Below are 57,671 nucleotides of genomic sequence, written 5' to 3' on the forward strand. Positions count from 1 at the left end.
CCCTATCCTTCTTTACTTGATCCAAATAAATTAAAGGATATAAATGAAGAATTAAATTATCATAGTATTGATGCTAATCTTGCATGGGAGTTAAACTTACCTTTACCTGATAATTATGAGTTTGTATGGTTTTTTAATCACGGTTCTGGTGCTTGTGCTTTAATGCATTTTTTATTTTTATTAGGTAATTTTAATACTATTGATTATTTTTGCGGAGGCGAAGGAAATATTCGCTATATTAAATTTTATAATAGACTTTTAGAGCTTAGGGGTCAAAGGAATATTATAACTATTAATGATATTGCGCCTGATTGGTATGGCGGTAAAGAAAAAAGGGATAAATTATTTTTTTCATTTATAAAAATAACTCCTGTGTTATTTCAAATAAGGGATCCTATGGAGTTAATTAAACATGCCTATGGTAGAAAATGGGGGAGTGATTTGGCTAAAACAAGAGAATTTGATTTAAGTTATAATTTTGAAGATGTTGTAAAAGATATTCAAAAATATAGTTATAACTTACCAGATACTCTAGATGGACAAAAATCTCAAAATTTTTTTTGGAGAACATTAAAGGACTGTTTTTTTAGGTTTAAAGATTATACTTATCTAGATGTTTCTCAAATAAAAGGCGAAAGAACTATTCAAACTTTGAAGAATCTTGCACAAGAATTTAAATTTAAAGAACCAAATAAAGAGCAAGAAATATATTTAACAAGAGAAATGTTTGGTGGAAATCTTTATTTTTTACTTCCATTAACGCTTTATGCAAACAAAGAAGATCTTTATAAGAAAAGAAAAAATGAAATTCTTAATAAGAGTTCCCAAAGTATTGTTATTCATATACAAGCTTTAAATCATAATACTGATTTTATAGATCTTTATCAAATACTAGATATTCCAGTAACTAAAAATTTAATAGGTATTTATATTCATAAAGATGATTACAGAAAATTACAAAATGATAATGAATTTTTCAAGAGATTATCTAAATATCTAAAAGAATTTATATCTAAATTACATGCAAGAATTGAAATAGAAGATGATTTAATGCTTAAGACTACAGATGTTTTGGAACATTTAAGAGCCAACAAAAAGGCTAGACTTAGTGCAAAGTCAATACTAGATGAAGAATTAACCTATATTAAACAACAACGACCTGATATAGTGGCTTCTTGGAAATACTATCAAGAATTTGAAAAAATGTGTGAAGAATTAGATGGAGGGAGTTAAAGATTAAGACTTATCAATAAAATAAAAAATTAATAGTAAAAATTTTTACCCTATAATAAAACCTATTACTTTTAAAGGTTTGATAAAAAATAAAAGATGGAAAATTATTTCCATCCTTCTATATAGTTTTTAAGCTTTCTTCCAACTTTAGGATGTTTTAATTTTTTAATAGCTGAACTTTCTATTTGACGCACTCTTTCTCTGGTTACATTAAGTTCTTTGCCGATTTCTTCTAGGGTTCTATCGCTTTCATCGTCCATCAAACCAAAACGCATACGAATAACTGCTTTTTCTCTATCATTAAGCTGATCTAAAACTTCGTCAATTTGTTCTTTTAGATCATCTTTTAAGATATGATCCATAGGAGAGAGTGAATTTCTATCTTCTACAAAATCACCAAATTTTCCATCATCTTCATTGCCTATTGGTGCTTCTAATGATATTGGTTCTTTTGTGATTTTAATTACTTGTTTTACCTTATCTACGCTTAGACCCACCTCTTTGGCTATAATGCTTACATCAGGTTCTTTGCCATTTTTTTGTAAATGTTCTCGTATGATTTTATTGATTTGATTAATAGTTTCTATCATGTGTATAGGAATTCTAATCGTCCTTGCTTGGTCCGCAATTGCTCTTGATATAGCTTGTCTTATCCACCAAGTAGCATAGGTTGAGAATTTATAGCCTCTTTTATATTCAAATTTATCCACAGCTTTCATAAGACCTATATTGCCTTCTTGTATAAGGTCTAAAAAAGGAAGACCACGATTTGTATAGCGTTTCGCGATACTTACCACTAAACGTAAATTTGATTTAGCCATTCTTGCTTTGGCCTCATCTGAAATTTTTTTCCCACGTTTAATTTGCTCTAGAATTTCTTTAAGATGATTTTTTTCAAGATCAAATCCTTTTTTACTAGCTTCTTTAGTTTGAAAGAGTTTTTTGATCTCCATATATGTGCTAACCATAGTAGTTTCTAGTGATTTTTCGGCGATTTCTTCCTTGCTTAATTTTGTAATATCTTTTAAAATATTTGCATGGCGTGTTTTAAGTTCTTCTGAAAACATTGGCAAACGATATTCTAAACGTTTGAGCTCTTTATCAAATTCTTCATCACTTTTAAGAGCTGTTTCCATTGATTTTACAATTTCTGAAATGAGTTTTGAAGTAGGACCTAAATCCATAAGTTTTTCTTTAAGAATATTCTTTTTAAAGGCGATACTTAGTTTATCAAGCAATTCATCATTATCACTTTCTTTGTTATCTGTTTTACTCACTTTAAGCCAATCTTTTTTTGCTTTTTCTAGAGCTTTAAATTTTTCTATAACCTTTAAAGTTCTTTCGTCTTCTTTTTTCTTATTTTTTTTGTTTTTATCTTCATTTTCATTTTCTAATTCTTCATCTTCTTCTTCAAGCTCATCATTTTTATCATCATTTTTATCATCATCATCAAAACTTTTAAAAAGTTCTTTTACTCTTCTTTCTCTATTTATTAAAGGTTCTTTATAGTCTAAGATAAAATCAATCAAATAAGGAACAGAACAAAAAGCATCAATTATTATATCTTCTCCTAGTTCTATTTTTTTAGAGATTTCTATTTCTTCATCTTTGCTAAGTAGAGCAATTTGTCCCATTTCTCTTAGATACATACGCACAGGGGAATCTGATCTACTCCATTCTAACAAATCATTTTCATTTGCCAGATCAAATTCACTTTCTAAACTAGTATCTTGAAGTTTTTGTTTTTCTTCTTGTAATCTTTTAGCATCTTCTATATTTTTAATTTGTGCAATTTCAGCTGCAGAAAAAAGTTGAACTTTATATTTTTTGATTAAAGTCTGTATTTTTTTTGCTATAGATGCATTAGGTTGTTTTGAAAGATATTTAACTAACTTTTCATAAGTAATATAATCTTTTTCATTTTCTTTAAACAGTTCTTCTAATTCTGCTTCTTGAGTTTTTGTGCTCATTGACTTCCTTGTTTATTATATTTTTACATTAAATTTAATATTTTAGCTAAAATTTTCTTAAAAATTTATATTTTCATTATAATTTGATATTAAAATGATTTTTGGAACACTCTTTGCTTTAATGCATTTTGAAAATTAAAAAAATATAGGTGAAAATATGCAAAATGGATATTATCAAGCAACAGGTGGCATGGTAACACAGTTTAATAGATTGGATGTAATTACAAATAATCTTGCTAATATTAATACAAGTGGCTACAAAAGAGATGATGTTGTTATTGCAGATTTTAAAAGGATTTTTAAAGAAACTCAAGATGAGTTGCCTATACAAAATCATACAAGAGATGCTTCAAGATTTGTTAATACTACAGTTGATAGGGTTCCACAAATTGATCAAGAGTATACAGACTTTACTATGGGTTCTTTAAAAACTACTAATAATCCTTTAGATCTTGCAATAACTAGAGAAGATGCTTTTTATCTTGTCCAAACTAATAATGGAGAAATAAGACTTACAAAGGATGGAAATTTTCAACTTGATGATGAGGGTTATTTAGTTAATAAACAAGGTTATAAAGTTTTAAATTCTAACTATTTTGATAATCCAGAAAATGCTTGGATTAAAGTAAATGAAAACGCAAATTATATTAATGTGGATAAAAATGGAAATATTTCCGTTGATGGAAATCAAAACTCAAGATTATTTATCGCTCAAGTTGATGATATAAGAGCCTTGCAAAAAGATGGCGATAATGTATATAAAATTGATGATTTAACAAGAATTAGAGATTTGGATAATTCAAATTCAGTAAGACAAGGTTTTTCTCAAGGATCAAATGTAAATCCTGTTACTGAAATGGTAGGTCTTATAGAGGCTAATAGAATGGTTGAAATGTATCAAAAAGTTATGACAGCACACATGGATGATTTAAACCAAGATGCTATCAATAAACTTGCAAGTGTTAAATAATTAAATAAATCAAAAGGATAAAACTATGATGAGATCACTTCATACTGCTGCTACTGGAATGATAGCACAGCAAACACAAATTGATGTTACTTCAAATAATATTGCAAATGTTAATACAGTAGGGTTTAAAAAGTCAAGAGCTGAATTTGCTGATCTTATGTATCAAACCATGAAGTATGCAGGAACTTCAACTTCGGCTACTACTTTATCTCCTTCTGGTATAGAAGTTGGTGTTGGTGTGCGTCCAACTGCGATTACTAAAATTTTTACAGAAGGAAGTTTTAAGGCTACTAGTACAGATGGTTTGGATATGGCTATTGCTGGAAATGGATTTTTTCAAGTGCAACTTCCTGATGGAACCATAGGTTATACCAGAAATGGGCAATTTACAAAAGATAATGAAGGAAATATAGTAAATTCAGACGGATATAGACTTTTGCCTGAAATGACTATTCCAGAAGGTGCTATAGCGATCAATGTTGCTACAGATGGAACTGTTTCTGTAATGCTTCCAGGAGAACAACAAGAAACGCAAATTGGACAAGTAGAGCTTGTCCAATTTATCAATCCTGCTGGGCTTCATTCAATAGGAGATAATCTTTATTTAGAAACAGGTGCAAGTGGAGCTCCGGTTGCTGGAATTGCAGGACAAGATGGCTTAGGACAAATCAAACATGGTTTTGTGGAGCTTAGTAATGTTCAGCTTGTTGAAGAGATGACAGATCTTATTACAGGGCAAAGAGCTTATGAGGCTGGTTCAAAAGCGATCACAACAAGTGATGATATGTTAAGCATAGTTAATCAGCTCAAACGATAATTTTCAAATTTTTCTAAATAATTGTTTAATATTATTTAGAAAATTCTATCATTCTTATTCTTCTAAAATATTATTATTTAAATAAATTATTTAAGACTCAAAATATCCTAAATAGATATTTTGAAATTATTTCTTTTGACTGCTAAATTAATATTGTTTTTATTAAGCATAAACTATAATAAAATTTTTATCTTTAAATTTTTGGAGGAAAAAATGAATAGAAGGGATTTCATTAAGAATACCGCTATTGCAAGTGCTGCAAGTGTTGCAGGGCTTAGTGTTCCTAGTTTTGCTTCTAATGAAGAAAATTGGAAATGGGATAAAGCAGTTTGTAGATTTTGTGGAACAGGCTGTGGAATTATGATTGCTAGAAAAGATGGTAAAATAGTGGCTACAAAAGGAGATCCAGCAGCTCCAGTTAATAGGGGGCTTAATTGTATTAAGGGTTATTTTAATGCAAAAATTATGTATGGAGAGGATAGATTAGTAACTCCTTTATTGCGTGTTAATGAAAAAGGCGAATTTGATAAAAAAGGTAAATTTAAACAAGTTTCTTGGCAAAGAGCCTTTGATGAAATGGAAAAGCAATTTAAAAAAACTTATAATGAATTAGGTGTTAGCGGTATAGGTATATTTGGAAGTGGTCAATATACCATTCAAGAAGGATATGCTGCATTAAAACTTGCAAAAGCTGGCTTTAGAACAAATAATATTGATCCAAATGCAAGACATTGTATGGCATCTGCAGTAATTGGATTTATGCAAACTTTTGGTATAGATGAACCTGCAGGTTGTTATGATGATATAGAATTAACAGATACTATTATAACTTGGGGTGCAAATATGGCTGAAATGCATCCTATTCTTTGGTCAAGGGTAAGTGATAGAAAATTAAGCAATCTTGATAAGGTAAAAATAGTAAATTTAAGTACTTATTCTAATAGAACTTCAAATATAGCAGATATTGAAATTATTTTTAAACCAAATACAGATTTAGCAATTTGGAATTTTATTGCTAGAGAAATTGTATATAATTATCCAGAAGCAATAGATAAGAAATTTATTGATAAACATTGTGTTTTTGCTACAGGATATACCGATATTGGTTATGGTATGAGAAATGATCCAAATCATCCAAAATTTAAAGAATCAGAAAAAGATATCGTTGAAAAAGAAAATGTTATTACTTTAGATGATGAAGAGGCAACTTCACTCGCTTATCTTGGTGTTAAAAAAGGTGATAAATTCTATATGAAACATAGAAATCAAGCTAGTGATAACTGGGAGATTAGTTTTGATGAATTTAAAAAAGCTTTAAGTCCTTATACGCTTGATTATGTTGCAGAAGTTTCTAAAGGTGATGATAATGAATCTTTAGAAGATTTTAAGAAAAAACTTCAACAACTAGCAAATTTATATATTGAAAAAAATCGTAAAGTGGTAAGTTTTTGGACTATGGGTTTTAATCAGCATACACGTGGATCTTGGGTAAATGAACAAGCCTATATGGTGCATTTGTTACTAGGTAAACAATCAAAACCTGGAAATGGCGCATTTTCTTTAACAGGACAACCTAGTGCTTGTGGAACGGCTAGAGAGGTTGGAACTTTTGCTCATCGTTTGCCAGCAGATATGGTTGTTGCAAATCCAAAACATAGAGAGATTTCAGAAAAAATTTGGAAAGTTCCTTCAAAAACTATCAATCCAAAACCAGGATCTGCTTTTGTTGATATAATGAGAAACTTAGAAGATGGAAAAATCAAATTTATTTGGGTTCAAGTAAATAATCCTTGGCAAAATACTGCTAATGCAAATCACTGGATTGAAGCAGCAAGAAATATGGATAATTTCATCGTAGTAAGTGATTGTTATCCTGGAATTTCAGCAAAAGTGGCTGATTTAATTTTACCAAGTGCTATGATATATGAAAAATGGGGCGCTTATGGTAATGCTGAAAGAAGAACGCAACATTGGCGTCAACAAGTTTTACCTGTAGGTGAAGCTATGAGTGATACTTGGCAAATTATGGAATTTGCAAAAAGGTTTAAACTTAAAGAAGTATGGAAAGAACAAAAAGTAGATGATAAATTAACATTACCAAATGTTTTAGAAGATGCTAAAAATATGGGATATAATGAAGAGGATACTCTTTATGATGTTCTTTTTGCGAATACAGAAGCTAAGAGTTTTGGTACCGAAGATGAAGTAGCTAAAGGATTTGATAATACTGATGCTAAAGGTGATGAAAGAAATATCATAGGAAGTGATGGTAAAGAATTTAAGGGTTATGGATTTTTTGTTCAAAAATATCTTTGGGAAGAATATCGCAAATTTGGTTTAGGTCACGGACATGATTTAGCTGAGTTTGATACTTATCATAAGGTAAGAGGTTTAAGATGGCCTGTTGTTAATGGAAAAGAAACACAATGGCGCTTTAATACTAAATTTGACTATTATGCAAAAAAAGCTGCTCCAAATTCTGATTTTGCTTTCTATGGAGAGTTTGATAAAATGCTAGCTAAGGGTGATTTGATTGCTCCAAAAGATGATAAAAAATATAGCATTAAAAATAAAGCAAAAATTTTCTTTAGACCATTTATGAAAGCCCCTGAAAGACCAAGTAAAGAATATCCATTCTGGCTTGCAACGGGTAGGGTGCTTGAGCACTGGCATAGTGGAACTATGACTATGCGTGTTCCTGAGCTTTATAGGGCTGTTCCTGAGGCACTTTGCTATATAAATGAGATTGATGCTAAAAACTTATCTTTAAATCAAGGTGATTTAGTTTGGATTGAATCTCGTCGTGGAAAAGTTAAAGCGCGTATAGATATGAGAGGTAGAAATAAGCCACCTGTTGGATTAGTTTATGTACCTTGGTTTGATGAAAATGTTTATATCAATAAAGTAACTTTAGATGCTACTTGTCCATTGTCAAAACAAACCGATTATAAAAAGTGTGCAGTTAAGATTACTAAGGCTTAAGACCCAATGCAAAGAAGAGAATTTTTCATAAAAAGTTTTAAAAATTTGTGTCTTTGTGCAGGAGGAGGCTTTTTGGCTAGCTTAGCCTTAAATGCTAAAGATAGATATTATCTTAGACCTCCTGGTGCTGATAATGAAGAAAGATTTTTATCAAAATGTATTCGTTGTGGACTTTGCGTTAATGCTTGCCCATATGATACTTTAAAACTTGCTTCTTTACTTGATGCGCCTCAAAATGGGACACCTTTTTTTGAAGCGAGAAAAATTCCTTGTTATTTATGTGAAGATATACCTTGCATTAGAGACTGTCCAACAGATGCTTTAGATAAAAAGTATCTTGAAAAAAAGGATGGAATTTTTGAAGTGAAAATAGGCATAGCTATTGTTGATAGTGCTTCGTGTGTGGCATATTGGGGAATTCAATGTGATGCATGTTATAGGGCCTGTCCTTTAATCGACAAGGCTTTAAAACTTGAATTTAAAAGAAATGAACGCACAGCAAAACATGCTTTTTTATTGCCTGTTGTAGATCATGAAGTCTGCGTTGGTTGTGGACTTTGTGAGCTTGCTTGTATTACTCAAGAACCAGCTATTAAAGTTTTACCAAGAAAATTTGTTTTAGGTAAAGCAGGATCTCATTATATAAAAGGTTGGGATAAGGAAGATGAAAAACGTTTAAATGAAGATGATACAAAAAACAAAACAAAACAAAATAGAGCACAAGATTATCTTAACAATGAGGAAATGCTATGAAATACCTTATATTAAGACGTTTTATCCAAATTGCAATTTTGTTTCTTTTTAGTTTTAGTGGTGCTCATTTCATATTAAATGGGAATTTAAGTTCTTCTGTTCTTTTTTCAACTATTCCCTTAAGTGATCCTTTTGCCATTTTACAAATTTTTTTAGCAAGCTTGAGTGTAGATATAACTATGCTTTTGGGCGCTTTAGTGATTCTTATGCTTTATGGGGTATTTTTAGGAAGAGCATTTTGCTCTTGGGTTTGTCCTGTAAATTTAATCACAGATTTTTCTGCTTTTATGCGTAGAAAATTGAATTTTAAAACAAGTAAATTTTTAATCTTAAATAAAAATTTGCGTTATTTTATTTTAGTTTTAGTATTAATTTTATCTTTTATATTCTCTTTGCCTGTATTTGAAAATTTTTCTTATATAGGTATTATTCATAGAGGAATTATTTTTGGTGGGACTTCTTGGATTTTTGTTGCTTTTATCATTTTTTGCATAGATACTTTCTTAAGCTCTAGAGCTATTTGTTCTCATATTTGTCCTCTTGGAGCTTTTTATGCTGTAGTTTCTCGTTTTGCAATTTTAAAAGTTGAACACAATGTAGATAATTGCACCAAATGTTATCGTTGTGTTAATATATGTCCAGAAAAACAAGTTTTGTGGATGATAGCAAAAAAAAGTGCTAGTGTAACTTCTGGAGAGTGTATAAGATGTGCAAGATGTATAGAAGTTTGTGATGATAATGCTTTAAATTTTAATATATTCGATTTAAGGAAAAAATAATGAAAAAGAAAATATTTTTAGTTTCAACTGCTGCAGCTTTATTTTTGGTTGCTTGTGGAATTAATAGTGGTATAAGCTCAGAGCAAATTGGACTTAGAAAAGCAAGTTTAGAAAATGAAAATAAAGTTGTTTTAGCTGATATTAACTACAGCGCAGCTCAACCAGGTGAAGCGAGTGTTTATGATAGATCTTATGAGAATGCTCCTCCGCTAATCCCGCATTCTACAGAAGATTTATTACCTATTACAAAAGATAATAATTCATGTTTAAGTTGTCATGATAAAGCTATTGCTACAGATGTGGGCGCAACTCCAATTCCTCCAACTCATTATTATGACTTTAGACATAATAAAAGTATGGGCGATGTTATAAGTGATACGAGATTTAACTGTACTCAATGTCATGTGCCACAAAGTGATGCTAAACCGATAGTAGGAAATACTTTTAAAGCAGATTTTACCAATAAAGATTTGCTTAAAAAATCAAACCTAATTGATGTAATCAATGAGGGAGTAAAATAAGATATGGTAAGGATATTTTTTATCCTTACTTTTCTTGTGTTTTATTCTTTTTCTTATGAAATAAAATTAAATTCAAATGTAAGTTCTTTAAAAAAAGACAAAAATTTTTTATATATTGGAACAGATCAAGGGGAAGTCTTTTCTTTTAACTTAAAAAATAATGAGTTAAAAAAACTTTTTATTTTGCCTAAAATTAAAAGCTATTATGATGAAAGTTTTTCTCAAATTTATGATATAGATTTTTTAGAAAATAGTTTATTGATTTTAAGCGAAGGAAGTTTTGGAGAAAAGGATTTATTTATTTATAAAAACAACCAACTTAAAAAGCAAGAAATTCGATTAAATGATATAAGAAAAGTTTTTTTTATTGATAAATATACTATTCTTATAGCTTCAATAAGTTCTGAAATTTATCTTTTTGATAGAAAAAATTCGATTTTATTAAAAAAATTTAAATTTTCACAATCAGCTTTAGGAAATTTACAATTAAACGAAGATAAAACTCTTTTGGTATTAGGTTTTGAAAGTGGAGAAATAGAACTTTTTGATTTGTTAAAATGGAAAATAATACATCAGTACAAACAAATTCATAAAGATAATATTTATCAGGTGGATTTTAAAAAAAATATAATTTTAAGTTGTTCTACTGATAGACGCATAGGGGTTATAAAAAATAATAAAGAAAATTTTTCACAACAAAATTTTTTAATTTATGCTTGTTCTTTAAGTCCTGATGGTAAATTTATTCTTTTTAGTGATAACAACGATAATAAAACTAAGGTGTTAGATACTGACACTTTAAAACAATTAACTTTTTTTGATAATGAAAATTTAAGTGTTGAAAATATAATTTTTATAGATAATAAAAATTTTATTCTTTCTGGATTTTCAAATATACTTTTATTTAGGAGTTTAAATGAATCTTTCTAGTGTTTTAATTTTAACAAAAGAGGAAAATCAAGAAAAATTGATTCAAGATATTAATCAAGTGCCAAATTGTTCAGTTGAAATGAGCGAAAATGGAAAGATTATAGTGATTATAGAAAGTGAAAATTTAGAAGATGAGTTAAGTTCTTATAAAAAACTTGAAAAGCTTTCTAATATAATTAGCATTAGTATGGTTTTTTCTTATCAAGATTTAGATGATGATATACAAAAAGCTATTAACAGTGGCGCTATAGAAACTATAGAAAAAAATGAAAAAGCAGAGAATATAGAGTATTATGGAAGTATTTTTAGGAGATTATCTTAAAATGATTTTTTTAATCCCCTTACTTATATTTTTTGCCATAATTTTTGGAATCGATTATTTGTATTTTTCTGATAAGGATTTGGCTGTAAAAGAGCAAAAAGAAATAAAATTAGAAGAAAATAACTCTTTAAAGCAAGAATACCTAAAGCAACTTTTTAATACTAAAAAATAAGTTTATTTTTTTATATAATTAATAAAACTATTCTCTAAATTTTATTAATCTTTTGCCATATTTTCCGATTTTTATTCTATAAATTAAAGGATAAAAATGCAAGTTAATATCAATGCAAATTTAGTTTTTAAAAATTTTAAAGATGCGACAAATGGATCTTTAGAAAATACTTTAGATTTGAAAGATTCTAATCAAAATTCAAAAGATAAAATAAATAAAACCTCAAAAGATGATGATACAAACACTAAAAAGCCAGAAATTACAGTAAGCCAACAAGCTATTAAAAATGATGGTTCGAGTGTAAGTCAAAATTCTAAAGATTATCTGGATTTGTTAGCAAAATTAAATGAGATTATGGCAAAAATTGCTGAGATAATTTCAAAAATGCAAAATGCCAATGAACAAACAAAACAAGCTTTACAATCTCAACTTCAAACATTAAATTCGCAAGCGGCTGTTATCATAGCTCAAATTCAAGAAGCCCAAAATACATAAAGTTCAATATCTTTTTGAATTTAATGTGGTTTTTATAACTTCAATATAGTAAAAATTCAATAAATATTATAAATTTACCCAATTTTATAAAAAAATAAAAACACTCATAAATACTATAAAATCATTATAAATATCCTTCAAATATCTATAAAACAATGTTTTATTAAATTTGACTTAAAATATTTTCTGCAATAAAATAAATTCACATTATATTTTAAAATAAGGAACTAAAATGTTTAAAAAACTACTTAGTGTTGTAGTTTTAGGTGCTTTAATTTCAAGTTCTGCTTTTGCAGGGGATATCCTTGCTAAAGTAAGTAATGGAGCAATTAGTGATAATAGTGCAGGCGTTAAAGTTCTTAGCCTTGATGAGATGAAAGAGGTTAAGGGTGGAGTTTATTTTTACAGAGATTCAAACTATGATTTTACTGCTGGAATTAGAAGCTATGCTTATGTTGCAACTGAAGATGGAACCGAAAAAGGAAGTCATTTAACAGCTCAAAAAATGGGAATTGATTCATCAAAAATTGTTCTTGCTAAATACCGTTATGTAAATAATCAAAAAGATTATTATTTACAAAGCTACGATAAAAATTCAGGTAGACTTAATGACATTTGGACTTGGAATGGTTCTTATGCACTTCAAGTTCTAAATGACTTCAAAAAAAGATACTAATTCTTTCTAAATTTATTCCATTTTATTCTAAAATGGAATAAATTTTGCTTATATTAATTTATATTTAGATTGAAGGCAGAATCTAAATCAAGGAGTTAATATGAGTATCTTTAGCATCAATGATAATTCAGGTTATACTTCTATACTTTCACAAAGTAAAGCTAATAAAGAAAGTAAAGAAAATTCTAAAATAAATTTTGCAAATACTTTTTTAAAACAAAATGTCACTAAATTAAATGAAATTCAAAATAAAAATTCACAAACTTTAATAAGAAGTGAAGTATTAGATGATGAGTTAAATTCTGCTAATATATCAAATAGTAATAACACTAATGTTAGTGTAAATACTAAAACAAGTTCTCCTAATTATGATATAGCTAGTGAATTTAAAAACTCTATTTATACTCTAAAATATAAACAAGCTGATCCTTTAGTTAATACAAGTAATATTGCATCTTTAGCTTATGGTTATAGTGTAGATAAAGATGGTTATATGGGAGAAGACTTTAATAAAGCTGCAGGATTACCAAAAGATTTTAAGATACATAAATCTACTTTAGATGAGATAGAGAGATTTAATGAAGAAAATTATTTTAGTTCATCAAGTAAAAATTTCTTGGGTGTAACCGGTGGTTATTATACAAACATAGATATGGCTGATACTATAAGACAATATTATTCTAAATTTGATCAAATTATAAATCATAGTTTTGGTAATTCTAATAAAACTAGCTTTAGCATAGAAGATTTAAATTCTTTACCAAAAGGGTATAGTATCCATAATACGGATTTTAAGTTTATGTTTCAAAATTTAGATAGTCAAACTATAACAAACTATTATAACACTCAAGAACAATATGATGAAATAGAACAATTAGGAATATTTGGACATATCAATACAGGATTGCAACCATTAAATTTCACCCCACAAAGTATGCAAACTCAAAATTTAGATAGCGATATAGCAAAAGATACTTTTAATCCTGATATGTCAGTTTATCCACAAAATGAAGATGGAAGTTATTCTAAAGAAGCTTTGTTTATGAGCTTTTTAAAATCTAATAGCGGAGAAGTTTTAGAAGGTGGTAATACAACATTAAACCCATTGGTTAAAGCATATATTAAAGCTATGACAAAAGAAAGCTTTGATGGATCATTAGCTTCCTTAGATGACATCATGACAGGAAAAGTTGATTTTGCAAGTTTATTAAAAGGTTATGCTCAAGATGGTTGGCTTGATGCAGATATATATGCAATGGAAAAAGGAGTTGCTTGGCAAAATACAAGTATAGGTTATGGTGGAGCTTGGTTTGATAGAGAATTTAATAATGCTAAAAATAATGGCTGGAAAGCAAGTAATGAAAGTATAAACTCTTTTGTAAATTCTATAATGGATAGACTCAATAATCTTTTGGGGCAAACTAGAGTATAAAAAAATTAAAGCAAAGATTTTGATATCGCCAAAGTGGTATCAAAATCGAAAAGGTTAAAAACATTTTGTAAAGCAATAATCTCAGTTTATGTTTTTTAAAGAGATTTTAGAATCTTTTACTAAAACCAATATGGAATTAAACCGATTTGCTTTTTCTCTTGCATCTGTTAAACTTATCTGTGGATATTTGCCTATTTTTATAGAGTATGCCTTTTTATTTTGTTTATATCTAAAATAGAAATTTTTATCTATTTTTCCATTTGAGTATACTCTTGCTTCAATATACTAGCATCTTTAATAAAAGTTTTTTTAGATACAACTAAATTTTTTAATTATCTATCATTAACAATATTCATTTTTATCCTTATAAAGTGTGTGCAAATTTTTAAAAAATATTTTTTTGCATATATTTTCAAAATGCCAAAAGAGATTAATTGAGATATTTTGAAAACATTTATTTATGGTGTTTTGTTTATCATTTGAGATTAATTGAGATAAGAAGTAATGGTGCCCAAGGTCGGACTCGAACCGACACAAGGTTGCCCTTACTAGATTTTGAGTCTAGCGCGTCTACCAGTTTCACCACTTGGGCTAAAATTGGAAATTATACTTTTTTTAGGTTAAAAAATGCTTTAAAAAATAAAATGATTTTGCTTGTTATAAAAAATTTTAACACAAAGCATTATTAAATACTTATAAAAATATAAATAAATATGTTTAAAAGTCGATAATTTCTAAGTTTTACTAATAAAAATTTTAAACCATATTGACAATAAATGATAAAATTTCTACAAAACTATTAATAAATTATTTTTTTGGAATATTTATTGCTTGCTAGTTCTTAGCAATATTTGAAAAGATAATTAACAATTTATCAAGGAATTATAAATGAGGGTTACTAATAAATTAAATTTTACAAATTCAGTTTCTAACTCTATGAATGGTCAAAATGCTTTATATAAAATATCTCAACAAATTTCTTCAGGTCTTAAGATACAAGATTCTTATGAAGATGCAAGTGCTTACATTGATAGTACTAGACTTGAATATGAGCTTAAAACTTTGCAACAAGTTAAAGAAGCAACACAATCAGCTCAAGAAATGACTCAAAATAGTATGAAAGCTTTACAAGATATGGTAAAACTTTTAGAAGATTTCAAGGTTAAGGTAACTCAAGCCGCAAGTGATAGTAACTCTCAAACATCAAGGGAAGCTATAGCAAATGAGCTAAAAAGAATTAAAGAAAGTATTTTACAGCTTGCAAATACAAGTATTAATGGTCAATATCTTTTTTCAGGTTCTCAGGTAAATAACAAACCTTTTGATTCAAATGGCAATTATTATGGAGATAAAAATAATATCAATGTCGTAACGGGTTCAGGAACGGAAACCCCTTATAATATCCCAGGTTGGGATTTGTTTTTTAAAGCGGATAATGACTATAAAAAACAAATTACAACAAATGTAAGTTTTACAGATAATCGTTATAATTTAAAAGATGATCCTAGCAAAACAAAATACCTTGATGGTGACTCAAAATGGAGTCATTTGATCGGACAAGGCTATGTTCAAGATGGAAAATTAGATCCAGATAGAGATTTTGATGAGAAAGATTTAAAACTTAATTTTCCTCCAACTACTCTTTATGTTCAAGGAACAAGACCAGATGGAACAAGCTTTAAAAGTGCTGTGCTTGTAAATCCAGAAGATAGCTTAGATGATGTGATGGAAAGTATAGGAGCGCTTTATGGAAATAGTGCGGATAATAAAGTAGTTGATGTAACTATAAATGATAGCGGTCAAATTCAAATCACTGATTTAAAACAAGGGAACAATAAATTAGATTTTCACGCAGTTGCTTACACTCCACAAATGGAAACAACTGAAAGTTTTAAACAAATGGAAAAATTTGTTAAAGACAATAATCTTAATATGGACGATGTAACCAATGCTGTAATGGAACAAGCATTGGCAAATGGTGGAGATATAACAAATTTACAAAAACCTGTAACGATTACCTTAACAGCACAAGATGGAACAACGAGAGATTTTACTTTTGATCTAGCGCAAACAGATTTTATAAGAAGCAATATGACAGATTCTGATGGAAATCAAGCAAATGGTGCTGATTATGATAATGTGTATTTTGAAAAAGATGGTAACACTGTTTTTGGTAATGTTTCACAAATCATCAAAGGAAGTAATGCTTATGCAACGGACTCTACAAAACTTAGCGAGGTAATGGCAGGAGATAGTCTTAATACGACTTTAAATTTAAAAGTAAGTTCTAAGGGTGGAAATACTTATGATGTAACAATAAACTTGCAAAATTCAACTGTAAGCTATCCAGATCCTGCAAATCCTGATCAAACCATTACCTTTCCTATAATGCATACAGATCCTGCTACAGGAAATAGTGGAGTGGTAACTCCATCAAATGATATAACTTATAAGCAATTAAATGATGTAATAGCACTTTTTGCTTCTGATAAAGCTCCAACTCAAAGTATCAATGCAAATAATGGAGTGGTGAGTGCTAATGATTATAGTACCTATCAAAAGAATTTAAGCGATTCAAAATCTTTAGTTGATGTGAAAATGGATTATAAGGGACGCATTAGTGTCACAGATAAACTTTCTTCTGGAACAAATATAGCAATTTCTTTAAGTGATTCTGCTAGCGGAACATTTCCACAACCTCCTTTTACTCATACGTCAAGTGTAAGCTCGGGTCCAAATTTTTCTTTTAGTGCTAATAACTCTTTAGTTATAGATGAGCCTAATGTAGATTTGATTAAAGATCTTGATATGATGATTGATGCTGTTTTAAGTGGCAATATGAGAGCGGATGCTGATTCGAGTGATCCAAGAAATACAGGTATGCAAGGAGCACTAGAAAGACTTGATCATTTAGCAGATCATGTAAGCAAGTTAAATACTGTTATGGGTGCTTATCATAACTCTATAGAGGATACTAATACTAGAGTAACTTTTTTAAGTGTAAATGTAGAAAGTATTAAATCAAATGTTATTGATATCGATTATGGAGAAGCTATAATGAATCTTATGCAAACTCAGCTTGCTTATCAGGCTTCATTAAAGGCTACTTCTACAATTTCTCAAATAAGCTTGTTAAATTATCTATAAAATCTTTTATGTTATAATGGCTTCTGAATTTAATTTAAGGATATAAAATTAAAAAAGAAGTCATTTTTTTAAGTTCAACTTTTGGTATTTTTTATCTCTGTTTATGTATGTTTATACCTTCTATGGGTAATTTTTTATATAAATTTAATATTTTATTGTTTGGAAAATTTGGATATTTTTATCCGTTTTTTTTAATGATTATTAATTATATTTATTATAAAAGGCATTATAGATTAGAAAATTTTAAGCGAAGTGAAATTTTTGGATTTTGCTTTATAATTTTTTCTGCAATGCTTTTATTTGCTATTTTTTATCCTAATGAAGGTTATATTTTAAAGCTATTGTATAAGTCTTTTTCATTCTTTTTTGGACATATATTAAGCGGACTGATTGCTTTGTTTTTTTTGCTTTTGTCTATTGTTTTACTTTTTCCAGGGTTTATTAAAGAGGTTTTTAATCTTGAGTTAGATTTTAGTAAATTCCTTTATTTTGAGTCCAAAATAAAAGCTTTATTTATGGACGTTTTTGGAGGAGAAAAAGAGGAAGTAGAGAATAAAAATTCCAAAACTCCTATTTTTAAATTTAATTTAAAACAAACTTTAAATTCGTCTAATGAGATAAAAAATAATCTTACAGAAACAAAGCAAAAACAAGAAAGTGAAAATTTAATAAAAAGTGATATTACGGAAGAAAAAATCAATAAAGAAGAAATTAAAGAAGAAGAAAAAAATATAAATGAAAATATAAACGAATCAAAAAGTTTTATATATGAGACTTCAAAAGAAATTGAAAATTTTGCTAAAAAAGCTAGTAGAAGCAGTATTAGTTTAGATGAAGAATTGAATTTTATTTTACAAGAAGAGGCAGATATGATTCCTGAACGTTTTTTAAAACCTAAAAAAATTGAAGATTTAAAAGATCAAATTGATGAAAAAAGTAATCTTGATGAGCCAAGTTATAAGCGTAAAAATATAGAAATTTCTTTACAGAAAACCACTAATAAACCTAAAATTTTTGAAAAAGAACTTGAGCTTAGAGAGCAGCTTTTGCAAAAGGCTAAGCTTGCGGAAGAATACAAAGTTTATCAAAATCAAATTTTAGAAAATCGCGTTAAAGAGGAAATTCAAATTCTTGAAAAAGAAGAAAATTTAAACATACTTCAAGGAAACAAATATACTATCAATGATCAATACAATGATAAAGAAATTACACCAGCAGAAGAAAAACAGGAATTTCTTCCAACAGTAGAAGAATTAAATACTCCTTATATCCCACAAACTCCTGTTATAAAGATGAGTGAAATCAAAGAAGAGCCTTTTGTATCACAACAACAAAATTTGCTAGAAAATGAGACTAATCAAAATTTAAAAGAAAATTTAGATAATGAAATTTTAAGTCAAGATGATAATTTACAAGATATCAATTTAAATGAATCTAAGCAAAAAAATGAACTCTCTAGAGGTATTTTAGTTAAAGAAATAGAATTAAATCAACAACTTTTAAAAGATATAGAGCAAGGAGAAATTCAAAAACCAAATGATTTTAAACTTCCTTCTCTTGAATTTTTAGCTAATCCTGTTTATCTTAAACAAGATATGGATGAAAATGAAATAGATAAAAAAATTTATGATTTGCTAGAAAAGTTAAGACGTTTTAAAATAGGCGGAGATGTGATTAGCACTTCTGTTGGGCCTGTGGTAACTACTTTTGAATTTAGACCAAGTGCAGATGTTAAGGTAAGTCGTATTTTGAATCTTCAAGATGATTTAGCTATGGCTTTAAAAGCAAAATCTATACGCATTCAAGCACCAATTCCAGGTAAAGATGTAGTTGGTATAGAAGTTCCAAATGAACAAATCCAAACGATTTATTTAAGAGAAATTCTAGAAAGCGATGTATTTCAAAATGCAAAAAGTTCTTTAGCAATTGCGTTAGGAAAAGATATAGCGGGTAATGCCTTTATAACAGATCTTAAAAAACTTCCACACCTTTTAATAGCAGGAACCACAGGAAGTGGAAAAAGTGTTGGTATAAACTCTATGCTTTTGAGTTTGCTTTATAGAAATTCTCCTAAAACTCTAAGACTTTTGATGATAGATCCTAAGATGCTTGAATTTAGCATTTATAATGAAATTCCACATTTATTAACTCCAGTGATTACAGATCCTAAAAAAGCTATCATTGCACTTTCAAATATGGTGGCCGAAATGGAACGTCGTTATAGATTGATGGCTGATGCTAAAACAAAAAATATAGAAAATTATAATGAGAAAATGAAAGAAAAAGGCCTAGAAACTTTGCCTTTCATTGTTGTTATTATCGATGAATTGGCTGATTTGATGATGACTGCTGGAAAAGATGTTGAATTTTATATAGGGCGTCTTGCGCAAATGGCAAGAGCTAGTGGAATTCATTTAATCGTCGCAACTCAGCGTCCTTCGGTAGATGTTGTAACAGGGCTTATTAAGGCTAATTTGCCAAGTAGAATTTCTTATAAAGTAGGGCAAAAGATTGATTCTAAAGTTATTTTAGATGCTATGGGTGCTGAAAGTTTGCTAGGACGTGGGGATTGTCTTTTTACTCCTCCAGGGACAAGTTCTATTGTGCGTTTGCATGCTCCTTTTGCTAGTGAAAGTGAAATTGAGAAAATTGTAGATTTCTTAAAAGATCAAGAAAGTGTTGAATATGATGAGAATTTTCTTAAGGATTCTCAAGGAGCAAATAACAATGCACAAGATTTTGACAATGATGAATTTGATGAGCTTTTTGAAGATGCTAAAAGAGTCATTTTAGAAGATCGAAAAACAAGTATTTCTTATCTTCAAAGACGTCTTAAAATAGGCTACAATAGAGCTGCTAATATCATCGAACAATTAAGTAAAGCAGGGATTTTAAGTGAGCCAGATTCTAAAGGACAAAGAGAGATTATTATTTAAAAGAGTCTAAAAAATAGACTCTTTTAACAGGAGTGGATGAAATTACATCATTCCACCCATACCTCCCATACCGCCCATTGCACTCATATCAGGCATAGCAGGTTTATCTTCTTTTATATCACTAATTGTTGCTTCAGTTGTTAAAAGCATACTTGCTACAGAAACTGCATTAAGCAATGCTACTCTTTCAACTTTAACAGGATCAATGATACCAGCAGCAAACATATCTACATACTCACCTTTAGCTGCATCAAAGCCTGCATTTTCGTCTTTGTTATTTTCAACGCTATTTACAACAACACCTGCATCAAAGCCTGCATTTTCAGCAATTTGTTTTAAAGGTGCTCTTAAGGCTCTTTCAACAATAGCAGCTCCAATTGCTTCATCACCTTTTAAATCAAGTTTAATTTTTGATTTTGCTTTGATTAAAGCTGCACCACCACCTATAACTATACCTTCTTCAACTGCTGCTTTAGTAGCGCTTAATGCATCATCTACACGATCTTTTTTCTCTTTCATTTCTGTTTCAGTTGCAGCACCAACTTTAATAAGTGCAACACCGCCACTTAATTTAGCAAGTCTTTCTTGTAATTTTTCTTTATCATAATCTGAAGTTGTTTCAGCAATTTGAGCTTTGATTTGATTAATTCTTGCATCAATATTTGCTTTTTCTCCGCTACCATTAACTATAGTAGTGTTATCTTTATCTATGATAATACTTGAAGCTTGTCCTAAATCTTCTATAGTTGCGCTTTCTAAAGTTCTTCCTAATTCTTCAGAAATCACTTCTCCACCTGTTAAAATAGCAATATCTTCAAGCATAGCTTTTCTTCTATCACCAAAACCAGGAGCTTTTACAGCAGAAATATTTAAAACACCTCTTAATTTATTAACAACTAAAGTAGCAAGAGCTTCACCTTCAATATCTTCAGCTACAATTAAAAGAGGTTTTCCTGTTTTTTGAATTTGCTCTAAAATTGGTAATAAGTCTTTTAAACTTGATATTTTTTTATCATATAATAAAATATAAGGATTTGACAATTCTACTAACATTTTATCAGCATTAGTGATAAAATAAGGACTTAAATACCCTCTATCAAATTGCATACCTTCAACTACATTTAATTCATCATTAATTGATTTTGCTTCTTCAACAGTAATAACACCATCTTTGCCTACTTTTTCCATAGCATCAGCAATTAAATTTCCGATTTTTTCATCAGAATTTGCAGAAATTGTAGCAACTTGAGCAATTTCTTTTTTATCTTTTACTTCGCGTGAAAGTTTTTTAAGCTCTTCTACTATAGCTTCACAAGCTTTATCCATTCCTCTTTTTACTTCAATAGGATTAGCTCCAGCTGTAATATTTCTTAAACCTTCTTTAAAAATAGCATGTGCTAGAACGGTTGCAGTTGTAGTTCCATCTCCAGCTTGATCTGCAGTTTTGCTAGCAACTTCTCTTACAAGAGAAGCACCCATGTTTTCAAGACTGTCTTTTAATTCAACTTCTTTGGCAACGCTTACTCCATCTTTTGTTATGCTTGGTGCACCAAAGCTTTTTTGAATCAAAACATTACGACCTCTTGGTCCCATTGTAACTTTTACAGCATCGTTTAATTTTTTAACGCCTTCGTAAAGCTTATTTCTTGCTTCATCTGAAAAAATAATTTCTTTTGCCATTGTATAATCCTTTTTTGTAATTATTTTAAAATTCCTAAGATATCATCTAAATTTAAAACAAGATATTCATTTGCGTCAAGTTTGATTTCTGTTCCACCATATTTTGCAAATATAATTTTATCACCGTTTGAAATATCATTTATTTCTTTGCTTACTGCAACTACTTCACCCATTAAAGGCTTTTCTTTAGCATTATCTGGTATAATAATTCCTGAAGCAGTTGTTTTAGTTTCTTCTACTCGTTTAACTAAAACGCGCTTTCCTAAAGGTTGAAAATTCATTTTGTCCATCCTTAATAATTTTTTTAGCACTCTTTTATTTTGAGTGATAAAATATTATTATAAAAAATGAAATTTGTCAATACTTTAAATAAAAATATTTATATAACTTTAGTCTATTAAAGTAAAGTTTATTTATAAATCAAATATTAAGGATAAACAATGAAGAAATTTTTTTATGGCATATTGATTTTTATTGCTGCAATTTTTATTGTATCTTACATTATTCTTTTTACATCATTTGGAAATAATATTGTTTCAAATGTTGTTCAAAATAAAGTAAAACAGAATTTAGGTTTTGATTTAAATATCACTCATTTTAAACTCAGACCTTCTTTTTTGGAATTGAAATCTGATTTAGCAAATATTGCTCATTTGAATATTGATGGGAATTTAAGTCTTTTAAAATTATCTTTTAATCTTGATTATAATATTGCATTGCAAAAAGATTATGCTAAAAATTTAGGTTTAAATTTAAATAAAAATCTAGAATTTAATGGAAAAATTTATGGAAGAATAAGTGATTTTTTAGTTAATGGTAAAGGTTATTTTTTAGGATCTAATATAAAATTGGATTCAAGAATTTATGACTTTAGTCCTATTGCATTAAATTTAGACGCAAAATCTTTAAAAATCGAAGATATCTTAAGTCTTATGTCTATGCCTACTTATGCTAAAGGCTATATAGATATAACAACACAAATTAAGGCAAAAGATTTAAAACCTGATGGCATTGCTAACATAAAACTTGATACAAGTTATATAAACTATGAAAAAATTCAAAAAGATTTTGGGGTTTTACTTCCTAAATCAAATATCAATTCTACTGTAAATGCTTTAATTAAAGAGGATAAGATTTTTATAATCAGCAATACAAATACAAATTACTTGAATTTAAAAACTCAAAAAACTTTATATGATATAACTAAAAATAAATTAAACACAGATTTTGAAATTAAAGCAACAGATTTAGCAAAATTACAAAGTTTAACTCAAATAAAATTAAATGGTCCAATGTCTATAATAGGATTGTTAGAGTTAAATCAAAATATTCTTTCTAGTGCTAGTGCTAGTATTAATGATATAGGCGAAGAGGTAGCAGCTAATTTACAAAATAATAAAATAAAAATTATTTTAAGAAATGCAAAAATTGAAAAAATTTTAAAAATTTTAGGTTATGAATCTTTAGGCAGCGGTTATATTAATGCAAATGTAGAAAATTTGGATTTAAATTTTGATAAGTTAAATGCCAATGCAAATATGGATATAAAAGGTATTTTTAATGCTAAAGCTTTAAGCAATATTTTAAATAAACAAGCTCCAAACAATATAAATTTTGATTTAAAAGCTAATTCTACGATAAAAAATAATATAGCTAATTTTAATGTTAATTTATTTTCAGATCTTTTTAAAATATCTAATTTAGCAGGAAATTTTGACATTAAAAAAACTATACTCAATTCAAATTTTGATCTAATTTTAGATGATTTTTCAAAATTAAGCTTTTTGGCTGATAGAAAACTGAAAGGAAAAGCAGAATTTAATACTAAGGTAAATTTTGATAAAAATTTTGACATTGAATTATTGAGTAAAAATTTATTTAATGGAAAATTGGAAGCAATCTTTAAAAATAATATTTTTAATGCAAATTTAAATGAAGTTGAACTTTCTGAATTGGCAAAAAGTCTCGATTTTATTGATATTTATCAAGGCAAAGCTAATATAAGTGCTAATTATGATGTTATTAATGAAAAAGGAGAAGCTAAGCTTGATATAAAAGAAGGAAAATTAAAACCAAATGCCATTACAACTGCTGTTAAAATTTTAACATTAAAAGATATCACAACAGAAGTTTTTCATACTTCTAATGCTAAAGCAAACATTTCTAAAGATTTAATTGATTTTAATCTTAATATGCAAGCTAAACACACTAACGTCAACATAAGTAAGGCAACAATAAATTTAAAAACACAAGCTCTAAATCTTCCTTTTGAAGCCAATATAGATAAAGCAAATTTTAAAGGTGTGATCACTGGAACAAGTGAAAGTCCTAAAGTAAAATTAGATGTAGGAAGTGTAGCGAATTCAATTAAAAATGTTCTTGGAGAAAAAACTAAAGAACAAACAAACAAAGTAGGGGAAAAGATTGATAAACTTTTTAATAAAATATTTTAAGGTTAAAAATGTTTAATGGCTTAATAAGAGAGATCGCAACAGTAAAATTTTTTCAAGGTCATATATTAAGCTTAAAAGCTGATTATTGCCCAAAACTTGGAGATAGTATAGCTGTTAATGGAGCATGTTTAAGCGTGATTAAGCTTTATAAAGATGGTTTTGATCTTGAACTTTCTAAAGAGAGTCGCACAAAGATCGCTATAGAAAATTTAAAAGATAAGGTGCATATAGAACCTGCGTTAAGATATGGAGATAGAATTGATGGTCATTTAATGCAAGGTCATATAGATGCTATAGGAGAACTTATTCAAATTCAAAAAAATGAAAATGGGGTAGATTTTTTTATAACTCTACCTCAAAAAATAATGAAATTTATGGCACATAAAGGAAGCATAGGGATTGATGGGGTAAGTTTGACAATTAATGAGGTTTTTAAAGATAAAATTCGTCTTACTATTATACCAATTACTTTTCGAGAAACCCTTTTTAAAGAGTATAAAATAGGAAGAAAAATTAACATAGAAAGCGATCTTTTAGCACGTTATCTTTATGCACAAACAAACCAAACCAAAGGACTTTCATGGGAAGATGTGGAGAGAATTTCTTATCTTTATTAGATAATGAGCAAATTAGTATTTTTTGTGCTTATGATAAAGATTATAGTTCTTATAGGGCTAAAATAATAAATGAAAATTTGTTTTATCATTTAGGTTATGAAAATATAAAACAATGCATATTTATGGATCAAATTCATTCTAATAAAGTTGAAATTTTTACAAAGGATTTTATAAATTTTTCTTGTGATGGAGTTATTAGCACTTGTAAAAATGTTGCACTTTGTGTCTTAAGCGCAGATTGCTTGCCTTTGCTTTTATGGCATAAAAGTGGCATTATAGCTGCACTTCATTCTGGAAGAGAAGGGACTTTTGGCAATATTTTAAAAGAAAGTATTAATCAGTTTTATTTTTTAAATTCTGATATTAAAAATGAAGAAATTAATTTATTTATAGGACCTAGTATTAGTCAAAAAAACTATGAGATTAAAGGTAAACTTTTATCTTTTTCGCAAAAGTATTTTAAAGATTTTATCAAAAATTCTAGACTAGATTTAAAATCTATAGTTAAAGAACAAGCAAAAGATTTAAATATCTATAATATAAATGATTGCAATATTTGTACTTTTGATGATGAAAAATTTTTTTCTTATAGACGAGATCAAACCAAAAAAAGATTTGTTAGCGTTATTGTTTTAAAGGATTATAATGTATGAAAAAAAAGATTTAAGAATTTTAAAAATTATTCAAAAAGCAAGAGAATTTGGAGATAGTGATTTATTAAATGAAAATCTTGTTGAAATTCTTATCAATTCTAAAATAAATAGTTTAAATCAAAGTGATAAGAATGAATTTATTAAAATTCTTAATTCTATAGTAGAGATAAAAGAAAAGGCTCATCTAAGTAAATAATTCTTACCATTTTAAAATAAAAGTACTTCCTATGTTTTCATTTGAAGTGCAAGTAATTGTTATATTGTTTTCTTTGCAAATTTTTTTTACCAAGGAAAGACCTATGCCAAAACCACCTTGGTCTTGATTGAATCTTGTATAGCGATTAAAGATGCTATTTAAATTTTCTTTAGCTATACCAAAGCCACTATCATTGATACTTAAAAAATTTTCTTTAAGACAAATATCAATCTTTCCATTTTTTTTATTATATTTTATAGCATTGCTTAAAAGGTTATCAAAAAGCTTTGTAAATTGACCCTTATTAACAAAAATAAAACTTTTTTCTAGTTTACTTGTAAGTATAATTTTTTTTTGTTCTAAAAAAGGTTTGAAATACTCTAAACGTTCATAAATAAGTTTTGTTAAATCAAGCTTTTCTTTTTCTTTAGTAAGAGTATTTTCAAAGTTATAATAAACTAAATCAGAATATACTTGGTTTAAAGTTTTAGCTGCAAGTTTAATGCGTTCAAACTTCTTATTTTCCATATTTTGTTTTTGAAGCTGTTCTATACTCATTAAAATAACACTCAATGGAGTATTAATTTCGTGAGTAGAATCTTTAATAAAACGATTTAAAAATTTTATTTTTTCATCCAATGGTTTTAAGGCTGTTTTTACTAGGAAATAAGCAATAATACCAAGGAGTAAAAAAGCAAAAATAGCATAAATTAGCACTTTAATTCTAATCCATAACAATTCTTTGCTTATATCTTTTCCTTGAATGATTATCTTAAGAGCATTTTCTTCATTATTGATTTCATTATTTTCATCGCTTAAATAGTAATTATTTGAATTCATTTTTGATTGATAAAATACTTTTCCATTTTCAATTCCTCTTCCTTTGAATTCGCTTTTGGCTTTTGATAGATTAAAATCTAAGTTGTCAAAAAAGATTTTATTTTTATCAAAAATAGCAAATTTAAGCTTTGATGAATCAGCTATATTTTTAGAGCTTTGATCAATGGGGGTAAATTTAGAATTTATAATATTTATAATAATGTTTCTATGGATTTCTTTAAGATTACTTCCTTGTAAGATTATTAGTTCTTCATAAAGTTTTTGATACCAAAGTGTAAAAAAAAATGTTAAAAAAATTCCTGTAGTTGTAAGATAAATAAATAAAATTTGATAGATTACTTTTTTATTTGATTTAGACTCCAACATAACTATAGCCTCTACCTCTATGATTTATAATCTTTTCTTTTCCTAAAAGTTTTCTTAAATTTTTAATATATACTCTAAGACTTAGTTCACTTGGCTCTTCGTCATATCCCCAAATTTCTTCAAAAATAGTTTCGGCTTTTATAAAATGATTTTTATTTTTTAGTAAAAGAGCTAGAAGTTTTATTTCTTTATTAGGCAAAGACAAAGGTTTTTCATTTTGATATAAAATTTGTGATTTAAGTGCAAATTTAAAACCATTTCCTAATTCTTCAAAATCTTCTTTTTTGTGATAAAAAGCTCTTTTAAGTAATGCTTCTATACGAATACCAAGTTCAGCAAGTTCAAAGGGTTTGCGTATATAATCATCACATCCTGCGTCATAACCTTGTTTTAAGTCAGCTAGTGTATTTAAAGAAGTCATAAAAATAGCAGGAGTTTTTTTCCCAGAATTTCTTAATTCTTTAAGAAGAGAAAAGCCATCTCCTAAAGGTATTTTTACATCTAAAATCCAAAGATCAAAATTATTTTCATATGCTAAATTTAAAGCTTCATCAGCATTATCGCATAAACTTACTTTGTAGCCTTCATCTTCTAAAAATTCTTTTATAATCTCGCTTAAAGATAAATCATCTTCTAAAAGTAAAATTTTTGTTTCCATTTTTTTTCTCTTTATTTGATATCTTAAAATTATTTTTTTATTTTTGCAAACATATATCCACAAATAAAACCAAAAATATGCCCATACCAAGCTATATTAACGCCCATCAATAAAGGAACGAAACTCATAAGTAAAAGAGCTATAATAAGTCCTTTTGTGCTATGTTTATCTAAAAAAGCATAAAAACCCATCAATACACAAATTGCACTACTTGCACCCACAAGATTGATTGTTTGATTAAAATAAATATATGTAAAATAAATATAAAAAAGACTTAAAATAGAGCTTATTATACCCCCTAAAAGATATAATAATACAAAATTCAAAGATTTTATTTTTCTCTCTAATATAAGTCCAAATTGAAACAAAACAATCATATTTAAGATTAAATGCGTTAAATTAGCATGTAAAAACATAGAACTAAGAATTTGCCAATAAAAATCTTTTTTAAAAAATAAAATATTTAATCCAAAAAGATCATAACTAGAATAAGGAATTAAGAGAAAAAATAAAATATTTATAAATATTAAAATAAATACAAACAAAAAAACTCCTTATTTAAATTCACAAAAAATTCACAAATAAAAATTATACTTTTTGAAATTTTAAATTTGGGATTTGAATTTTGAAAATTAAAAATATCATTATATCACTAATTTTATTTAATTATTTATCAGCTGATATGATTATTTCTTTTGATTCTTTGCCTCAGAATTCAAAGGAATTTATAAAGAAATATTTCAAGGCTCCAGTAGGTATAGTTCAACAAGATAAAAATTCTTATGAAGTTTATTTAAGCGATGGAACAGAGCTTGAATTTTCTAAAGATGGTTCTTGGAAGGAAATAGAAGCTAAAATTATTCCTATAGATTTAGACATTTTACCCGCCAATATAGCTAATATTATAAAAAATGAGTTTAAAGATACAAAAGCACGAGAGATAGAGAAAAAAATTAATTATTATAAAATTAAACTTGTTAATAATATAAAGGTTTTAATTGATTTTAATGGAACAATTTTGTTTAAAGAATTCGATGATTAAATCATCATGATTTTCTTAATATCATCGTATTCTAGTTTTTCTTTTTCAAGCAAAATGGATGAGAGTTTTATAATATTATTTTTCATGGGAGTTAAAAACTCATACATTTCCTCTTTTTGTTTTTGTAAAGATTTATCTTCTATCATATCAAAACTTACCATAAGATCAAGAATCTCTTTAATTTTTAAAAGATCATTTTGAGAATTTGTATAGTTTTCATTGTAAATAAGCTCCATTGCACATGAGCCTGCTAGATAAACTTTTATTTTATTAAAAAGTTCTGATTTTGATTTAATGCTATTTTCATATTCTTTAAATCTATCTTCAATAAGGGTGATTTTTTCAAATTCGATATCAAAATAATAAGCACTTAGTGCTTTTGCAGCTTGATAAGTAGCTTGAATTTTCTTTTCTTTTTCATTAAAACTTAAAATTTTCTTTTTACCTAAAAGAACTTTATTTAGCACAGCAAAAAAATCACTCTCGCTAATTTGGTTTGAATTTCTTCTTAGTGCATTAATTGCAGCTTCATTGACTAAAGTTTCAAGCCCAGCTCCACTAAATCCTACGCTCGCCTTAGCAATTTTTTGTAAATTTACTTGATTTTTTTTATCTTTCATGTAAATTTCTAAAATTTTAAGTCTATCATTGAAATCAGGTAGAGATAAAAAAATTCTTCTATCAAAGCGCCCTGATCTTAAAAGGGCACTATCCATGAGTTCTATTTTATTTGTTGCACCTATTACAATTACACCGCTATTATCTTCAAAACCATCCATTTGAGTTAAAAGTTGATTTAATGTGCTATCTCTTTCCACATTAGACATTTCTCCTCTTGCTTTTCCTACGGCATCGATTTCATCGATAAATATAATACTTGGGGCCATCATTTTGGCCCTAGAAAAAAGCTCTCTAACACGTTTTGCACCCATTCCTACATAAATTTCAACAAAACTAGAGCCACTTTGATAAAAAAATGGCACTCCAGCTTCTCCAGCCACAGCCTTTGCAATGAGAGTTTTTCCAACGCCTGGAGGGCCTACCATTAAGACTCCTTTAGGCATTTTAACTCCAAATTCTTTATATTTTTTAGGATTTTTTAAAAAATCAACTAACTCACTTAGTTCTGTTTTTACTTCACTAACGCCTGCTACATCGTTAAAATTTATATTTGAAATAACAGGTTTTATATTAAGATTATCCCAGGAATTGGTATTTAAATTTCTATTTTGTTCTTGATGATTTTGTATTTTAAAATTTTGTTTTTTTCTGTTGGATATCAATATGAAAAATAAAAGACTAAAAATTAAGATTAGAATTAAAATAAGTAAAAAATAGTTTTCTTTTTTAACTTCTATTGGAACTTTGCTTAAAAGTTCTTTTATATCCACGCCATCTTTTACAATGGCATAATTTTCACCTTTAACTTTCAAAAAAATTTCGTCCTCATCAATAACAGCTTTTTGTATTAAATTTTGTTCAAGAAAGCTTTGATAAAGTTCTTTATCTATAAATTTGATATTATTCTTAAAGTATAAAATAGTAAATAGCAAACATAAAACAACCAAAGAGATAAAAATAATTTTTTTATTTTTCATAATCACGCCTTTAAAACAACTTCATTATACTCTTCTTTAATATTATATTTTTCAATACTTAACCATTCTTTTGAAATATCTTTTAGAGAGTGAATTTTTATTTTATTAAAAAATTGATCATAGCCTTCAAAAATATCGTCTTTTTTATTTTCTACTAAAATTTCAAGTTTTGTATTTTGATGATTTTTTCTAAAATTATAATTATTTTCTTTAACTATACTTTTTAAAATATTTAATCTTTCTTTCGCAATTTGACCATTTATGGTATTTTTTAAAGTTGCTGAATGAGTATTGTTTCTTGGGCTAAAGATAAAAGCATGGATATGAGTAAGATTAAATTCTTTAAAATTTTGCAATGCTTCTTGCCAAATTTGTTCACTTTCTCCAGGATGACCCACTATAAAATCAGTGCCTAGGGCAAAACCTTTAGAGGCAAGTTTTTGGAATAAAGCAAGATCGTTTTTTGTATGAGATCTACGCCTCATAATTTTAAGCATAGTTTCGCTTGTGTGTTGTAAGGCTATATGTAAATGCCTTTCGATAAAATTTTCATCTAAGATTTCAAAAAAACTCTCATCAAGTTGAGCTGGTTCTAAACTACCTAATCTAATGCGTTTGATTCCTTGTATTTTTCCTAGTTTTTGCAAGAGTTTTCCAAGGCTTGTGTGATCTTTTAAGCCATAACTTCCTATATTGGTTCCTGTTAGCACAAGTTCATTATAGCCATTTTGAGCCAAAATTTTAGCTTGTTCTAGTAAAACATCTTCTTTAATACTTCTTGATTTTCCTCTAACACTTGGAATAATACAATAGCTACAATTAAAGTCGCACCCTTCTTGGATTTTTATAAAAGCTTTTGTGTGATGTTCGTATTGATTTACTATATCTTTGTCTATAAAATTTAAATTTCCTATCTCGTAAAAATTTTTTTTAGTATTTAATAAATCATTAATTTTGCTTTTTTCAGATGTTCCTAAAACTCCAAAAATTTGTTTTTTATCAAAAAGCTCTTTACCTTTACTAAAAGCCCCGCATCCTGTTAAAATAATTTTTATCCCTTTTCTTTGTAGATTATAAATATAGTTTTTAACTCCACTATCAGCCCCATTAGTAACAGTGCAAGAATTTATAATAATAATCCCAGCTTCATCTTCTTTATGTGTAATTTCATAATCTTTAATATATTTTTTTAAAAGTTCACTATCGTAAATATTGGTGCGACAACCAAATGTTTTAATAAAAACTTTTTCTTTCAAAAATTCTCCTTAGAATGTTTTAAAATATCTTCTTTAATAGGAAAGTAAATATTTTGAGTTGGATAAGCAAATTTTATATCTTGGTGCTTATTAAATTCTTTAATAATTTCTTTGCACAATGTGCTTCTAAGAGTTAAAGCTGCATAAGAATTTGTCATATACCATGCAGAAATTCTCATACCATAATTTTCGAAAAAAGTAAAAAATTTAGGTCCTGCTTGAGGATTTTTGATACTGTATTCATTTTGAAGTTTTATCAAAGTTTTTTTAGCTAAATTTGTATAAGGTTTAGAATATCTAGTAACAATTTCTTCAACAATTTTTTGAGCTTTTTCAAGATTAGAATCAAAACTAAGAGTAATATCAATACCATCAAAAACTGTTTTCATACCATGATGTGTATAGTTTGATATAAGCTCTGTAAAAACATAGTTATTAGGTATAAAGATAATTCGCCCAGCGCGTCTATTATCTGTATAAGTTACAAGGGTGATATCTTCATAAAGAGTAATTTTTAAAAGAGAAATATCTATAATATCTCCAACATAAATTTCATTGTTATATTTTACTTTTATACGATCACCTACACGAAAACTTCCGCCAAATATAATCACACACCAACCAAGCATAGACATAAACATATCTTTCATTGCAATGGCTAATCCAGCAGAAGCAAAACCTAAAATAGTAATTAAATAAGAAATATTTTCTATATAAACAAAAAGTAAAATAAATAATATAATATTAACATTGACGACATTGATGATTTTAGTGGCTGTATAATAGCGTTCATTATCTTTGATGTATTTTTTTACAATCATTTTAAGCAAAAATGATATGATGATTACTATAACAATGGCAATAACAAGATTTAAAGCTTTTAAGCTTTGTTCTTTGATTTCGGATTGAACGCGAAAAATTTCTTCATCAATTTTTTTCTCATAGACCAAAAATGAAACAGAAACAAATTGTAAAGCTTGTTCAAATTCTTCTAACTTTTTATTAGATTTTTCTAGTTCATTTATATTTTCTTTGCTGTTATTAATTTTTACAAGCTCTTTTAAATCTGTATTTTTTTCTTTTATGGTATTGATTAAATTCTTAAAATTATTAAATTTAAAGATATATTCTTCTTTTTCGTTTTTTAATTTTTTAATGTGAGAAAATGCATTAATAATTGCTAAAGGATTTGTAAGTTTTGGTAATATTTCTATATTTTGAGGAACAAGCAAGATTTTAGCAAAATTAAAATCTTTATAATCTTTTAAAAGATTAAGTTGTTCTTTAAGCGAAAGAATCTTTTTTTTAATTTCTTCTTTTTGTTCTGATTTTAAATTATCTTTTTTTAATAAAGAATCTAAAATTATCAGCTCATTGTTAATTTCTTGATATTTGTTAAAATTTTCATAATGAATATTCCAAACATTTTTATTGATTAAAGAGTCAAGTTCTTTAATTTGATGGTTAATAGAATCAATTGTAATGTTTTGAGCATAAATTAAAGAATGAATTAAAATTAATAAATAAAATATCTTTTTCACGTAAAACTTTCTAAACTTTTTAAAATAGTATTTTTATCTATATCATCTTTAATAATAGCTTTTCCAATTTTTTTTAATAAAATAAAATTTATTTTTTCTTGTTTGGTTTTTTTATCAAGAAAAAAGTTTTGATAAAAAGCGTTTATATTAGGTATTTTATAGAATATAGGCAAATCAAATTTTTGCAAGGTTTGATTTATTTCTTGAATTTGTGTTTTTTGTAAAAGATTTAAATGATATGCTAAGATATTTGCCATATGAATCCCTATACTTACGGCTTCTGCATGTAAGTATTTTTTATAAAAAGTTTGATTTTCTATTACATGGGCGAAGGTGTGTCCATAATTAAGTATCATTCTTAAATGATTTTCTTTTTCATCTTTTGAAACAATTTTGGCTTTAATTTCTACGCTTTTTTGAATAATATTTGAAAGTAGTTCATCATCTCTGGATAAAAAAAGCTTTTTATCGATATTTTGGATAAATTTAAAAAAACGAATATCAAAACTTAAGGCCATTTTTATGACTTCTGCCATAGCAGAACTTAATTCTTTATCATTTAGGGTTTTTAGAAATTCACTTTGACAATAAACAGCTTTTGGTTGATAAAAACTACCTATGAGATTTTTTCCAAATTGATTATTAACGCCTGTTTTACCTCCAACTGAAGCATCAACACAAGCCAAAAGAGTGGTTGGGATATTAATAAAACTAATCCCTCTTTGATAAATGCTTGCAACAAATCCTCCAATATCAGAGATAACTCCTCCGCCAAAGCTTATCAAAATACTTTTTCTATCAATGTGATGAGCAAACATTTGATTTAAAATTTTTTCTACAGTTTGTAAATTTTTGTATTCTTCTCCTTCTTCTATGCTGATAATAAAAAGCTCTTTGCATTTTATTTTATTTTTTAAAGTTTTAAGATGAAGATTTAAAATTCTAGCATTGCTTAGCAAAACAACTTTGGTATCAAAATTTAGTTTTTCTAATTCATTGATAAAAACTTTATATGAATTTTGTTTTAATTTGATATCTATTTGCATTTTTTAACTTATAGGAATAAAAAGCTGATAATTTCTACTCATCTTTTTGTAGTGTTTATTAAAATTTGTGCTTAAATTTCTTGATAAGCTATTTTTTAACAACTCGGGTTCAAAACTAATAAATTGCAATAAATCATTTCTATACTGCAAACTTAAAATTGGGTTTTCATCTTTTTTACTAATAATTAAAATATTTTTATCATAAAGCTTTGAAAGACTTTGAAAATATTCTTCCATAGAATTTGTATTTTCTTGTATAGGGTTATAATGATAAAAACTTACATTAAAGTTAAGTAATTTGCTTAAATCTACTATAACATTAGCTTGGTTTTCTAATTCATTTTCATCAGAGCTTAAAATAACACATTCTTTTAGGTTATTAAAATCTGTATCTCCGATTTTTAAGATAGGAATTTTTAATTCAAAAAATTTCTTTTTTTCTTTTTCAAAGTATTTGCAATCAGTAATAAACATTCCAATATCGTTATTTTCTAAAAAGGAATTAAGGTTTTTAAAATCTGTGTTTTTATAATCAAAGAATATTTCTTCATTTTTATTTGATTCGTCTATTAATTTCTTGATTTTACTGTAGATATTATTAAGAGTAGGGTTAATAATTCTTAAAAAAAATTTACGACTATTTGTTTTTTGGCTAAAGGTAATAAGAGTATTTATAAGTCGTTCTTGGGTTAATTCACTCATATTTTTCATATCAATGATACAATAAATATTATTTCCAAAAGGCGCTGGAAATTGACCTAAATTCCCTCGTATATTATGAAAAACGCTTTGAAGAACTACAGGATCTCCTACTATTAGAATGCTATCGTTTGGATAAAGTATAAAACTTGGTTTTACAAAATATATTTTTGAATTTCTATAAACTAAAACAATACGCCATCTTTTTTGTTGGATAAAACCTATATGTCTATAAGCAAAAATGGATCCTACTGGAATTTTAACTTCCATAATTTCTCCAAGCCCAAATCCTATATATTGAGCCGTAAGAGCAACATCGGGTAAAAAATCTAAAAATCTTCTACTTAAAGCACTTCTTGCATCAACAACTTTGCATTGGACATCATTGATAACAAGTCCCCAAAAATCCATAATATTAATTTCTAAATGAGAATTTAAAGATCTTAAGCTTTCATAGGTTTTTTTAGTGTCAAATTCATTGTCCATATAAATTAAAGCTTGTTTATAATCTTTTGTCATGATAAGCTCAAGTCTAGCCGTGCTAGTAGGATCAAATTTGTGAAATTCTAAATATTCGTTATTTGTATATAAATCAATATTTATATCATTTTGATAAACAATGGTGAAAAAAAAGTTTAATCCCTTTTCAAAACAAAGCCTTTCTAAGAAATGCTTTGCTAAAATACCATCAATAATTATTAAAATATGATTCATTATGTTACTCCAAAAAAGGAAATTATAGCAAATGGAATTTAAATTAAAACATAAAGATCAAAATGCAAGGGTTTGCGAGATTAAAACCGCCCATAGTTCTTTTTTAACTCCTATTTTTATGCCAGTTGGGACACTTGGAGCTGTAAAAAGCCTTGATGCTAAAGATCTTTTGGATTTACTCGATGCTAAAATTATCTTAGCAAATACTTATCATCTGTATTTGCGTCCTACAAGCAAAGTGATTAAAAATTTTGGAGGATTGCATTATTTTAGTGGATTTAATAAAAGTTTTTTAACGGATAGTGGAGGATTTCAAGCATTTTCCTTAAGTAAAAATTCAAAACATTGCGAAGAGGGTATAGAATTTAAAAGCCATATTGATGGAAGTAGACATTTTTTTACCCCAAAAAGCGTGCTTGATACTCAATATGATTTTAATTCAGATATTATGATGATATTAGATGATTTAGTGGCTTTACCAGCTAATCTTAAAAGAATACAACTCTCAGTAGATAGAACAATAAAATGGGCAAAAGAGTCCATAAATTATCACAAATTACAACAAAAAAATGGGATAGGAATTCACCAAAATATTTTTGGCATAGTGCAGGGCGGGACCAATTATGAAGAAAGAAAACGTTGTGCTTTAGCTTTAAATGAAATGGAATTTGATGGTTTGGCAATAGGAGGCTTAAGCGTAGGCGAGGAAAATAAGCTTATGTATGAAACAGTTGAAAATCTTACGCCTTTTATGGATGAAAATCGTCCAAGGTATTTAATGGGGGTAGGAACTCCTGAAGATTTGGTTGAAAATATTGAAAGAGGTGTAGATATGTTTGATTGTGTAATGCCAACAAGAAATGCAAGAAATGGAACTTTTTTCACTACTTTTGGAAAATTTAATATTAAAAAAATGGAGTTTATTAATGATCATACTCCTATTGATGAAAAATGCTCTTGTTATACTTGTAAAAATTATTCAAGAGGATATTTAAATCATCTTTTCAAATCAAAAGAATTAACTTTTTTTCGTTTGGCGAGTTTGCATAATTTGCATTATTACTTAACACTTGTTAAGGATATACAAAAAGCGATTCTTTCAAATTCTTTTTCTAAATTTAAGAAGGAATTTTATTCTTTAAGAGATGTGCGATGTTAAATGAAAATTTAAAAAAGATTTTGCAAAACAAAAATTTAGAAACGCTTTATACAGATTTTGGAGAGCAAAAAATTTTTATTTTACATTTTGATCAAAAATTAAAAGTTTTTTCATTTGAGGATAAGACTATTCTTTTTTTGGATAATAATGAGGAATTTATACCCTTTAAAATAGAAGATTTTACTTTTTTGTTTAAGGAAATTCTTGAGAATATAAAAAAACAAAATACTCAATTTCAAAATATAATTGAGTATAAAGAAAATATGATTTTAAAAGGAAATTCTATTAAAAATTTTTTAAAAAAATCATTCGTTTTGAAGCAAAAAATTAATAAAAATTTAAAATTTTTAATACTTTTAAAAGATTCTTTAAAAATGCTTTTAAATGATTATATTTTTTTAAAAAAGATTTTAAAATTATTGTTATTAAATATCGATATTCTTATAAATAGTATCAAAGATAATCTTTCACGCCTTGATGCACTTTATATTTTATCAAGCTCTATTAAAAATGAAACAATGAATAAAAATATTTATCTTTTAAGCGTGCTTTCTGTGATATTTCTTCCTTTAAATCTTATAGTAGGTTTTTTTGGAATGAACACAAAAAATCTTTTTTTAGAAAATAATCCTTATGGAACTTTATATATATTTTTTAGTATCTGTTGCATTTTAATTTTTGGTTTGTTATATTATAAAAGCAAAAAAGTTAAAGAGTTTGAATTTGATGATTATTTAAAAAAGAAATAAATTTTTGCTATTTTTAAGATTTTTTATATATAATTTTCATTTTTATTTTGCGTTCGTAGCTCAGCTGGATAGAGCATTTGATTGCGGTTCAAAAGGCCAGAGGTTCGAATCCTCTCGAGCGCGCCATATTTAAACTTCTTGATTGTAATAACTCTTTTTGCTAAAATATCTAAATAAAAATAACAACTAAAGAATAATTCATGAAAAAAAATACTATTACAGAAGCTTCTATTTATGAAGCACAGGGTCTTAAAAATGAGGCTTTAGAAATCTATAAAAATATATTAAAAAATGATCCAGAAAATCAAAATGCTATTGATGCTATACGAAGACTTAGTGGATTAAGATCAAAACACGCGGATTTAAATACTCAAATGCTTGATTTTTTTATTATGATGCAAAGTGATGAAGAAATTAATGAATTTAAAAGGTGGTTGATAAGAATATGAATATTGAAGATCTAGCTAAAAAAACAATTAATGAAATCAGTATAGAAATTAAAGAAAAAGAAAGACAGCAAAATATTTTAGAAGAACAACAAAAAGAAATAAATTATCAAAATAGGTTGCATGAGACTCATGCTAGAGAGCTTAAAGAAGAATTGCCTAGTGTCGAGGAAATTTCTATACAAGATCAAAATGATGAAATTAAAAACGATATCTTGGAAAATCAAATTAAAGAATTTAAGAGTCAAGAGCTCTTACAAGAAGATAAAGAGCAAGAAAATGATAATTCTTTAAAAAATAAATTGCAAACTAGTGAAATTTATGATTACATTGAAGAAAAAAAAGAAGATGTATTGGAAAAAAAGGAAAATTTAACTTATCAAGACGATATTTTCTTAAAAAATTTACGAGAGAGAATTTTGGTTTTATTTGAAGGCTTAAATAGTGTAAAAAAAGATAAAATAGAACAAAAATTAACATTAACAATAAATTTTTTAGAGTTTTTGCTTGCAAAAATTGAAGATAAACTTAAAAAATAATCCTGATATTAAATTTATAGCGAATTTTTTAAAGCCTTATACAAAAAGAGCATATTTAGTAGGCGGAAGTGTAAGAAATTTATTATTAAATCTTCCATTGAATGATTATGATATAGAGCTTTATGATCTTACTTGTTCTCAGTTTGATGCAATTATGCAAGAACTAGGAGCCAATGGTTTTGGTAAGAATTTTTTTGTTTATAAATATAAAAATTATGATTTTGCTTTGGCAAGATATGAAAATAAAGTGTCTAAAGGACATAGAGGATTTAAAGTTAGTATTTGTCAAGTGGAAAAAGACGGGGCAAAAAGAAGAGATTTCACTTTTAATGCTTTAATGATTAATATCTTTAATGGTGAATTTTTAGATTTTTATGGTGGATATAATGATCTTAAAAACAAAATTATAAGACATATAGATCCTAAAAGTTTTAAAGAAGATAGTTTAAGAATTTTAAGAGCTATTGTTTTTGCTGCAAGATTTAATTTTCTTATCGCTAAAGAAAGTTTAGAATTAATGAAAGATATGGACATAAGTGATCTTAACTTAGAGCGTATCAATGCAGAACTTTATAAATTTTTTAAAGCAGAGAATTTAGCATTAGGTTATAAATATATACAAGATTTAAATTTAGAAGAAAAAATTTTTTATCATAGTTTTAGTGATAATAAATTCGAAAAATTACTTAGAAGTGCTAGAGAATTTATAAAAGATGAGGCTTTATTTTTATATCTTTATTTAAATTATTTTAAGATAGATTTTAATACTTTTTTTAAAAAAAGTAAATTAAAAAAAGAATTATTATTAAAAGCCAAAGAAGAATATTTTGAAAATAAAATAAATAATTTTGAACTTTTAAAAATTGCATTAAAAAGGCCTTTAAATTCTTGGCTTGGTCTTTGGGATAAAGAAAGAATAGCAAAGGCAAAAAAATTACAAGTGTATGATAAAAAAATTATAATTAATATTGATATAGATAAATTTTCTAAAGGCAATTTAAGTGGTAAAGATTTAGGAAGATTAATACAAAAAGAAAAAGAAAAAGAGCTTTTAAAATATTTGCAAAGGATTGAATAATGAAATATATTTTAAAAATTAGCACAAAGGATCAAAAAGGTTTAGTTTATAAAATTTCTCAAATTCTTTTTGAAAATAATATTAATATTATTAAAAATGATGAGTTTGTAAATGAAGAAATGTTCTTTTTTAGAGGTCTTTTAGAGGGAGAATTTAACAAAGAAAAATTAGTTGATGGTTTAAAATTTATAATGCCTTATGATTCTTCTATCGAGCTTTATGAAAAAAGAAAAAAGAATATTATTGTTTTTGTAACAAAAGAAAGTCATTGTTTGGGTGATTTGCTTATAAGACATTTTAGTAATGAACTTGAAGCAAATATTAAAGCTGTAATTTCAAATTATAATATTCTTAAACCATTAGTGGAAAAATTTGATATTCCTTATCATACATTTTCTACAACCGATAAAAATAAAGATGAGCAAGAAAAGGAAGTTTTATCTTGTTTAAAAAATTATGATTTTGATTATTTGGTTTTAGCAAAATATATGAGAATTTTATCACCTCATTTTGTTAAATGTTATGAGGAAAAAATCATTAATATCCACCATTCTTTTTTACCTGCGTTTATCGGAGCAAATCCTTATAAACAAGCCTATGAAAGAGGGGTTAAAATTATAGGAGCTACGGCTCATTTTGTAAATGATTGCCTAGATGAGGGTCCTATCATCACTCAAGATGTTTTACCAATCAATCACGAATATACTTGGAAAGAAATGCAAAAAATAGGTAGAGTAATAGAAAAAAATGTATTATCCAAAGCTCTTGATTTAGTTTTTGAAGATAAAGTTTTTATTTATAAAAATAAAACTATTGTATTTTAAAGCTTGAAATTCATCAAGCTTTATTTTTTTAGAAGCGATAGCCAATTCCTGCTAAAAATATCTGATAGGTTTCATCATAAAAATTAATATCATTATTTTCTTTTTTAAGAATATAAGTAGCATACGAGTAAAGATTTTTATTATCCAAGAAGTTATTTTTAACAACTTTTAAATTAAATTTTATCTCATTTCCAGAAGCTTTTTTATTATAAAGCACGTTTGTTTTTTTGGCCTCTATTTTATTAAAAGCTATTTCAGGAGATAAAATATAATCTTGCATAAAAGGATGATTTATTCCAGCACTAACTCCATATCTTGAAAAGCTTTGTGCTTTACCATCTGCATCGTTGTAATCATAATTTATACCCGCATTGAAAAAAGAATAATTATATTTTAATTCAATTTGATGAAAATATCCTTCACGTTTTAAAGAATTATATGGAATTAGTTCTTTATCAATTTTATTTTTTGCAAAAAGATAGCTTAAATTTATATTTTGTAAAGCATCAATTTCATAGCTAGTCCCCAATTTAATACCAAATTTACTTACATCAGTTTCTTCTCTGTTTTGTTTTATAAGATAAGGATTAGCATAAGCTTTTTCTCTTAATGAGCTAACAAATGCGAAAGAAGAGGTAAATTTTTCTAAGTATGCTCTTTCATAACCTAAAGAAATGCCACTAATATCTCTTCCATTGTAATTTTTTAAAAAAAGTCTATCATTATCAATCAAACCGCCATAATAAAGTTCAAATCCTAAGAGCATACTTGCATCAGTGCTAGAGTGAGGATTTTCGTTGATGCTATTTATATAGTCACGATCAGCTAAAGGTGAAAGGTTGCTTTTGATATCTCTAATACCAAATCCAAGTGAAATATTTCCACTAAAACCTTGGTTAAAATCTGCTGCGCTTAAGAATAACGGAATAAAGCACAAGGATAATAATATTTTTTTCAATTTTTTCTCCTTCTAGTTTTGAAAATAAAAAGGGGTAATGTTAATGAAATTTGTATTAATTTCATATAAATTTATTTTAATTTGTTAAAATTTTGGTATATAAAGTTATTCAAAGGTTAAGAATTGATGAAAAATCAAGAATATTTTGACTTAGATTTAGAAAGAGCTATTTTAAGTACTTGTTTATATAGCGAAGATGCTTATGCTAGTATAGCTGGAGATATCGAAGTAAAAGATTTTAGTTTAAAAGCGCATCAAGATATTTTTAAGGCTATTATTGCTTGTGTAAATGCTAATAGTCCTATTAGTGTAAGTTTTATTAAAAAATACAATAAAAATATCGATGAAGATATTTTAAATGAAATTATAGCAACACCTACCATGATTGATTTGATTGCTTATGTGAATGAGCTTAAAGAAAAATCAATCAAAAGACAACTTTTAAATTTTGCTTATCTTTTACCAAGTCGTATTAATGAAGAACGTCCTGTCAGTGAAATTTCTGATGAAATTGGTAAAGAAATTTTTAATTTAACCAATAGAATAAATTCTAATGACATTAAAAGCTCAGAGATTGTTATAAGTGAACTTTTGGAAGAATTTAAAAAACAAAAAAGCTTAGAAGATAAAGGATTGATAGGGCTTGATACTGGATTTTATGAACTTAATTCTATGACTAAGGGTTTTAAAGGAGGGGAGCTTATTATTGTTGCGGCAAGGCCAGGTATGGGCAAAACAACTTTATGTTTAAATTTTATAGAAAAAACCCTAAGGCAAAATTATGGAGTGGTAATGTTTTCTTTAGAGATGCCAGCCGTTCAGATTATGCAAAGAATGCTTTCTGCAAAAACTTCCATTCCTTTGCAAAAAATTATCACTGCTGATTTAAATGATAATGAATGGGATCGTGTGGGTGATGCTTGTAATGATTATGTGGAGAAAAAATTTTATATTTACGATAGTGGTTATATAACAATCACAGATGTAAGAGCCATTTTAAGACGTCTTAAATCGCAAGAAGAGGGAATAAAGCTTTGTGTGATAGATTATATAGGACTTATGATGAGCAATTCTAATTTTAATGATAGGCATTTACAAGTAAGTGAAATTTCAAGAGGGTTAAAACTTTTAGCTAGAGAACTTGATATTCCAATTATTGCTTTATCTCAATTAAATCGTTCGTTAGAAAGTAGATCTAATAAGCGTCCAATGTTAAGCGATTTAAGAGAAAGCGGAGCAATAGAACAAGATGCTGATACAATTTTATTTGTATATAGAGATGAAGTTTATAGAGAGCAAGAAGAAAAAGAAAGAGAAAATAAAGCTAAAGCCGAAGGAAAAGCTTATCAAAGAAATTTTATGCCAAATCCTCTACAAGAGAGTGCTGAAATTATTGTAGGGAAAAATAGAAACGGACCAGTAGGAATGTGTGAAGTTTTATTTTTAAAAGATAAATCTTCATTTGCTGAAAAGCCAAGATTTGAAAGTGTTGAATTTAATGGTTGATTATAAAAAAGGGTTTAAAATGAAATTAAGTGAAATTGCTGATTTTTTAAGTTTGGATTATAAAGGGGAGGATTTAGAGATTAAAGCTTTAAATTCTTTATTAAGAGCTAATTTTATGGAACTTACTTATTGTGATGGAGAAAAAAATATTAAAGATATAGCAAATACAGGTGCTGGTGCTATTTTAATAGCAAAAGAATATGAGCATTTAGTTCCTAAACATACAAAAGTTTTAATAAGCTCTAATGCGCACCTTCATTTTGCTTTTCTAAGTAAAATTTTTGCCAATAGTTTGATTTCAGATGTTAAAGAAAAAAAACAACAGATTGCAAAAAGTGCGAAAATTATGCCAAATGTATATCTTGGAAATAATATCCTCATAGGAGAAAATGTTATTATCATGGCAGGAGCTTATATAGGGGATAATGTAGAAATAGGCGATGATACTATTATCCATCCTAATGTTGTAATTTACAATGATACCAAGATAGGTAAAAAATGTCATTTGCTTGCAAATTGTGTTATAGGAAGTGATGGTTTTGGCTATGCACATAATAAAAATGGCGAACATTACAAAATTTATCATAATGGCAATGTAATTTTAGAAGATTTTGTAGAAATTGGAGCTTGTACAACTATAGATCGTGCAGTTTTTGATAGCACAGTTATTAAAAAAGGAACAAAAATAGATAATCTAGTTCAAGTTGGTCATAATTGTCATATAGGTGAAAATTGTATTATAGTAGCACAAAGTGGAATTTCTGGTTCTAGTGAGCTTGGACGCAATGTTATCATGGGTGGACAAAGTGCAACAAGCGGGCATTTAAAGATAGGAAATTTTGCAACTATTGCAGCAAGAGGAGGAGTGAGTAAAAACCTTGATGGAGGAAAAGTTTATGGGGGTTTTCCTATAATGCTTCAAAAAGATTGGCTTAAACTTCAAGCAAAAATTGCTTTAAAATTTAAAGAAAAATAATGCTTTAGCTTTAAAGCAGTTTTTTTCTTTCATAAATTTTTCTTATTTTTAGATCTAAATTAAAACAAGTTTTGAAAAATACAGGCACGACAAGCAAGGTTAAAAGAGTTGAACTTATAAGTCCAAAAATAACGCTGATTGCCATAGGAGAATTTGCTTCATAACCTGAACCTTTAAAAAGAGCAAGGGGTAACATGGCAAAAATCATAGCAAAAGTAGTCATTAAAATAGCTCTAAGCCTTGATTTGCCAGCAAAAATTAAAGCTTCATCAGGATCTAATCCTTCATGACATTTTTTATTGGCTAAATCCACAAGTAAAATAGCATTTTTACCTACCATACCAAAAAGTAAAATAATGGCAATTAAAACAAAAAGAGAAAAATTATGACCAGTGAGAAAAAGTCCAAGACATGCTCCACCAAAAGCTAAAGGCATGGTAATCATAATAATTAAAGGCAAAATTAAACTTTCATAAAGTGCTGCTAATACAAGATAGATTAGAATAAAACCTAGAGTAATAGCAAAAATAAAGCCATCAATTGTTTCTCCTAAAAGATTGATAAAACCTGAAAAGGCATAGTTTAGATTGTCTTTTCCTAATATAAAATCCATATTTTTGAGTATTAAATTTTGAACTTCTCCTAAGGAGATATTATTAACCCCTGCTGTAGTTTTGATGCTACGATTTTTATTGTAATGATGGATTGATTTAATATCTTCTTTGTATAAAAAATCTACCACACTAGAAAGATCAAGATCTATGCCTTGATTATTTTTAATGTGTATTTTTTTTAAAGAATCTATATCTTGCTTAAATTTAGAATCCAAACTTATAACAATATCATCTTTTGAATTAGCTCTATCCATACTTCCTATAATTAAATTGTTAAAAGAATATTTTAAAATTTCAGCAACATAATAAGGATTTACATTTAAAAGTTTAGCTTTTTCTTGGTTGATAAAAAGTGCTATTTCTGCTTTTTTTGCATTAGAGTCATCATCTATATCTACTATAGCTTTATTTTGTGATAAAACTTCTTTTGCTCTTAAAGTGGCTTCTTTGATTTTATTTAAATCATCTCCTAAAACTAAAAATTGCACAGGATCGTCAATACCAGCTCCATCTATTTTTGGTATTTCTAAAACTTTAATATTAAGATTATTATCTTTTAATAATGTTCTATATCCGCTAATAATGGTTTTTTGTCTTTCTTTTCTTTCTTCTAGGGGTTTTAATTTGATATAAATTTTTGCTTTTGATGCTTCTTTGGCATCATTGTGGCCTACTAATAAATAAGCATAATCAACTCTTTTATCTTGTTTAATTTGATTTAAAATTTTTAAAGATTTATCTTTCATAGCTTCTAAACTAAGATCTTGCTTGCTTTCGATAAAAACTTGAAATTCGCTATCATCTTCCATAGGCAAAAAATCAAGTCCTATTTTAAGAGCTAAAGCAAAGCAGGATAAAAGAAAAATAAAAGTAATAACAATAAAACGAATTTTGTTTTTTAGTATTTTATAAAGTAAATTTTTATAAAAGTCTTCTATTTTTATAAAAAAAATCTCACTTTTTTGATGAAAACTACTTTCTTTAGAATTTAAAAATCTAGCACTTAAGCTTGGTATTAAAAGTATAGAAACTAAAAAGCTTATAATAACTCCTGAAGCAACGCTAATGCCTAAAGCATTAAAAAAAAGCCCTGAAATAGAGTTCATGTAAGAAATAGGCACAAAAACGCAAAGTAAAACAACGCTGATACTTAATATGCTAAAACCAATTTCTTTAACACCTAAGTAAGAAGCTTCTAAAGCAGAGTAATTTTTAAGCTTTTTAGTGATATTTTCAATTACAACTATAGCATCATCAATAAAAATTCCCATACTTAAAGTAAGAGCTATAAAAGTAAGACGATTTAAATCATAACCTAAAATATTTATAATAAAAAAAGTCGCTATAATGGAGGTAGGAATAGCAACAAAAGCTATAATAGTAGCACTTAAATTTCTTAAAAATAAAAATACTATAATTAAGGTTAAAAAAACTCCAAAAATCATATCAAAAATTACTTGATTTAAATGTTTTATTATGTTTGCACTTTTATCATAGAGGATATTAAATTCTATATTTTTAGGCAATTCATTTTTTAAATTTTCTAAAGCTTTTTTAACATTTTTAATCATTTTTAAAGCATTATAATTGCTGATTTTATTGATTTCTAGTAAAACTCCATTATCTTGAAAAAAGGCGATTTGTTTTTGGTTTTCATATAAATTTTCAATTTTTGCAATATCGCTTAAAAAAACTCCTGGATAAATTCTTATTTTTTTTAGCTCATCAATTGTTTTTGCTTCAAAATATCCTTTGAGTATAAAATTGTTTTCTTTATTTTCAAGTTCTCCTAGACCTTGTTTAAAATTCTGATTTTTAATAATATTTGCAACTTCTAAAGCATTAAGATTATATTTTTGTAATTTATTTATATCAAGCTGTATTCGAATTTGTGGTTTTGAAAATCCTATAGCATTAATTTTTCCTACTCCATCAATCCTTTGTAAAAAAGGTTTAACTTTATCTTCAATGATTTGCATGAGTTCTAAAGAATTGTTGGATTTAAAAAATAAACTTATATTTGCCCCAGAATCAGAAGAGATTTTTTCTATTTCAATTTTAGCATCAAGGGCTAAAGTTCCTAGCTTATCTCTTACATCATTAGCAGCAACTTCTAAATTTTTATCAAGTTTAAATTCTGCAAAAATAACACTAAAATTATCATAGCTTGCAGAAGATAGGGTTTTGAGTCCATCTATCTCACTTATAGCGTTTTCAAGCTCTTTTGTGATTTTGCTTTCCATATAATTTAAATCCCCATTTGCTTTTGCACTTATTTTAATAAGCGGGATATTTACATTTGGAAATAAGTTTACATTCATGGTAAAAGCAGAGAATAAACCAAATATTACAAGGGCTAAAAAAAACATTAAAGTGGCAATAGGTCGGTTTATGGCAAATTTATACATTTTTAATCTTTGATGATGATTTTACCTTCGCCAAAAAGCCCTGGTGTTAAATTTTGTGCTTTTGCTTCTGCGTAAATTTTTCTTGTTTTTATATCTATGCTTGGATAAATAAGCGAAATTTTTCCTTTAAATGTTTGTTCTTTGCCTTCTATTTTATAGATAAATTCTTGATTCAATTTTACTTCGTCTTTATATTTTTCATCAAAACTAAGTATAAGTTTTACTTCTGGATAAGAAAAAATTTTAAATAAAATTTGATTTACCCCAGCCACTCCTTCGCCCACTTGAATAGTTTTATCAGAAATAATGCCATCATAAGGGGCTTTAAGAATTTTTTTATCTATTAAATTTTTATAATAAGCTATATTAATTTTTGCTTTTTGAAGTTCTAAGTTAGCTATATTAAATTCAGTTTTAATATCTTCATAACTTTGTTTATCGATAAAATTTTGAACTTGAGTAAATTTAGTCATTTTTGATTTTATATTATTAAATTTAGCTAAAGCTAACTTATAATCATTTTGTGCATTTTGTAAAGCAATTTCTTCTTTGCTTGTATCAAGGCTTAATAATACATCGCCTTTTTTTACATGATCTGAAATTTTTACTTTAATTTCTTTAACTATGCCTATGCTTTCTAGACTTAATTTGCTTTGATTTAAAGCTTCAACATTAAAACTTGCATAAAGTTCTTTAGCTATAAGTGTATAAAAACTTATAATTAAGCATATAATAATTTTCATTTATAAAACCTTGTTTTTTATATCAATTCCTGCTAAGAAATAATAATTTGCTTTAGTAATTTCAAGCTCATTTTTGGCTAATTCTAAATTGCTAAAGGCTTTAAACTTTTCTTCTAAGGCTTCTAAATACTCTATGTAAGAACAAAGTCCCGCAGAGTATTTTTCATTAACCACTTTAAAAGCTATTTCGCTAGCTTTTAAGGCATAGCTTAAAGCATTAATTTGTTCTTTTAGGATATCTAAATTTTTTTGGAGATATTCTAAATTTTGTTCATTTTCTCTTTTGATTAGATTAGCTTTAGCATTTGCAATTTGAACTTCTAGCCTTTCTTTTTCCACTTCTTTGCTTCTTTGATTAAAATCAAAAATTTTCCATTGCATTCCAATAATAAATTGATTGCTTTGAGCATGCTCTTTAAAAAAATCATTGACTAAATTTTGATAAATGGAGGGAATTTTTGGATTATAATTGTTTTTATAAAATATAAAATTATTTTGTAAAAATATTTTAGGCAAATAGCTTGATTTTGCAATTTTTAATTTTTCATTGGCCTGATTAATCTGTTCTTTGGCTATTAAAAATTCTAGGTTATTGTTTTTAAAATCTTTGCTTGGATCCTTTAAAAAATTTAATTTATCTGGGGTAAAATCTTGTGTGGTTAAAATTCTTATATCTTTTTTAATTTCTTCTAATTTTAATAAATTTTTAGAAAGTTCAAGTTTAGCTAAATGATATTTTGCATTAATGCTTTCAAGTTCATTTTGTGAGCTAAGTCCTACTTTGTAAAATTTTTTTAATCTTTGCAAAGTGTTTTCTAAAAATAACTCTTTTTGTTCGCTAGATTTAATGATAGCCTTAAGACTTTGATAATTAAAATATAAAGTTGAAGCTTTAAGGGCCAGATAATTTTTACTTTGCCCCTTGCTTAATTGTGTAATATTTTTTTTAAATTTTAAAGAATTAATTAAAGCTTCTCTTTTGCCTCCATCATACAAAAGAAAATTAAGGCTTAATTTTGTATAAAAACTTTCTTGAGGATCTGTGATAAGGCGATCTTTATTAAGAGCCACATATCCTATATCCAAATTTAAATTTGGCATATAGGATGAAGTTAAGCTTTGAATTTCAAAAGAACTTTGCATATTTTGCATAGTCTTAATTTGATATTGTTCATTTTTTAAGCTTAACTCAATAAACTCTTTTAAATTTGATGCAAATAAAATTAAAGGTAAAAAAATAATAAAATATCTCATTGTAACCAGATCGGTTAAAATATTATTTACTTTACCATTTGTAAGATAAACTTAAACTCGCTCTAATTCCTTCTCCATAATAACAACTATAATAACAAGAACTAACATATTTTTTATTAAAAATATTATCTATATTAAGCTTTGTTTGCCATTGTTTATAGTTAAACACTACCCCTGTATCATAAAGAGTGTATGAAGGAATCTTAAGACCTTTATTTCCGGCTTCATCTGTGCTAGATCCTACATATCTTACTCCAAACATTGTTTGAATAGAACTTTTATTATCAAGTGCAAAAGTATAAATCAAGTAAGATGATAATGTATTTTTAGGCATTTGTGGAGTTCTAATTGTTTCTATGGTATTTAAATCCGTATTTGTTTTAATATAATATGTATAAGCTAATAGCCAATTTAAAATATCATTAAAGTGAATATTTGAGTTAAATTCTACACCTTTTGAAATTTGTTTTCCACTTTGAATAGAAGCAAAACTTCCGCTAGGTGCATTTATGAGAGCATTTTTTTCTTTGAGATCAAAATAAGTAAGATAAAATTCAGCATCTATAAAATAAGGAAGATATTTAATACCTGTTTCATATTGTCTTCCTTCATAAGGTTTATAATTATTTCCATTGCCATCATTTCCTGCTATAGGTCTAAAAGATTGTGAGTAATTGATAAAAGGCATTAATCCTAAATCATCAAAAACATACATTATACCACTTTGCAAAGAAGTGTGATTGACATTATAATCACTTTTTGCTCCAAAGCTTTTTGAATCACTTTTTGCTTTATCAAAGCGTAAACCTGCATTGAAAATAAAATTATCTATTTTGACTTTATCTTTAAGGTATAAGCCAAGTTGGGATTGTTTGACTAAATAAGTTGGAACATCACTTTTGGTTTGCGGGGTATAATCTGGATGAAAAATATCTACATCGCTTGCCATTCCATAGCCATATTTACCTCTTACATAAGCGTATTGGTAATCAACTCCGGTAATAAGATTATTTTCTATAATTCCAAATTTTTTTGTGTAATTTAATCTATTATCTATAGTGTGCGTTCTTGCTATACCATCAACAATTACAGAAGATCTTTTGGCTTTATTTGAATTGGATGGATCAAGAGAAGAAAAACTAACAGAAAATTGATCTTTATTTTCCATATTGAATTTATAATTTTGACTAAAATATAAATCATCATTTAAATAATGAATAAATTCATAACCTAAAGAAACTTGACTTCTTTTTAGATAATCACTAAAAGGGGAGCCCAAATTTGTATTAGGATCTATATAGCCATTTGGGGTATTAATAAGTGTGCCATAAGCTGGAAAAAAAGCTGTTGTTGGAACTCCTTGATCGTATTGAAAACTTGATAAAAGAGTTAAAAATGTTTGTTCATTGATTTCTATATTTAAACTAGGGGCTATATAATAATGCTCTTGCCATGTTTTATCAACTTGTCCATTTTCTCTTTGATAATTACCCACCAATCTAAAATAAGTATTATCTTTTAAAAATTGATCATTTACATCAAAAAATATTCCATTTTGTTGTAAATTTCCAACTTTAACTCCAACTTCAGCAAAGGGTTTTTTTTGTGGTCTTTTGCTAATGAGATTAATAATCCCACCGCTTTGTGATGAGCCATAACTTATTGAATCAGCTCCTTTTATAATTTCAATTTTTTCTAAACCATAAATGTCAGGAGAAAAACCAAAATATCCTCCTTTATAAATAGCTGTTCCATCTAATGTTAAAGTCGCATCAAAACCTCTTAATTTAAGCCAATCTGTAGTATCAAGATCAGATCCATAAGGTTGGGATAAAAATCCACTTTCATAACGTATAATTTCATCTAATTGAGTAAAACCCATTTTTTCAATGGTATCTGAGTCAATAACGGTTATATTTCTTGGATTAAGATAATCAACTTCTTTGCCTTTTTCTACACTTCCTACTATACTAATTTCATCTAAATTCCCAACTTCTTGTGCTAAAGCCAAACTCGCACTTAAAGATAATATTACTAATTTTGAAATTTTCATTATTTTCCTCAATAAAAATTTATAATTATGAGAGTTAATCTCATTATTAAAAAAATATTGTATAATTTTATTTTTTAAATAAAACTTATTAAGTTTTTGTTACAATTAAAATTTGAATTTTTCGATGAAGAAAGTAATTTATGGCATTGCTTAAAGCGGTTGATTTAGAATTTAGCAAAGAAAAAAAACATATTATTTATCCTTGTTCGCTTTCTTTTGAAAGTGGGAAAATTTATGCTCTAATGGGACATAATGGATCTGGAAAATCTACTTTATTAAAAATTTTAGCAAAACAGATCAAAATTCAAAAAGGACAAGTTTTAATTGATAAAAAAGATATAAAGTGTTTTTCATCTAAAGACTTTGCTAAAAAAATAGCTTATTTGCCTCAGCATTTACCTCATTTGTATCATATTAGCGTTAAAGAGCTTGTAAAAATGGGACGTTTTTCTTATGAAAGTTTTATCAAAAAACAAAATGATGAAGATATTATTAATGAAGCTATGAGATTAACCAATATTGATTATATGAGCAATGAAGATATGCAATTTTTATCAGGAGGGGAAAGAACAAGAGCTTTTTTAGCAATGCTTTTAGCACAAAAAAGTAAATTCTTGCTTCTTGATGAGCCTTTAGCTGCTTTAGATATAGCTTATAAATTTGATATTATGAAACTTATTGCCAAAATAAGCAAAGAGCTTGATATAGGAGTGATTATTATTTTACACGATATTAATCTTGCAGCTTGTTATTGTGATGAGATTATTGCTTTAGAAGAAGGAAAAATTATTTTTCATGACAATAATTTAGAATTCATGAAAGAAAAAAATATTAAAAGAATTTTTAAGATAGAAAATACTATCTTAAAACATCCTAAAAAAAACTCTTTGGTAGCTATTTTTTAAATGTTAAAATTTTTTTTAATATTTTTATTAAGCTTTAGTCTTTTTTCCAAAGAATTAAAAGTAATTTCACTTGATTGGACTGCGGCTGAAACTATGATGTTATTAGGATATCCTATTCAAGCAGTAGGAGATAAAAAAAGTTATAATACTTGGGTTAAGGAACCTCGTTTGCCAAATAATATTTTAGATTTAGGATTAAGAGTTAAACCAAATTTAGAACAAGTTATAATGTTAAAACCTGATATTTTAATTTCTTCTTCTTTATTTTCATTTAATAATCATTCTTTGCGAAAATATACTAAAATTTATAATATAGATTTTTATAAAGAAGGCGATCTTTATGAGAATATCAATAATGCTGTTTTACAGCTTGGAGTTATACTTTCAAAAGAAAAAGAAGCACAAGTACTTATAGAAAATACAAAAAATATTTTAAAAGAAATTAGCACTCAAATTAAATCCAAAGATAGACCCTTGGCTATTGTGCAATTTATTGATCCTAAGCACTTAAGAATTTACACAAATCATAGTATATTTGGACTTGTTTTAAAAGAACTTGGATTAAAAAATGCTTATAAAAAAGAAGTTAAAAATGTTTGGGGTGTTGATAATATTTCATTTTTAAATCTTTTAGAACTTCCTCAAAATACAAAAATAGTTATTATAAAACCTCACCCTTTTAACATAAAAAAAGAATTCAAAAATAATCCTTTTTATCAAAAAATACCTTTATTTGAAGATTATATAGAATTAGATCCTATTTGGAGTGCAGGAAGCTTATTAAGCATAGAGCGTTTTGCAAAGTATTTAAAGGATAATTTAAAATGAAAAAAATTATTTTTTCATTAGTGTTTTTGTTTTTAATCTTATTATTTTTAGTATCATATTTTGAATTTTTAAATTTAAAAAATTACCACAATGATTTATTTGTTTTTATTTTGAAAAATTATATCCTTAGTAGAGTAGGGGTGTGCTTTATTTGCGGTATATTGCTTTCTTTAGCCTCTTTGCTTTTGCGAAAAATTATGCACAATATCTTAGTTAGCGATACAACTTTAGGCGTTTCTTCAGCTTCTGGATTTTTTTTATTATTGGCTAGTTTGTTTTTTCCTTTTTTTTATGAAAATTTTAAAATTATTATAGCTTTTATTGGAGCTATTATTATTTTGATACCTATTTTTGTTTTGGGATATAAAAAAAGATTTAATAACGTAAGTATTATTTTATTAGGTTTAATGAGCTCTTTATTTTTTAGTGCTTTAATTTCATTATTTATTCTTTTATACCCAGAAGAAAGTAAAACTTTTTTATTTTATAATAGCGGCTATTTTACACAAAATGGCTTGAAAGATTTTTTTCAAATTGCTTTTTTTTCTAGTATAGGGTTTGTTTTTCTTTATTTTTTTTCTGCTTCTTTTAAGGTTTTAACTCTGGGGGATATTGTTGCAAAATCTCTTGGAATTAATGTAATATTAAGCAAAATAATTACTTTAGCACTTAGTGCGTATTTTATAGCTTTAGTTATTTCTTTTGTAGGATCAATAGCTTTTTTAGGTTTATTTGCAAGTATTTTGATACATCAGTTTAAATTTGATGATATAAAAACAGAATTTTTATTTTGTTCATTAATAGGGGGATTTTCACTTTTAAATATTGATTTAATTTTACAACTTTTACAACTTTTAAAAGATATCAACTTGCCAACAGGAAGTGTGGTATCTTTTTTAGGGGTGCCTTTATTAATTTATATTATTTTTAAAAAAATAAAAATTTATCCCAATAACAACGATTTTTTAGATGGAAATTATTTTTTTGTTTCTAAATATATTTTATTTGGTATAGGTTTTATTTTATTAGTCTTAATTTTTATAGTGAATTTATACTTTGATTTTTCAAATTTAAGTATAAATTTTATAATTTCAAAAGAAATTATTGATTTAAGATTTTATAAACTTATTATTTTGGCGTGTAGTGGAGCTTTAATGGCGATTGTAGGCTTTATTTTACAACGTTTAAGTTTTAATACTATGGCTTCAAGTGAATTCTTGGGTATAAATTCTGGTGCTAGTTTAGGAGTGCTTTTTGCTTTATGGTTTGTACCATTTCTTATATGGCCTTTAGCATTGATTGGAGCCTTAATCGTTTTATTTTTATTAATTTTTCTTTATTTTGTAAAAAAAATCAATATACAAAAAATTATTTTGCTCGGTGTTTGTATTATGTTTTTGACTGATTCTTTTTTTAAATTGGTTTTATTAAGCGCAGATGTAAGAGTTTATAGTTTTTTAGCTTTTACTCAAGCTGGAATTTTAAATGCCGATTCTACAAATGCTTTAATTATATGTATTTTTACATTTGTTTCTTTTTTAATTATCCCATTTTTTATTCGATGGCTTAATGCTTTACGCTTGGGAGAAATTTGCGCAATGAGTATCGGACTTGATCTTTTTAAGATAAGAATTATTCTGCTTATTTTCTGTGCATTAATAAGTGTATTAATTGTTTTAAATACTGGTCCTTTTAGTTTTGTAAGCTTGTTAGCCCCACATCTTGCTAATTTGTTTTTTGTTCAAAATATAAAAATTAAATTATTTTTAGCAACACTCATTGGAGCCTTAGTAATGCTTTTGGCTGAATTTCTATCAAAAATCTTTACATTTCCTTATGAAATTCCTTTAGGTATTATTGCAACTTTATTAGGTAGTGTATATTTTATTTTTATGGTGAGAAAAAACTAATGAAAACTTTTTTATTTTTATTTCAAAAATATAAATTTTATTTTTTTTTACTTTTTATGCTAAATATTTTTAGCTCTATTATGGGAATTTTTGTTTTAACCTATATTAACTCTTATGTTCTTAAATTTTATAATGATTATTTTGTGCTTTTTATTTTTTTTCTTTTGGTATTAATTTTTTTATTAAGTTCTATAATAGCCCAATTTTTTTTAACTCGTTTTGGTCATCATTTTGTTTTTAGATTGCAAAAATTCTTTCTTAAAAGAATTTTAGATACAGAAAATTTAAAAATCTTAGAACTTGGAAAAGCTAAAATTTTAGCTAGTTTAAATAACGATATTAAAAATATTTCCTTTGGGATTATGCGTTTGCCTGAAATGTTACAGGGATTTTTATTTGCTTTTTGTGCTAGTGTTTATATCTTTTCTTTAAATTCTTTAATTTTTCTTATTGTTTTTTTATGGTTATTGACTGCTTTTTTAATCAGCCATTTTATAGTTAAATACGTTTATTACTATCTTGATCTGGTTAGAGGCAATGAAGATATCTTGCAAAAAGACTATCAAGTAGCAATAGAAGGTCATAAAGAATTAAATTTAAGCATAAAAAGAACTAAATTATTTTATGAAAAAGAATTTAAAACTCATGCAAATTCAAAATGTATCAATGCTATCAAGGCTGATACTTTGCATAATCTAGCTAACAATCTTTTAAATGCTATGATTTTAGCTTTGGCTGGTTTAATTATTTATTTATCTTTATCATTTTCTTGGATGCAACTTAATGAGGCTACTATGGTAGTTTTTATTATTTTATTTATAAGGACACCTTTGATTTCTGCTATAGGAGCACTTCCTATGGTTTTAAATGCAAAACTTTCTTTTGATAAGATCAATAGATTAAACCTTGCTTTTTATGAAGAAGATTTTAAAGAAACAAAAGAAGATTTTTCTTCTTGGAAAAATATAGAATTAAAAAATATTAGTTTTAATTATCCTAACTCTTCTTTTGCTTTAAAAAATATAAATTTCACAATAAATCGAGGAGAACTTATTTTTTGTATCGGAAAAAATGGTAGTGGCAAATCAACTCTATCTTTAATATTATCAGGAATTTTAAAAACTTATCAAGGAGAAATGAGAATAGATAATATTTTATTAAACGAAGAAAATATTCATATTTATAGAAAAGAAATTGGCGTTGTTTTTTCTGAATTTTTTCTTTTTGATAAGGTTGTTTGCGAAGATAAAGAAAAAGAAAATTTATCTTATTGGTTGGAAATTTTAAATTTAAGTCATAAGGTAAAAATTCAAGATTTTAATCTTTCAACCACTGCATTATCACAAGGGCAAAAAAAACGTCTTGCTTTATTTTTAACCCTTATGGAAGGAAAAAAATTTTTAATTTTAGATGAATTTGGAGCCGATCAAGACCCTGTTTATCGAAATTTCTTTTATACTAAACTTCTTCCTTTGCTTCAAAAGCAAAATTATACTATTTTTGCCATTACTCATGATGATAAATATTTTTATTTAGCAGATAGGGTTATTTTAATGAAAGAAGGTATTTTAAAAGAATTAAATCAAGAAGAAAGAAAAGAGTTGGATAAAAATATTTTTGAGCAAATTTGAAATTATTGTTTTTAAATTGTTCTTTTGATAAAATTAAATTTTATAAAAAATATTTAAGGTATGAAAAATTAATGCAAAATATTAGAAATTTTTCAATTATAGCTCATATTGATCACGGAAAAAGTACATTAGCGGATAGAATTATTAGCGAATGTGGAGCTATTAGCGATAGATTAATGAGTAATCAAGTTATGGATACTATGGATATAGAAAAGGAAAGAGGTATTACTATCAAAGCGCAATCTGTGCGTTTGGAATATACTTTAAATAATCAACAATATATTTTAAATTTAATAGATACGCCAGGCCATGTTGATTTTTCTTATGAGGTTAGTAGATCATTAGCAAGTTGCGAGGGAGCTTTGCTTGTGGTTGATGCCACTCAAGGTGTTGAAGCGCAAACCATAGCTAATGTGTATATTGCTTTAGAAAATAACCTTGAGATTATTCCAGTGATCAATAAAATTGATCTTCCTTCAGCTAATATAGAAAAAGTAAAACATGAAATAGAACATATTATAGGTATAGATTGTAAAGAAGCAATCTGCGTAAGTGCAAAAACAGGTCAAGGTATACAAGAGCTAATAGAAGCAATTATTACTAAAGTTCCAGCACCAAAAATTAATAACGAAGCACCCACAAAAGCTTTAATTTATGATTCTTGGTTTGATAATTATTTAGGTGCTTTAGCTTTAGTAAGAATTTATGAAGGGCAAATTGCTAAAAATGATGAAATATTAATCATGAGCACAAATAAAAAACATTTAGTTCAAGATCTTTTTTATCCTCATCCTCTAAGTCCCATCAAAACAAAAACTTTAAATTCAGGTGAAGTGGGAGTTGTAGTTTTAGGCTTAAAAAATGTAAGCGATGTTCAAGTTGGTGACACAATAACCCTTGTAAAAAATAAAGCTAAAGAACCTATTTCTGGCTTTGAAAAAGCAAAGGCTTTTGTTTTTGCAGGGCTTTATCCTATAGAAACGGATAAATTTGAAGATTTACGAGATGCTCTTGATAAATTAAAACTCAATGATAGTTCTATTACTTATGAGCCAGAAACTTCTTTGGCTTTAGGTTTTGGTTTTAGAGTAGGCTTTTTAGGGCTTTTACATATGGAGGTGATCAAAGAAAGACTTGAAAGAGAATTTAATCTTGATCTTATTGCTACTGCGCCAACTGTAACTTATGAAATTTATCAAACAGATGGAACAATATTAAAAATTCAAAATCCAAGCGAACTTCCACCGGTTAATAAGATTGATTTTATTAAAGAACCTTATGTTAAAGCTACAATTATAACACCTAGTGAATTTTTAGGAAATTTAATCACTCTTTTAAACCGCAAAAGAGGGGTTCAAGTAAAGATGGATTATATCACCACTCAAAGAGTTTTGCTTGAATATGATATACCTTTAAATGAAATAGTTATGGATTTTTATGATAAATTAAAAAGTCTTACCAAAGGTTATGCGAGTTTTGATTATGAGCCTATTGAATTTAGAGTAGGAGATCTTGTTAAACTTGATATTAAGGTAGCGGGTGAAAATGTTGATGCACTAAGTATTATTGTTCCAAATGAAAAAGCGCTTTCAAAAG

50 protein-coding genes and 2 tRNA genes (1 of these 52 running past the window's edge) are annotated in these 57,671 nt (G+C 26.9%); 34 read left to right on the plus strand and 18 right to left on the minus strand.

The window, feature by feature from the left end:
• A partial coding sequence (locus DU473_RS00005) for a DUF2972 domain-containing protein (RefSeq protein WP_131186327.1) occupies positions 1 to 1,233 on the plus strand: 1,233 nt, incomplete at its 5' end.
• 104 nt (positions 1,234 to 1,337) lie between these two features.
• On the opposite strand, the gene rpoD is transcribed toward DU473_RS00005, so the two are convergent.
• Positions 1,338 to 3,203, minus strand: a complete 1,866-nt coding sequence (gene rpoD, locus DU473_RS00010) for an RNA polymerase sigma factor RpoD (RefSeq protein WP_131186328.1) — start codon at positions 3,201 to 3,203, stop codon at positions 1,338 to 1,340.
• Between the two features lie 157 nt (positions 3,204 to 3,360).
• Here rpoD and DU473_RS00015 point away from each other — a divergent pair, with 157 nt between their 5' ends.
• The 12 genes from DU473_RS00015 to DU473_RS00065 all read left to right on the plus strand — a co-directional run bounded on the left by DU473_RS00015 (position 3,361) and on the right by DU473_RS00065 (position 14,052).
• Positions 3,361 to 4,173 carry a flagellar hook-basal body protein gene (locus DU473_RS00015; RefSeq protein ID WP_131186329.1) on the plus strand — a complete coding sequence of 271 codons (813 nt, stop codon included), beginning with the start codon at positions 3,361 to 3,363 and terminating at the stop codon, positions 4,171 to 4,173.
• A gap of 25 nt (positions 4,174 to 4,198) precedes the next feature.
• On the plus strand, positions 4,199 to 4,990 hold the full coding sequence (gene flgG / locus DU473_RS00020; protein WP_131186330.1) for a flagellar basal-body rod protein FlgG: 792 nt from the start codon (positions 4,199 to 4,201) through the stop codon (positions 4,988 to 4,990).
• 213 nt (positions 4,991 to 5,203) lie between these two features.
• Entirely contained in the window at positions 5,204 to 7,972 is a 2,769-nt protein-coding gene (gene napA / locus DU473_RS00025) for a periplasmic nitrate reductase subunit alpha (protein WP_131186331.1), read from the plus strand.
• A gap of 6 nt (positions 7,973 to 7,978) precedes the next feature.
• Positions 7,979 to 8,725 carry a ferredoxin-type protein NapG gene (gene napG, locus DU473_RS00030; protein ID WP_131166038.1) on the plus strand — a complete coding sequence of 249 codons (747 nt, stop codon included), beginning with the start codon at positions 7,979 to 7,981 and terminating at the stop codon, positions 8,723 to 8,725.
• On the plus strand, positions 8,722 to 9,504 hold the full coding sequence (gene napH, locus DU473_RS00035) for a quinol dehydrogenase ferredoxin subunit NapH (protein ID WP_131186332.1): 783 nt from the start codon (positions 8,722 to 8,724) through the stop codon (positions 9,502 to 9,504). Before napG ends, napH begins: the two co-directional genes overlap by 4 nt.
• Positions 9,504 to 10,025, plus strand: a complete 522-nt coding sequence (locus DU473_RS00040; RefSeq protein WP_131166040.1) for a nitrate reductase cytochrome c-type subunit — start codon at positions 9,504 to 9,506, stop codon at positions 10,023 to 10,025. Before napH ends, DU473_RS00040 begins: the two co-directional genes overlap by 1 nt.
• A gap of 3 nt (positions 10,026 to 10,028) precedes the next feature.
• Entirely contained in the window at positions 10,029 to 10,955 is a 927-nt protein-coding gene (locus tag DU473_RS00045) for a WD40 repeat domain-containing protein (RefSeq protein WP_131166041.1), read from the plus strand.
• The gene (locus DU473_RS00050; protein ID WP_131166042.1) at positions 10,942 to 11,277 is read left to right on the plus strand and encodes a chaperone NapD; all 336 of its coding nucleotides are present in this window, start codon (positions 10,942 to 10,944) and stop codon (positions 11,275 to 11,277) included. Before DU473_RS00045 ends, DU473_RS00050 begins: the two co-directional genes overlap by 14 nt.
• A 1-nt stretch (position 11,278) precedes the next feature.
• A complete protein-coding gene (locus DU473_RS08210; protein WP_166683072.1) occupies positions 11,279 to 11,449 on the plus strand; it encodes a hypothetical protein in 171 nt (56 codons plus the stop codon).
• Positions 11,450 to 11,545: 96 nt separating this feature from the next.
• Positions 11,546 to 11,944 (plus strand): hypothetical protein, encoded by a 399-nt coding sequence (locus tag DU473_RS00055; protein ID WP_234194141.1) that lies wholly within the window; start codon positions 11,546 to 11,548, stop codon positions 11,942 to 11,944.
• A gap of 232 nt (positions 11,945 to 12,176) precedes the next feature.
• Entirely contained in the window at positions 12,177 to 12,620 is a 444-nt protein-coding gene (locus tag DU473_RS00060) for a hypothetical protein (protein WP_131186333.1), read from the plus strand.
• 100 nt (positions 12,621 to 12,720) lie between these two features.
• Positions 12,721 to 14,052: a Cj0814 family flagellar-dependent secreted protein gene (locus tag DU473_RS00065; protein WP_131186334.1), complete on the plus strand. Its 1,332-nt coding sequence runs from the start codon at positions 12,721 to 12,723 to the stop codon at positions 14,050 to 14,052.
• An 81-nt stretch (positions 14,053 to 14,133) separates the two neighbouring features.
• On the opposite strand, the gene DU473_RS08360 is transcribed toward DU473_RS00065, so the two are convergent.
• Together DU473_RS08360 and DU473_RS00075 are read right to left on the minus strand one after the other, a co-directional pair.
• On the minus strand, positions 14,134 to 14,334 hold the full coding sequence (locus DU473_RS08360) for an Arm DNA-binding domain-containing protein (RefSeq protein WP_316328895.1): 201 nt from the start codon (positions 14,332 to 14,334) through the stop codon (positions 14,134 to 14,136).
• A gap of 223 nt (positions 14,335 to 14,557) precedes the next feature.
• Positions 14,558 to 14,644, minus strand: a tRNA-Leu gene (locus tag DU473_RS00075).
• Positions 14,645 to 14,940: 296 nt separating this feature from the next.
• On the opposite strand from DU473_RS00075, the gene flgL reads away from it, so the two are divergent.
• On the plus strand, positions 14,941 to 17,199 hold the full coding sequence (gene flgL / locus DU473_RS00080; RefSeq protein WP_131163259.1) for a flagellar hook-associated protein FlgL: 2,259 nt from the start codon (positions 14,941 to 14,943) through the stop codon (positions 17,197 to 17,199).
• 107 nt (positions 17,200 to 17,306) lie between these two features.
• Positions 17,307 to 20,135, plus strand: a complete 2,829-nt coding sequence (locus DU473_RS00085) for a DNA translocase FtsK (RefSeq protein WP_131163260.1) — start codon at positions 17,307 to 17,309, stop codon at positions 20,133 to 20,135.
• 42 nt (positions 20,136 to 20,177) lie between these two features.
• Here the strand turns inward: DU473_RS00085 and groL are convergent, their stop codons facing one another.
• Both groL and groES read right to left on the minus strand, forming a co-directional pair.
• The gene (gene groL, locus DU473_RS00090) at positions 20,178 to 21,815 is read right to left on the minus strand and encodes a chaperonin GroEL (protein WP_131163261.1); all 1,638 of its coding nucleotides are present in this window, start codon (positions 21,813 to 21,815) and stop codon (positions 20,178 to 20,180) included.
• A gap of 20 nt (positions 21,816 to 21,835) precedes the next feature.
• On the minus strand, positions 21,836 to 22,096 hold the full coding sequence (groES, locus tag DU473_RS00095) for a co-chaperone GroES (protein ID WP_131163262.1): 261 nt from the start codon (positions 22,094 to 22,096) through the stop codon (positions 21,836 to 21,838).
• A gap of 159 nt (positions 22,097 to 22,255) precedes the next feature.
• Between groES and DU473_RS00100 the strand changes: the two genes are divergently transcribed.
• Genes DU473_RS00100 through DU473_RS00115 form a run of 4 tightly spaced genes read left to right on the plus strand, consistent with a single transcriptional unit; the run spans position 22,256 to position 25,734 of the window.
• Entirely contained in the window at positions 22,256 to 24,268 is a 2,013-nt protein-coding gene (locus tag DU473_RS00100; RefSeq protein ID WP_131186335.1) for a hypothetical protein, read from the plus strand.
• A gap of 8 nt (positions 24,269 to 24,276) precedes the next feature.
• A complete protein-coding gene (ribE, locus tag DU473_RS00105) occupies positions 24,277 to 24,885 on the plus strand; it encodes a riboflavin synthase (protein WP_131166048.1) in 609 nt (202 codons plus the stop codon).
• Positions 24,849 to 25,538, plus strand: a complete 690-nt coding sequence (locus tag DU473_RS00110; protein WP_131166049.1) for a purine nucleoside phosphorylase YfiH/LACC1 family protein — start codon at positions 24,849 to 24,851, stop codon at positions 25,536 to 25,538. The genes ribE and DU473_RS00110 overlap by 37 nt, the downstream gene beginning before the upstream one ends.
• Positions 25,531 to 25,734: a hypothetical protein gene (locus DU473_RS00115; protein ID WP_131163266.1), complete on the plus strand. Its 204-nt coding sequence runs from the start codon at positions 25,531 to 25,533 to the stop codon at positions 25,732 to 25,734. The genes DU473_RS00110 and DU473_RS00115 overlap by 8 nt, the downstream gene beginning before the upstream one ends.
• Positions 25,735 to 25,737: 3 nt before the next feature.
• Here DU473_RS00115 and DU473_RS00120 read toward each other — a convergent pair whose 3' ends face one another.
• The 3 genes from DU473_RS00120 to DU473_RS00130 are packed head-to-tail and all read right to left on the minus strand — an operon-like array spanning position 25,738 to position 28,143.
• A complete protein-coding gene (locus DU473_RS00120) occupies positions 25,738 to 26,940 on the minus strand; it encodes a sensor histidine kinase (RefSeq protein ID WP_131186336.1) in 1,203 nt (400 codons plus the stop codon).
• The gene (dccR, locus tag DU473_RS00125; protein ID WP_131163268.1) at positions 26,927 to 27,598 is read right to left on the minus strand and encodes a two-component system response regulator DccR; all 672 of its coding nucleotides are present in this window, start codon (positions 27,596 to 27,598) and stop codon (positions 26,927 to 26,929) included. The genes DU473_RS00120 and dccR overlap by 14 nt, the downstream gene beginning before the upstream one ends.
• 29 nt (positions 27,599 to 27,627) lie before the next feature.
• Complete coding sequence (locus DU473_RS00130; protein ID WP_131186337.1) at positions 27,628 to 28,143, minus strand: rhomboid family intramembrane serine protease; 516 nt, start codon at positions 28,141 to 28,143, stop codon at positions 27,628 to 27,630.
• A gap of 80 nt (positions 28,144 to 28,223) precedes the next feature.
• On the opposite strand from DU473_RS00130, the gene DU473_RS00135 reads away from it, so the two are divergent.
• Positions 28,224 to 28,640, plus strand: coding sequence for a PepSY-like domain-containing protein (locus DU473_RS00135; RefSeq protein ID WP_131163270.1), 417 nt, complete (start codon positions 28,224 to 28,226; stop codon positions 28,638 to 28,640).
• Here DU473_RS00135 and DU473_RS00140 read toward each other — a convergent pair.
• Genes DU473_RS00140 through DU473_RS00160 form a run of 5 tightly spaced genes read right to left on the minus strand, consistent with a single transcriptional unit; the run spans position 28,637 to position 35,494 of the window.
• Positions 28,637 to 30,238, minus strand: a complete 1,602-nt coding sequence (locus DU473_RS00140; RefSeq protein WP_131186338.1) for an AAA family ATPase — start codon at positions 30,236 to 30,238, stop codon at positions 28,637 to 28,639. The genes DU473_RS00135 and DU473_RS00140 overlap by 4 nt on opposite strands.
• A 2-nt stretch (positions 30,239 to 30,240) precedes the next feature.
• Entirely contained in the window at positions 30,241 to 31,494 is a 1,254-nt protein-coding gene (gene mtaB / locus DU473_RS00145; protein WP_131186339.1) for a tRNA (N(6)-L-threonylcarbamoyladenosine(37)-C(2))-methylthiotransferase MtaB, read from the minus strand.
• Positions 31,491 to 33,035, minus strand: a complete 1,545-nt coding sequence (locus tag DU473_RS00150; RefSeq protein WP_131163273.1) for a mechanosensitive ion channel domain-containing protein — start codon at positions 33,033 to 33,035, stop codon at positions 31,491 to 31,493. Before DU473_RS00150 ends, mtaB begins: the two co-directional genes overlap by 4 nt.
• Positions 33,032 to 34,081 carry a 3-dehydroquinate synthase gene (gene aroB, locus DU473_RS00155; protein ID WP_131163274.1) on the minus strand — a complete coding sequence of 350 codons (1,050 nt, stop codon included), beginning with the start codon at positions 34,079 to 34,081 and terminating at the stop codon, positions 33,032 to 33,034. The genes DU473_RS00150 and aroB overlap by 4 nt, the downstream gene beginning before the upstream one ends.
• 3 nt (positions 34,082 to 34,084) lie before the next feature.
• Entirely contained in the window at positions 34,085 to 35,494 is a 1,410-nt protein-coding gene (locus tag DU473_RS00160) for a COG3400 family protein (RefSeq protein WP_131163275.1), read from the minus strand.
• Positions 35,495 to 35,525: 31 nt separating this feature from the next.
• On the opposite strand from DU473_RS00160, the gene tgt reads away from it, so the two are divergent.
• From tgt to purU, 7 genes are all read left to right on the plus strand, one after another.
• Positions 35,526 to 36,653: a tRNA guanosine(34) transglycosylase Tgt gene (tgt, locus tag DU473_RS00165; RefSeq protein WP_131186340.1), complete on the plus strand. Its 1,128-nt coding sequence runs from the start codon at positions 35,526 to 35,528 to the stop codon at positions 36,651 to 36,653.
• Positions 36,647 to 37,402, plus strand: a complete 756-nt coding sequence (locus tag DU473_RS00170; protein WP_131186341.1) for a CorA family divalent cation transporter — start codon at positions 36,647 to 36,649, stop codon at positions 37,400 to 37,402. The genes tgt and DU473_RS00170 overlap by 7 nt, the downstream gene beginning before the upstream one ends.
• A gap of 49 nt (positions 37,403 to 37,451) precedes the next feature.
• A tRNA-Arg gene (locus DU473_RS00175) sits at positions 37,452 to 37,528 on the plus strand.
• 74 nt (positions 37,529 to 37,602) lie between these two features.
• Entirely contained in the window at positions 37,603 to 37,851 is a 249-nt protein-coding gene (locus tag DU473_RS00180; RefSeq protein ID WP_131163278.1) for a hypothetical protein, read from the plus strand.
• The gene (locus DU473_RS00185; RefSeq protein ID WP_131166056.1) at positions 37,848 to 38,387 is read left to right on the plus strand and encodes a CiaD-like domain-containing protein; all 540 of its coding nucleotides are present in this window, start codon (positions 37,848 to 37,850) and stop codon (positions 38,385 to 38,387) included. Before DU473_RS00180 ends, DU473_RS00185 begins: the two co-directional genes overlap by 4 nt.
• Positions 38,356 to 39,465 (plus strand): tRNA nucleotidyltransferase/poly(A) polymerase family protein, encoded by a 1,110-nt coding sequence (locus DU473_RS00190; protein ID WP_131186342.1) that lies wholly within the window; start codon positions 38,356 to 38,358, stop codon positions 39,463 to 39,465. The genes DU473_RS00185 and DU473_RS00190 overlap by 32 nt, the downstream gene beginning before the upstream one ends.
• Complete coding sequence (purU, locus tag DU473_RS00195; RefSeq protein WP_131186343.1) at positions 39,465 to 40,289, plus strand: formyltetrahydrofolate deformylase; 825 nt, start codon at positions 39,465 to 39,467, stop codon at positions 40,287 to 40,289. The genes DU473_RS00190 and purU overlap by 1 nt, the downstream gene beginning before the upstream one ends.
• Before the next feature lie 28 nt (positions 40,290 to 40,317).
• Here the strand turns inward: purU and DU473_RS00200 are convergent, their stop codons facing one another.
• Positions 40,318 to 41,247 carry a DUF2860 family protein gene (locus DU473_RS00200; protein ID WP_131186344.1) on the minus strand — a complete coding sequence of 310 codons (930 nt, stop codon included), beginning with the start codon at positions 41,245 to 41,247 and terminating at the stop codon, positions 40,318 to 40,320.
• Between the two features lie 126 nt (positions 41,248 to 41,373).
• On the opposite strand from DU473_RS00200, the gene DU473_RS00205 reads away from it, so the two are divergent.
• Both DU473_RS00205 and lpxD read left to right on the plus strand, forming a co-directional pair.
• Positions 41,374 to 42,753 carry a replicative DNA helicase gene (locus DU473_RS00205; protein WP_131186345.1) on the plus strand — a complete coding sequence of 460 codons (1,380 nt, stop codon included), beginning with the start codon at positions 41,374 to 41,376 and terminating at the stop codon, positions 42,751 to 42,753.
• Between the two features lie 19 nt (positions 42,754 to 42,772).
• Positions 42,773 to 43,729: a UDP-3-O-(3-hydroxymyristoyl)glucosamine N-acyltransferase gene (gene lpxD / locus DU473_RS00210; RefSeq protein WP_131163284.1), complete on the plus strand. Its 957-nt coding sequence runs from the start codon at positions 42,773 to 42,775 to the stop codon at positions 43,727 to 43,729.
• Between the two features lie 10 nt (positions 43,730 to 43,739).
• On the opposite strand, the gene DU473_RS00215 is transcribed toward lpxD, so the two are convergent.
• From DU473_RS00215 to DU473_RS00230, 4 genes are read right to left on the minus strand one after another with little or no spacing between them, the layout of a single operon-like run.
• Positions 43,740 to 46,751, minus strand: a complete 3,012-nt coding sequence (locus tag DU473_RS00215) for an efflux RND transporter permease subunit (protein ID WP_131186346.1) — start codon at positions 46,749 to 46,751, stop codon at positions 43,740 to 43,742.
• Between the two features lie 2 nt (positions 46,752 to 46,753).
• Entirely contained in the window at positions 46,754 to 47,494 is a 741-nt protein-coding gene (locus tag DU473_RS00220) for an efflux RND transporter periplasmic adaptor subunit (protein ID WP_131166062.1), read from the minus strand.
• The gene (locus tag DU473_RS00225) at positions 47,495 to 48,748 is read right to left on the minus strand and encodes a TolC family protein (protein ID WP_131166063.1); all 1,254 of its coding nucleotides are present in this window, start codon (positions 48,746 to 48,748) and stop codon (positions 47,495 to 47,497) included.
• A gap of 31 nt (positions 48,749 to 48,779) precedes the next feature.
• Complete coding sequence (locus tag DU473_RS00230; RefSeq protein ID WP_131186347.1) at positions 48,780 to 50,801, minus strand: TonB-dependent siderophore receptor; 2,022 nt, start codon at positions 50,799 to 50,801, stop codon at positions 48,780 to 48,782.
• 140 nt (positions 50,802 to 50,941) lie between these two features.
• On the opposite strand from DU473_RS00230, the gene DU473_RS00235 reads away from it, so the two are divergent.
• From DU473_RS00235 to lepA, 5 genes are all read left to right on the plus strand, one after another.
• Positions 50,942 to 51,706, plus strand: a complete 765-nt coding sequence (locus DU473_RS00235; protein WP_131163289.1) for an ABC transporter ATP-binding protein — start codon at positions 50,942 to 50,944, stop codon at positions 51,704 to 51,706.
• Positions 51,707 to 52,534 carry an ABC transporter substrate-binding protein gene (locus DU473_RS00240; RefSeq protein ID WP_131163290.1) on the plus strand — a complete coding sequence of 276 codons (828 nt, stop codon included), beginning with the start codon at positions 51,707 to 51,709 and terminating at the stop codon, positions 52,532 to 52,534.
• Entirely contained in the window at positions 52,531 to 54,444 is a 1,914-nt protein-coding gene (locus DU473_RS00245) for an iron chelate uptake ABC transporter family permease subunit (protein WP_131186348.1), read from the plus strand. Before DU473_RS00240 ends, DU473_RS00245 begins: the two co-directional genes overlap by 4 nt.
• Positions 54,444 to 56,075 carry an ATP-binding cassette domain-containing protein gene (locus tag DU473_RS00250; RefSeq protein ID WP_131163292.1) on the plus strand — a complete coding sequence of 544 codons (1,632 nt, stop codon included), beginning with the start codon at positions 54,444 to 54,446 and terminating at the stop codon, positions 56,073 to 56,075. Before DU473_RS00245 ends, DU473_RS00250 begins: the two co-directional genes overlap by 1 nt.
• A gap of 71 nt (positions 56,076 to 56,146) precedes the next feature.
• Positions 56,147 to 57,671, plus strand: partial view of a translation elongation factor 4 gene (gene lepA / locus DU473_RS00255; RefSeq protein ID WP_131166068.1) — the 5' portion only. 266 nt of this gene lie beyond the right edge of the window; only the first 1,525 of its 1,791 coding nucleotides appear in the window; the start codon lies at positions 56,147 to 56,149; its stop codon lies off the right edge, out of view.

Origin of the sequence: Campylobacter novaezeelandiae (assembly GCF_004323845.1) — a bacterium.
In the GTDB taxonomy this organism is placed as follows: domain Bacteria; phylum Campylobacterota; class Campylobacteria; order Campylobacterales; family Campylobacteraceae; genus Campylobacter_D; species Campylobacter_D novaezeelandiae.

Bases quoted from the DNA above. Each gene is read 5' to 3' on its own strand.
- rpoD (WP_131186328.1), bottom strand. From the start codon at position 3,203: ATGAGCACAAAAACTCAAGAAGCAGAATTAGAAGAACTGTTTAAAGAA.
- DU473_RS00015 (WP_131186329.1), top strand. From the start codon at position 3,361: ATGCAAAATGGATATTATCAAGCAACAGGTGGCATGGTAACACAGTTT.
- flgG (WP_131186330.1), top strand. From the start codon at position 4,199: ATGATGAGATCACTTCATACTGCTGCTACTGGAATGATAGCACAGCAA.
- napA (WP_131186331.1), top strand. From the start codon at position 5,204: ATGAATAGAAGGGATTTCATTAAGAATACCGCTATTGCAAGTGCTGCA.
- napG (WP_131166038.1), top strand. From the start codon at position 7,979: ATGCAAAGAAGAGAATTTTTCATAAAAAGTTTTAAAAATTTGTGTCTT.
- napH (WP_131186332.1), top strand. From the start codon at position 8,722: ATGAAATACCTTATATTAAGACGTTTTATCCAAATTGCAATTTTGTTT.
- DU473_RS00040 (WP_131166040.1), top strand. From the start codon at position 9,504: ATGAAAAAGAAAATATTTTTAGTTTCAACTGCTGCAGCTTTATTTTTG.
- DU473_RS00045 (WP_131166041.1), top strand. From the start codon at position 10,029: ATGGTAAGGATATTTTTTATCCTTACTTTTCTTGTGTTTTATTCTTTT.
- DU473_RS00050 (WP_131166042.1), top strand. From the start codon at position 10,942: ATGAATCTTTCTAGTGTTTTAATTTTAACAAAAGAGGAAAATCAAGAA.
- DU473_RS08210 (WP_166683072.1), top strand. From the start codon at position 11,279: ATGATTTTTTTAATCCCCTTACTTATATTTTTTGCCATAATTTTTGGA.
- DU473_RS00055 (WP_234194141.1), top strand. From the start codon at position 11,546: ATGCAAGTTAATATCAATGCAAATTTAGTTTTTAAAAATTTTAAAGAT.
- DU473_RS00060 (WP_131186333.1), top strand. From the start codon at position 12,177: ATGTTTAAAAAACTACTTAGTGTTGTAGTTTTAGGTGCTTTAATTTCA.
- DU473_RS00065 (WP_131186334.1), top strand. From the start codon at position 12,721: ATGAGTATCTTTAGCATCAATGATAATTCAGGTTATACTTCTATACTT.
- flgL (WP_131163259.1), top strand. From the start codon at position 14,941: ATGAGGGTTACTAATAAATTAAATTTTACAAATTCAGTTTCTAACTCT.
- DU473_RS00085 (WP_131163260.1), top strand. From the start codon at position 17,307: ATGTTTATACCTTCTATGGGTAATTTTTTATATAAATTTAATATTTTA.
- groL (WP_131163261.1), bottom strand. From the start codon at position 21,815: ATGGCAAAAGAAATTATTTTTTCAGATGAAGCAAGAAATAAGCTTTAC.
- groES (WP_131163262.1), bottom strand. From the start codon at position 22,096: ATGAATTTTCAACCTTTAGGAAAGCGCGTTTTAGTTAAACGAGTAGAA.
- DU473_RS00100 (WP_131186335.1), top strand. From the start codon at position 22,256: ATGAAGAAATTTTTTTATGGCATATTGATTTTTATTGCTGCAATTTTT.
- ribE (WP_131166048.1), top strand. From the start codon at position 24,277: ATGTTTAATGGCTTAATAAGAGAGATCGCAACAGTAAAATTTTTTCAA.
- DU473_RS00110 (WP_131166049.1), top strand. From the start codon at position 24,849: ATGGGAAGATGTGGAGAGAATTTCTTATCTTTATTAGATAATGAGCAA.
- DU473_RS00115 (WP_131163266.1), top strand. From the start codon at position 25,531: ATGTATGAAAAAAAAGATTTAAGAATTTTAAAAATTATTCAAAAAGCA.
- DU473_RS00120 (WP_131186336.1), bottom strand. From the start codon at position 26,940: ATGTTGGAGTCTAAATCAAATAAAAAAGTAATCTATCAAATTTTATTT.
- dccR (WP_131163268.1), bottom strand. From the start codon at position 27,598: ATGGAAACAAAAATTTTACTTTTAGAAGATGATTTATCTTTAAGCGAG.
- DU473_RS00140 (WP_131186338.1), bottom strand. From the start codon at position 30,238: ATGAAAAATAAAAAAATTATTTTTATCTCTTTGGTTGTTTTATGTTTG.
- aroB (WP_131163274.1), bottom strand. From the start codon at position 34,081: ATGCAAATAGATATCAAATTAAAACAAAATTCATATAAAGTTTTTATC.
- DU473_RS00160 (WP_131163275.1), bottom strand. From the start codon at position 35,494: ATGAATCATATTTTAATAATTATTGATGGTATTTTAGCAAAGCATTTC.
- tgt (WP_131186340.1), top strand. From the start codon at position 35,526: ATGGAATTTAAATTAAAACATAAAGATCAAAATGCAAGGGTTTGCGAG.
- DU473_RS00170 (WP_131186341.1), top strand. From the start codon at position 36,647: ATGTTAAATGAAAATTTAAAAAAGATTTTGCAAAACAAAAATTTAGAA.
- DU473_RS00180 (WP_131163278.1), top strand. From the start codon at position 37,603: ATGAAAAAAAATACTATTACAGAAGCTTCTATTTATGAAGCACAGGGT.
- DU473_RS00185 (WP_131166056.1), top strand. From the start codon at position 37,848: ATGAATATTGAAGATCTAGCTAAAAAAACAATTAATGAAATCAGTATA.
- purU (WP_131186343.1), top strand. From the start codon at position 39,465: ATGAAATATATTTTAAAAATTAGCACAAAGGATCAAAAAGGTTTAGTT.
- DU473_RS00205 (WP_131186345.1), top strand. From the start codon at position 41,374: ATGAAAAATCAAGAATATTTTGACTTAGATTTAGAAAGAGCTATTTTA.
- lpxD (WP_131163284.1), top strand. From the start codon at position 42,773: ATGAAATTAAGTGAAATTGCTGATTTTTTAAGTTTGGATTATAAAGGG.
- DU473_RS00215 (WP_131186346.1), bottom strand. From the start codon at position 46,751: ATGTATAAATTTGCCATAAACCGACCTATTGCCACTTTAATGTTTTTT.
- DU473_RS00220 (WP_131166062.1), bottom strand. From the start codon at position 47,494: ATGAAAATTATTATATGCTTAATTATAAGTTTTTATACACTTATAGCT.
- DU473_RS00225 (WP_131166063.1), bottom strand. From the start codon at position 48,748: ATGAGATATTTTATTATTTTTTTACCTTTAATTTTATTTGCATCAAAT.
- DU473_RS00230 (WP_131186347.1), bottom strand. From the start codon at position 50,801: ATGAAAATTTCAAAATTAGTAATATTATCTTTAAGTGCGAGTTTGGCT.
- DU473_RS00235 (WP_131163289.1), top strand. From the start codon at position 50,942: ATGGCATTGCTTAAAGCGGTTGATTTAGAATTTAGCAAAGAAAAAAAA.
- DU473_RS00240 (WP_131163290.1), top strand. From the start codon at position 51,707: ATGTTAAAATTTTTTTTAATATTTTTATTAAGCTTTAGTCTTTTTTCC.
- DU473_RS00245 (WP_131186348.1), top strand. From the start codon at position 52,531: ATGAAAAAAATTATTTTTTCATTAGTGTTTTTGTTTTTAATCTTATTA.
- DU473_RS00250 (WP_131163292.1), top strand. From the start codon at position 54,444: ATGAAAACTTTTTTATTTTTATTTCAAAAATATAAATTTTATTTTTTT.